The organism is Loigolactobacillus backii (assembly GCF_001663675.1).
GTDB lineage: Bacteria > Bacillota > Bacilli > Lactobacillales > Lactobacillaceae > Loigolactobacillus > Loigolactobacillus backii.
Genome location: NZ_CP014873.1, coordinates 2,249,190 through 2,306,860 on the forward strand (window position 1 = coordinate 2,249,190; position 57,671 = coordinate 2,306,860).

At 40.3% G+C, this 57,671-nt stretch carries 58 protein-coding genes and 1 riboswitch (1 of these 59 only partly in view); of the genes, 10 read left to right on the top strand and 48 right to left on the bottom strand.

Annotated features, from left to right (window positions below; genetic code table 11):
- The 3 genes from AYR53_RS10230 to AYR53_RS10240 all read right to left on the bottom strand — a co-directional run.
- A protein-coding gene (locus AYR53_RS10230; RefSeq protein ID WP_068280398.1) for a DNA internalization-related competence protein ComEC/Rec2 crosses the window boundary here: on the bottom strand, positions 1-849 show its beginning. The gene continues 1,377 nt to the left of window position 1, outside the view; 849 of the gene's 2,226 nt are visible here — the first part of the coding sequence; the start codon lies at positions 847-849; the stop codon falls past the left edge of the window.
- A 12-nt stretch (positions 850-861) separates the two neighbouring features.
- Positions 862-1,359, bottom strand: coding sequence for a ComE operon protein 2 (locus tag AYR53_RS10235; RefSeq protein ID WP_068224757.1), 498 nt, complete (start codon positions 1,357-1,359; stop codon positions 862-864).
- Positions 1,360-1,422: 63 nt separating this feature from the next.
- The gene (locus AYR53_RS10240) at positions 1,423-2,127 is read right to left on the bottom strand and encodes a helix-hairpin-helix domain-containing protein (protein WP_068280396.1); all 705 of its coding nucleotides are present in this window, start codon (positions 2,125-2,127) and stop codon (positions 1,423-1,425) included.
- 231 nt (positions 2,128-2,358) lie between these two features.
- Here AYR53_RS10240 and AYR53_RS10245 point away from each other — a divergent pair, with 231 nt between their 5' ends.
- Positions 2,359-3,630, top strand: a complete 1,272-nt coding sequence (locus AYR53_RS10245) for an ISL3 family transposase (protein ID WP_068279055.1) — start codon at positions 2,359-2,361, stop codon at positions 3,628-3,630.
- A gap of 92 nt (positions 3,631-3,722) precedes the next feature.
- On the opposite strand, the gene AYR53_RS10250 is transcribed toward AYR53_RS10245, so the two are convergent.
- The 12 genes from AYR53_RS10250 to AYR53_RS10305 form a co-directional block, all read right to left on the bottom strand.
- On the bottom strand, positions 3,723-4,754 hold the full coding sequence (locus AYR53_RS10250; protein WP_068280393.1) for a SepM family pheromone-processing serine protease: 1,032 nt from the start codon (positions 4,752-4,754) through the stop codon (positions 3,723-3,725).
- Between the two features lie 2 nt (positions 4,755-4,756).
- Entirely contained in the window at positions 4,757-5,254 is a 498-nt protein-coding gene (gene coaD, locus AYR53_RS10255; RefSeq protein WP_068224763.1) for a pantetheine-phosphate adenylyltransferase, read from the bottom strand.
- Positions 5,251-5,817: a 16S rRNA (guanine(966)-N(2))-methyltransferase RsmD gene (gene rsmD / locus AYR53_RS10260; protein WP_068280390.1), complete on the bottom strand. Its 567-nt coding sequence runs from the start codon at positions 5,815-5,817 to the stop codon at positions 5,251-5,253. Before rsmD ends, coaD begins: the two co-directional genes overlap by 4 nt.
- A 16-nt stretch (positions 5,818-5,833) precedes the next feature.
- A complete protein-coding gene (locus AYR53_RS10265; protein ID WP_068224768.1) occupies positions 5,834-6,172 on the bottom strand; it encodes a YlbG family protein in 339 nt (112 codons plus the stop codon).
- A gap of 4 nt (positions 6,173-6,176) precedes the next feature.
- Positions 6,177-6,602 (bottom strand): YlbF/YmcA family competence regulator, encoded by a 426-nt coding sequence (locus AYR53_RS10270; protein WP_068281268.1) that lies wholly within the window; start codon positions 6,600-6,602, stop codon positions 6,177-6,179.
- A gap of 17 nt (positions 6,603-6,619) precedes the next feature.
- Positions 6,620-10,057 (bottom strand): pyruvate carboxylase, encoded by a 3,438-nt coding sequence (locus AYR53_RS10275; protein ID WP_068280387.1) that lies wholly within the window; start codon positions 10,055-10,057, stop codon positions 6,620-6,622.
- 45 nt (positions 10,058-10,102) lie between these two features.
- Complete coding sequence (locus AYR53_RS10280) at positions 10,103-11,260, bottom strand: FtsW/RodA/SpoVE family cell cycle protein (protein ID WP_068280384.1); 1,158 nt, start codon at positions 11,258-11,260, stop codon at positions 10,103-10,105.
- Positions 11,261-11,278: 18 nt separating this feature from the next.
- The gene (locus tag AYR53_RS10285) at positions 11,279-11,566 is read right to left on the bottom strand and encodes a DUF1507 family protein (RefSeq protein ID WP_068224779.1); all 288 of its coding nucleotides are present in this window, start codon (positions 11,564-11,566) and stop codon (positions 11,279-11,281) included.
- Between the two features lie 199 nt (positions 11,567-11,765).
- On the bottom strand, positions 11,766-13,613 hold the full coding sequence (typA, locus tag AYR53_RS10290) for a translational GTPase TypA (RefSeq protein WP_068224781.1): 1,848 nt from the start codon (positions 13,611-13,613) through the stop codon (positions 11,766-11,768).
- A gap of 151 nt (positions 13,614-13,764) precedes the next feature.
- On the bottom strand, positions 13,765-14,544 hold the full coding sequence (locus AYR53_RS10295; RefSeq protein WP_068224784.1) for an inositol monophosphatase family protein: 780 nt from the start codon (positions 14,542-14,544) through the stop codon (positions 13,765-13,767).
- Between the two features lie 12 nt (positions 14,545-14,556).
- Positions 14,557-14,838 carry a UPF0223 family protein gene (locus AYR53_RS10300; RefSeq protein ID WP_068224786.1) on the bottom strand — a complete coding sequence of 94 codons (282 nt, stop codon included), beginning with the start codon at positions 14,836-14,838 and terminating at the stop codon, positions 14,557-14,559.
- Positions 14,839-15,765: a Rossmann-fold NAD(P)-binding domain-containing protein gene (locus AYR53_RS10305; RefSeq protein ID WP_068224788.1), complete on the bottom strand. Its 927-nt coding sequence runs from the start codon at positions 15,763-15,765 to the stop codon at positions 14,839-14,841.
- A gap of 149 nt (positions 15,766-15,914) precedes the next feature.
- Between AYR53_RS10305 and def the strand changes: the two genes are divergently transcribed.
- On the top strand, positions 15,915-16,472 hold the full coding sequence (def, locus tag AYR53_RS10310) for a peptide deformylase (protein ID WP_068224791.1): 558 nt from the start codon (positions 15,915-15,917) through the stop codon (positions 16,470-16,472).
- A gap of 111 nt (positions 16,473-16,583) precedes the next feature.
- Here def and AYR53_RS10315 read toward each other — a convergent pair whose 3' ends face one another.
- Positions 16,584-17,102 (bottom strand): hypothetical protein, encoded by a 519-nt coding sequence (locus AYR53_RS10315; protein ID WP_068224794.1) that lies wholly within the window; start codon positions 17,100-17,102, stop codon positions 16,584-16,586.
- A 239-nt stretch (positions 17,103-17,341) separates the two neighbouring features.
- Here AYR53_RS10315 and AYR53_RS10320 point away from each other — a divergent pair, with 239 nt between their 5' ends.
- The 3 genes from AYR53_RS10320 to AYR53_RS10330 all read left to right on the top strand — a co-directional run bounded on the left by AYR53_RS10320 (position 17,342) and on the right by AYR53_RS10330 (position 20,346).
- Complete coding sequence (locus tag AYR53_RS10320) at positions 17,342-17,584, top strand: DNA-dependent RNA polymerase subunit epsilon (RefSeq protein WP_068224796.1); 243 nt, start codon at positions 17,342-17,344, stop codon at positions 17,582-17,584.
- Entirely contained in the window at positions 17,559-19,241 is a 1,683-nt protein-coding gene (gene rnjA / locus AYR53_RS10325; RefSeq protein ID WP_068224799.1) for a ribonuclease J1, read from the top strand. Before AYR53_RS10320 ends, rnjA begins: the two co-directional genes overlap by 26 nt.
- A 166-nt stretch (positions 19,242-19,407) precedes the next feature.
- Complete coding sequence (locus tag AYR53_RS10330; RefSeq protein ID WP_068224802.1) at positions 19,408-20,346, top strand: diacylglycerol/lipid kinase family protein; 939 nt, start codon at positions 19,408-19,410, stop codon at positions 20,344-20,346.
- A 79-nt stretch (positions 20,347-20,425) separates the two neighbouring features.
- Here the strand turns inward: AYR53_RS10330 and recD2 are convergent, their stop codons facing one another.
- From recD2 to AYR53_RS10375, 9 genes are all read right to left on the bottom strand, one after another.
- Positions 20,426-22,921: an SF1B family DNA helicase RecD2 gene (gene recD2, locus AYR53_RS10335; RefSeq protein WP_068280381.1), complete on the bottom strand. Its 2,496-nt coding sequence runs from the start codon at positions 22,919-22,921 to the stop codon at positions 20,426-20,428.
- A gap of 11 nt (positions 22,922-22,932) precedes the next feature.
- Positions 22,933-23,598 carry a tetratricopeptide repeat protein gene (locus AYR53_RS10340; protein ID WP_068224809.1) on the bottom strand — a complete coding sequence of 222 codons (666 nt, stop codon included), beginning with the start codon at positions 23,596-23,598 and terminating at the stop codon, positions 22,933-22,935.
- An 8-nt stretch (positions 23,599-23,606) separates the two neighbouring features.
- Positions 23,607-24,266: a histidine phosphatase family protein gene (locus AYR53_RS10345; protein ID WP_068224811.1), complete on the bottom strand. Its 660-nt coding sequence runs from the start codon at positions 24,264-24,266 to the stop codon at positions 23,607-23,609.
- A gap of 118 nt (positions 24,267-24,384) precedes the next feature.
- A complete protein-coding gene (gene mnmA, locus AYR53_RS10350; protein WP_068224813.1) occupies positions 24,385-25,512 on the bottom strand; it encodes a tRNA 2-thiouridine(34) synthase MnmA in 1,128 nt (375 codons plus the stop codon).
- 178 nt (positions 25,513-25,690) lie between these two features.
- Complete coding sequence (locus tag AYR53_RS10355; protein WP_068224816.1) at positions 25,691-26,035, bottom strand: DUF1831 domain-containing protein; 345 nt, start codon at positions 26,033-26,035, stop codon at positions 25,691-25,693.
- A 165-nt stretch (positions 26,036-26,200) separates the two neighbouring features.
- Complete coding sequence (locus AYR53_RS10360) at positions 26,201-27,370, bottom strand: cysteine desulfurase family protein (protein WP_068226227.1); 1,170 nt, start codon at positions 27,368-27,370, stop codon at positions 26,201-26,203.
- A 77-nt stretch (positions 27,371-27,447) separates the two neighbouring features.
- Positions 27,448-28,146 (bottom strand): 5'-methylthioadenosine/adenosylhomocysteine nucleosidase, encoded by a 699-nt coding sequence (locus tag AYR53_RS10365; RefSeq protein ID WP_068280378.1) that lies wholly within the window; start codon positions 28,144-28,146, stop codon positions 27,448-27,450.
- Between the two features lie 29 nt (positions 28,147-28,175).
- The gene (locus tag AYR53_RS10370; protein WP_068224819.1) at positions 28,176-28,397 is read right to left on the bottom strand and encodes a hypothetical protein; all 222 of its coding nucleotides are present in this window, start codon (positions 28,395-28,397) and stop codon (positions 28,176-28,178) included.
- A gap of 14 nt (positions 28,398-28,411) precedes the next feature.
- Positions 28,412-28,963 carry an NUDIX hydrolase gene (locus AYR53_RS10375; RefSeq protein WP_068224823.1) on the bottom strand — a complete coding sequence of 184 codons (552 nt, stop codon included), beginning with the start codon at positions 28,961-28,963 and terminating at the stop codon, positions 28,412-28,414.
- A 181-nt stretch (positions 28,964-29,144) separates the two neighbouring features.
- Here AYR53_RS10375 and AYR53_RS10380 point away from each other — a divergent pair, with 181 nt between their 5' ends.
- Together AYR53_RS10380 and AYR53_RS10385 are read left to right on the top strand one after the other, a co-directional pair.
- Entirely contained in the window at positions 29,145-29,837 is a 693-nt protein-coding gene (locus AYR53_RS10380; RefSeq protein WP_068224825.1) for a 5-bromo-4-chloroindolyl phosphate hydrolysis family protein, read from the top strand.
- Complete coding sequence (locus AYR53_RS10385) at positions 29,830-31,020, top strand: toxic anion resistance protein (protein WP_068224829.1); 1,191 nt, start codon at positions 29,830-29,832, stop codon at positions 31,018-31,020. Before AYR53_RS10380 ends, AYR53_RS10385 begins: the two co-directional genes overlap by 8 nt.
- A 74-nt stretch (positions 31,021-31,094) precedes the next feature.
- Here AYR53_RS10385 and AYR53_RS10390 read toward each other — a convergent pair whose 3' ends face one another.
- The 19 genes from AYR53_RS10390 to AYR53_RS10480 all read right to left on the bottom strand — a co-directional run bounded on the left by AYR53_RS10390 (position 31,095) and on the right by AYR53_RS10480 (position 51,759).
- A complete protein-coding gene (locus AYR53_RS10390) occupies positions 31,095-32,543 on the bottom strand; it encodes an MFS transporter (RefSeq protein ID WP_068224831.1) in 1,449 nt (482 codons plus the stop codon).
- A gap of 197 nt (positions 32,544-32,740) precedes the next feature.
- A complete protein-coding gene (gene dapF / locus AYR53_RS10395) occupies positions 32,741-33,721 on the bottom strand; it encodes a diaminopimelate epimerase (protein WP_068224833.1) in 981 nt (326 codons plus the stop codon).
- Between the two features lie 128 nt (positions 33,722-33,849).
- Positions 33,850-36,642, bottom strand: a complete 2,793-nt coding sequence (gene ileS, locus AYR53_RS10400; RefSeq protein ID WP_068280376.1) for an isoleucine--tRNA ligase — start codon at positions 36,640-36,642, stop codon at positions 33,850-33,852.
- Between the two features lie 287 nt (positions 36,643-36,929).
- A complete protein-coding gene (locus AYR53_RS10405; protein ID WP_068224837.1) occupies positions 36,930-37,685 on the bottom strand; it encodes a DivIVA domain-containing protein in 756 nt (251 codons plus the stop codon).
- Between the two features lie 20 nt (positions 37,686-37,705).
- Positions 37,706-38,488, bottom strand: coding sequence for a YlmH family RNA-binding protein (locus AYR53_RS10410; protein WP_068224839.1), 783 nt, complete (start codon positions 38,486-38,488; stop codon positions 37,706-37,708).
- An 18-nt stretch (positions 38,489-38,506) separates the two neighbouring features.
- The gene (locus AYR53_RS10415) at positions 38,507-38,794 is read right to left on the bottom strand and encodes a YggT family protein (RefSeq protein WP_100071314.1); all 288 of its coding nucleotides are present in this window, start codon (positions 38,792-38,794) and stop codon (positions 38,507-38,509) included.
- 35 nt (positions 38,795-38,829) lie between these two features.
- The gene (locus tag AYR53_RS10420; RefSeq protein ID WP_068280373.1) at positions 38,830-39,282 is read right to left on the bottom strand and encodes a cell division protein SepF; all 453 of its coding nucleotides are present in this window, start codon (positions 39,280-39,282) and stop codon (positions 38,830-38,832) included.
- A gap of 35 nt (positions 39,283-39,317) precedes the next feature.
- Positions 39,318-39,992 carry a YggS family pyridoxal phosphate-dependent enzyme gene (locus AYR53_RS10425; protein WP_068224843.1) on the bottom strand — a complete coding sequence of 225 codons (675 nt, stop codon included), beginning with the start codon at positions 39,990-39,992 and terminating at the stop codon, positions 39,318-39,320.
- A gap of 67 nt (positions 39,993-40,059) precedes the next feature.
- Positions 40,060-41,358, bottom strand: coding sequence for a cell division protein FtsZ (gene ftsZ, locus AYR53_RS10430; protein ID WP_068224845.1), 1,299 nt, complete (start codon positions 41,356-41,358; stop codon positions 40,060-40,062).
- Positions 41,359-41,390: 32 nt separating this feature from the next.
- Positions 41,391-42,692 (bottom strand): cell division protein FtsA, encoded by a 1,302-nt coding sequence (ftsA, locus tag AYR53_RS10435; protein ID WP_068280369.1) that lies wholly within the window; start codon positions 42,690-42,692, stop codon positions 41,391-41,393.
- A 132-nt stretch (positions 42,693-42,824) separates the two neighbouring features.
- A complete protein-coding gene (locus AYR53_RS10440; RefSeq protein ID WP_068224849.1) occupies positions 42,825-43,679 on the bottom strand; it encodes a cell division protein FtsQ/DivIB in 855 nt (284 codons plus the stop codon).
- Positions 43,680-43,692: 13 nt separating this feature from the next.
- Positions 43,693-44,778 (bottom strand): undecaprenyldiphospho-muramoylpentapeptide beta-N-acetylglucosaminyltransferase, encoded by a 1,086-nt coding sequence (gene murG, locus AYR53_RS10445; RefSeq protein ID WP_068280366.1) that lies wholly within the window; start codon positions 44,776-44,778, stop codon positions 43,693-43,695.
- A gap of 1 nt (position 44,779) precedes the next feature.
- Positions 44,780-46,159, bottom strand: coding sequence for a UDP-N-acetylmuramoyl-L-alanine--D-glutamate ligase (gene murD, locus AYR53_RS10450; protein ID WP_068224853.1), 1,380 nt, complete (start codon positions 46,157-46,159; stop codon positions 44,780-44,782).
- A 26-nt stretch (positions 46,160-46,185) separates the two neighbouring features.
- The gene (gene mraY / locus AYR53_RS10455) at positions 46,186-47,151 is read right to left on the bottom strand and encodes a phospho-N-acetylmuramoyl-pentapeptide-transferase (protein ID WP_068224855.1); all 966 of its coding nucleotides are present in this window, start codon (positions 47,149-47,151) and stop codon (positions 46,186-46,188) included.
- A 23-nt stretch (positions 47,152-47,174) separates the two neighbouring features.
- A complete protein-coding gene (locus AYR53_RS10460; RefSeq protein ID WP_068224858.1) occupies positions 47,175-49,346 on the bottom strand; it encodes a penicillin-binding protein in 2,172 nt (723 codons plus the stop codon).
- Entirely contained in the window at positions 49,347-49,745 is a 399-nt protein-coding gene (ftsL, locus tag AYR53_RS10465; RefSeq protein WP_068224860.1) for a cell division protein FtsL, read from the bottom strand.
- Positions 49,746-49,774: 29 nt separating this feature from the next.
- On the bottom strand, positions 49,775-50,725 hold the full coding sequence (rsmH, locus tag AYR53_RS10470; RefSeq protein ID WP_068224862.1) for a 16S rRNA (cytosine(1402)-N(4))-methyltransferase RsmH: 951 nt from the start codon (positions 50,723-50,725) through the stop codon (positions 49,775-49,777).
- An 18-nt stretch (positions 50,726-50,743) separates the two neighbouring features.
- A complete protein-coding gene (gene mraZ / locus AYR53_RS10475) occupies positions 50,744-51,175 on the bottom strand; it encodes a division/cell wall cluster transcriptional repressor MraZ (protein ID WP_068224864.1) in 432 nt (143 codons plus the stop codon).
- 245 nt (positions 51,176-51,420) lie between these two features.
- Positions 51,421-51,759, bottom strand: coding sequence for a DUF3397 family protein (locus tag AYR53_RS10480; RefSeq protein WP_082918505.1), 339 nt, complete (start codon positions 51,757-51,759; stop codon positions 51,421-51,423).
- Positions 51,760-51,861: 102 nt separating this feature from the next.
- Between AYR53_RS10480 and AYR53_RS10485 the strand changes: the two genes are divergently transcribed.
- Positions 51,862-52,815: a magnesium transporter CorA family protein gene (locus tag AYR53_RS10485; RefSeq protein ID WP_068224866.1), complete on the top strand. Its 954-nt coding sequence runs from the start codon at positions 51,862-51,864 to the stop codon at positions 52,813-52,815.
- Positions 52,816-52,881: 66 nt separating this feature from the next.
- Positions 52,882-52,998, top strand: a complete 117-nt coding sequence (locus AYR53_RS13350; RefSeq protein ID WP_075168894.1) for a DUF4044 domain-containing protein — start codon at positions 52,882-52,884, stop codon at positions 52,996-52,998.
- 139 nt (positions 52,999-53,137) lie between these two features.
- On the opposite strand, the gene thiT is transcribed toward AYR53_RS13350, so the two are convergent.
- Positions 53,138-53,737, bottom strand: a complete 600-nt coding sequence (gene thiT / locus AYR53_RS10490) for an energy-coupled thiamine transporter ThiT (protein WP_068224868.1) — start codon at positions 53,735-53,737, stop codon at positions 53,138-53,140.
- 44 nt (positions 53,738-53,781) lie between these two features.
- A riboswitch (TPP riboswitch) is annotated at positions 53,782-53,881 on the bottom strand.
- Positions 53,882-54,040: 159 nt separating this feature from the next.
- Here thiT and AYR53_RS10495 point away from each other — a divergent pair.
- On the top strand, positions 54,041-55,402 hold the full coding sequence (locus tag AYR53_RS10495; protein WP_068224870.1) for an aspartate kinase: 1,362 nt from the start codon (positions 54,041-54,043) through the stop codon (positions 55,400-55,402).
- Positions 55,403-55,483: 81 nt separating this feature from the next.
- Here AYR53_RS10495 and AYR53_RS10500 read toward each other — a convergent pair whose 3' ends face one another.
- The 3 genes from AYR53_RS10500 to AYR53_RS10510 are packed head-to-tail and all read right to left on the bottom strand — an operon-like array spanning position 55,484 to position 57,643.
- Entirely contained in the window at positions 55,484-56,326 is an 843-nt protein-coding gene (locus tag AYR53_RS10500; protein ID WP_068224872.1) for an amino acid ABC transporter substrate-binding protein, read from the bottom strand.
- A gap of 12 nt (positions 56,327-56,338) precedes the next feature.
- Complete coding sequence (locus AYR53_RS10505) at positions 56,339-56,971, bottom strand: amino acid ABC transporter ATP-binding protein (protein WP_068224874.1); 633 nt, start codon at positions 56,969-56,971, stop codon at positions 56,339-56,341.
- A gap of 12 nt (positions 56,972-56,983) precedes the next feature.
- Positions 56,984-57,643 (bottom strand): amino acid ABC transporter permease, encoded by a 660-nt coding sequence (locus tag AYR53_RS10510; RefSeq protein WP_068224876.1) that lies wholly within the window; start codon positions 57,641-57,643, stop codon positions 56,984-56,986.
- Positions 57,644-57,671: the final 28 nt, after the last annotated feature.

A 57,671-nucleotide genomic window follows, 5' to 3' on the forward strand; every position in this document is an offset into this window, starting at 1 on the left:
AACCGCACGAATTAAACTAACGCTGGAACCCGCAAAAATAACGTAGGCTGGCAATAGCAGTAACAACAACCAATCACGAGTTTCTTTCGTTAAATGTAATCGCAATAACAATTGGGAAAATAGTCCAACAAAGTAAAAAACGTGTAGGCCGGATAGACTAAACAAATGAATCAATCCTAAACGCTTAAATTGTTGTGCAGTATCCTGAAATGAATTAGTTTGAATACCCAAAACTAAACATTTGAAATACTGCCTAAGTAACGGTGGGTAATGATCAGCTCGACAACTCAGCACTTGGCGAGCATGATGTAACCAACCAACTAGCGACCACTTTTGGGCCTGAATTTGCCTAATTTGTTCAATCTGTACAATGTAATTAATGCGGCGTTGTTGCTTTAAGTAAGTTGCATAATCAAATTCATTTTGATTAGTTGCGTGTTCAGGACGACTACAGGTCCCACTAACTTGTAAAATAACTGGGTGTGTCAGGTGTTGAAAATAGGCCTGTTCCGCTTTTGTCTGTAAATAATAAACGGCTAAAACACGTGTCTTATCGGCTAATTTTCCTTCAAATTGAAGTGAATCACCGTTTAGCTTGAAGGCATCTGGCCAAACTAATATTCGTTGATAATTTGTCGGCCTTTTTACTGGTCGTTGTTTTTCGACCCCCAAAAATGAACCTACAAAACAACAAACTATAACTGTACCTAAGATTAATTTAGGTTGTCGTGTCCAGATCAACCTCACAATAGCAACAACCAGAAATAACCAACTCATCAGATTACCCATAAAAACAACAAAGCTAAGGGCTACAACAATTAACGCGACAAAAATCACTCTATCTTTCATCGCGTTGAATAACTACTCTAAATTCAGATTAAATAAATCTTTTAGGTTAAATTGGTTAAAGTAATCTGGATTTAATTTAACTTGATCCAACGTAACTCCTGACTTTTTAATCAATTTTAACGCATAATCATCATCGCGGTAATCTTTCAAATAATGAATTGTTTTAATACCGGCCTGAATTAACATTTTCGTACACTGCAAACAAGGAAAATGAGTCACATAAATCTCCGCACCAGTCGTTGCAACTCCGAATTTAGCGCATTGCAAAATAGCGTTCATCTCAGCATGAATCGTCCGTAAACAATGGCCGTCAACTAAGTAACAACCAACATCAATACAATGATCATCCCCAGAAACGGAACCATTATACCCTCCGGCAATTACACGCTGATCACGAACTATCGCCGCCCCAACAGTCGCTCTTGGACAGGTACTACGTAGTGATAATAAAACAGCCTGGAGCATAAAGTATTGATCCCACGGTAAACGCTGTGTTTTTATTTTTTCCATAATACCTCAACTTCCTTAAATCATTTGCCTATCAGTATAACAGACTTTAAATCAGGTAAAAAGTTAGACTGTAATGCTGTCCTTTAAACTTTCAAAGGTCTTTTCACCAATTCCCGAAACCTTCTTTAAATCTTCAATCTGTTTAAACCCACCTTGTTCAGTACGAAAATTAATAATTAATTCGGCCTTCTTCTGCCCAATTCCAGTTAATTGTTGTAATTCCTCTGCCGTTGCTGTATTCAAATTAGTTTGACCGGTTGCCTGCTGCCCGTCAGCTGAGCCAGTTGTTGCAATAGTACTGCCACTTTCGGCCGGTGTTGGCTGCTGTTCCGCCAGACCTAATTCCGCTGGGACCTCTTCTCCAACTTTAGGGATAAAAATAATTTGTTGATCACTTACCTGTTGAGCAAGATTTACCTGTTTTTGATCGGCATCCTCGGCCAATCCCCCGGCCTTACGAATAACATCAAATAAACGGGTATTGTCAGTCACCACATAAATGCCTGGTTTTTTTACCGCTCCTTTAACATCAACGAAACCTTTTTGTATCGTTTGACCAGTTTGTTGTGCCTCAGTCGCTGTGTTCTGGTATTGTGCACTGGTCGAGCTATCTTGAATAACACTTGAGTTTGAAAAAACGGCTTCATTTTTAGTAACTGGCCGTTGAAACATCGCCTGATAACCAATGATACCTATAATTACAAGCAACAGACCAATCACACCGCAATACCAATAACGTTTAATCAGACTCAACCAATCAGTAGACATTCCTCATTCCTCCTTTCGCCACATTAATAAAATCCGCAAAAAAAGCCAACCAATACTTTTGAAAAGTTACTAACTTTAAAAGGTTCTACAATATCTGTTGTTGGTAATAGATTTTCATCTATTACTGATGACAGATTTTTTATTTATGGCTAGAATAAAAAAGCGGACATTTCCTGTCCGTTCATCCAAGTCAACCACCACGAAGATTTTTCAGAAAGAAGGAAATGCCCTATGTGTCATGATACTACAAAATTATTATTAGGAATAGCTGACGAGAACCTAAAAATTACTGACGGTGAAACTGGAGAAGACGGGGTTATTCGCTTAACTGGCCACTTGGATTACACGCCGAAGGCTTGTCCCAAGTGCGGGATTATCAATGATCAAAAGATTATTAACTACGGCTGGCGCAATACCACTATCAGATTCTCGAAGGTTCTGAGCAACACCGTCATCTTAGCCTTAAAGCGCCGCTATTTCCACTGTAAAGAATGTCACGGCAACTTTCTTGCACAAACATTGGCAGTTCCGAAACACTGTACAATTTCAAACACCAGCCGCAAAGAATGCCTAGAGAAGCTCGGTGAACCGGTCTCTTTGAAGCACATTGCCAATGAAGTATCGGCATCAGATTCATTTGTGGGCCGCCAGTTAATGCGCGCTGAACGAGACTTTCAAACCAATTGGCACTATTTACCAGAGATCATCTTAATGGATGAGGTGAAGAGTACCAAGAGCGCTACTGGTGCCATGAGCTTTGAGTTCATGAATGGCGAAACCCATGAATTAATCGACTTACTCCCTTATCGAACCATCAATAAACTAGAGAAGTATTTTTACCGCTTCGATCAAGCTGCCCGAGAAAACGTCAAAATTATTGTGACTGATATGAATTATACCTACCCCAAGCTTGTGCAGACCGTGTTCCCCAATGCCATGGTGGTCATGGACAAGTTTCATATTATCAACGCCCTAAATCGGGCGTTTAACAAAACCAGAATCAAGGTGATGAAGAAGTTTACCCCGTCTTCTCGCGAATTTCACGCCCTTAAGCGCTACTGGAAGCTGTTGTTAGTACCAACTGAACAGCTTAACTTTGAACAATTCAAAAAGTGGACTAATTTTCCTTACTGGATGGCTGCCACCGATGTTGTCCATCAGCTGTTATCGTTGGATTCAGAACTAGAACAAACTTATCAAGTCTTAAACAGCGTCCGGTCAGCTGTCCAACATCAAGATTGGCATAACTACAATGCGGCATTTTGGAATAACAAAACGTATTCTGAAGAAATGAAGAACACGATTAAAACACTTGAAAGCCATCATGATGAGATTCGTAACACCTTTACCACACACTATTCAAATGGTCCTTTGGAAGGTTCTAATAATAAAATCAAGGCGATCAAACGAGCCAGTTTTGGCTATCGCAGCTTCTGGAGGTTTAGAACTCGAGTACTATACGTTTTCAAAATCAAAACAAAAAGAGCCCTAATCACGAAGTGATTAGAACTCGAAATATGGATTCACCAACAACAGTTGACGAAGAGCCCTTTAAAATTAGTAACCATTCAGTATCAGTTGGCGCTTATTAATTATTATTTGGCCAAATAATTTACTGTGTCAGTAAAATTCTTAACTGGCACAATCTTCATATGACTATGAATCTTTTTAGCCGCCTTTTTAGCAACCTGATAGTTATTTTGATAGCCTGGATCAGCTTTCTTCATCGCGGCCGTGGCTGGAATATCTGGTGCAAAGAAAATTGTTGCTCCTTCATGGTTAGCGGCCACAACTTTTTTATCAATCCCACCGATTGGTCCAACGACTCCATTGGAAGCCATCGTGCCTGTTCCAGCTATTTTACGTCCTTTACGTAGGTGACCACCTGTTAGCTGGTCATAAATGGCCGTCGTGAACATTAACCCTGCAGAAGGACCACCGATATCACTAACGGTTACCTTAACCGGAATTTTTGTTTTAATCGTCGAATGATCCACTAAGGTAATCCCCAAACCGGATCGCTTTGTATTTGGTAAATGAATTAAACGCTGCGTCGTTTTCTTGGTCTGGCCTTTATGCTGATAAGTGACAGTTACTTTTGTACCGACTGGCTTATCCTTGACGTAATTAATAAATGCCGTAGAACTTTTGAAATGATGACCGTCAATCATCGTTACAGTATCACCAATCGCCAGTTTTCCGTTAAACTGTGATCGCTTCATCAACGACATCACATAAATACCCAGATACTTACGCTGGTAACTACGCCCGGCCTTTTTATAGGCAACCTGAATTGCATCGTTAATTGCTGATTGCATTTCGTAAGTTTGTAGTTGATTAAACGTTTCACTGCTATCATTACCCATCAGGTCATCTTTGCTGGTTGTCTCTGAAAACGGCTGAGTCTTACTCCACAAATACGTTATTGGCCGTGCTTGCTGTAAGGCCACTGTTGTTAGCATATATTTGCCGGCCCGTTGATCTTTTTTGTGGTCAACCCTAACAAAATTACTCAAGTTCTCTGCTGTTCCTGGCGTCTCCAGATAAAAGGGTAACGGTAAAAACAAACCAATGATAAGGACTAAAACACCAACTAAAACTAGCCATTTAGACCAGCGTTTCTTCATAGTTAGCCTTCTTCCGCCTTATATTTCTTTCTTAACTCACACGCAACTGCCGGTGGTACCAAATCTTCAATATTACCACCAAACTTAGCAACTTCTTTAATTAAACTAGATGAGAGAAAGGCGTACTTCTTTGCGGCTAATAAGAAGACGGTCTCAATCTGCGGCGCTTGGATTTTATTCATCGCCGCAATATCTTCTTCATATTCGAAATCACGAACGTTTCGAATGCCACGTAATATAAATTGTGCCCCCAATTTTTCGGCAAAACGAACGGTTAATTTGGCATCTTGGGCAACAACGCTAACGTTAGGTAGTTCAGCAACTGCTGTCCTAATCAAAGTTAATTTTTCATCATTAGTAAATAACGGTTGTTTGGAAGTGTTAGTCATAACGGCGATAATTAATTTATCAAATAAATGGCTCGCCCGCCTAACCGTTTCTAAATGTCCGTTAGTAAACGGATCAAAGCTCCCGGGAAAAATCGCAATTCGCTGTGTCATACTTCTGCCGCCTCCTGATAATGGTATAGCGTAACAGCAGTTAAGCCGTACGTTTGGCGTCGTGTTTGCTTAAAATTAGTTAATTTTTCTGGTAAAACGGTAGTACTATCCGTTTCGCAAACAATCACGGCCTCATTTTCAATTAAACCCAGCTCGGCCATTTCGCGTAAATCAGAAGTGATTTGTTGTTTTGCGTACGGTGGATCTAACAAAATTAAATTAAATTTACAGTGTTGACCCGCCAATTTTTGCAGGGCATTCTGGGCACTCATTTTCAAAACGGTAAATTGTTTTTCGGCCTTAGTTAGTTCAATATTTTCGTGAATAACCTTAATTGCCGCAAATTGGCGATCGACTAAAGTCGCGCTAGCCATCCCCCGGGAAACGGCCTCAATACCCAGTGCACCGCTACCAGAAAATAAGTCTAAACAATTGCCACCGGCAAAGTAAGGCCCAATCATATTGAAGATTGATTCCTTTACTTTATCCGTTGTTGGCCGTGTAGCACGACCGGGTACTGCTTTTAATTTTCGACCACCAAAATTGCCAGAAATAATTCGCATTAACTAATATCCTCTTTTAAATCTTATTTTCTTTACGTAAATCTTGTGTTGTCAGTAAAACCCGGGTTTCGTTTGTTTCTCGATTAGAAGTCTCGAAATCATCCAATTTACCCACCCGATCACCAAAATTCATATCTAATTCTGGTCGGTGGGAAACTTCTGCCCGTTTAACAAAATGTAGCTTTTTTAACTGCTGCAAAGTCTGTTCTGCTATGGCCTGATCAACATATAAATAAACGTACTTCATTTTTCGTGAACTGTAGTAAATAATACCAAAACGACGTAATTGCTTAATCTGTTTCATACTGTATAACCAAACCACAATTCCTTGGCGTGGCGTTACTTCAAATGCCATAATGTCATCCTTTCACTTGGCAATGCTTTCCTGGACGACCAGTGGTAAAAAATGGATTACCAGTCGCCACCTTAACGTCCTTGGAAACACTATTTGCAATTGCAAGTCCAATTTCGTCCAAAATAGTTTGCAAATCCATTTCTGAACGACGGAAATGTGCCACAGTCGGATCCAAATCAACTTGCCGCTTGGCGTGACGAGCCGTACGACGAAGCTTTTTAAAATCAGGCGCGTAAGACCCATAATCCTTAATTAGGTCAAATTTTTCACTTGCTTCCCGAAAACCTTGAATCTTTTTTTCTGCCGCTGTATCTACCGCCAAATTGGCTTTAGCGGCCAAATAAGTTTTATAAACGTCACTTTGCTTTAACGAAGCGACCAACGTATCAACTTGATCCGTAACTTCTAGTAAATTTTCAGTAATTATCAATTTTAAAACCCCAGTCATCATTCCGGTTTTAATTCTAACAATAAATCGTTGGTATCAACCCGGTCACCCTCTTGAACGTAAAGATGACTGATACGACCAGTAAATGGCGCCTGAATCGTTGTTTCCATCTTCATGGCTTCTGTAACCAACAACGGATCTCCTTGTTGAACAACTTGATCCGTTTCAACCAAGACATTTAAAACAGTCCCCGTCATTGAAGCACCAATTTGTTCTTGATTTGTTGGTTCTGCCTTCTGACTCACTACATCAGATTGTTTAGCGTTTTTATCCTTAACGACAACTTCGCTTCGTTGACCGTTAACCGTAAAGTAAAGTGTTCGGTTGCCTTCAATATCAGGTTCGCCAACCTCATTTAAGATTAAAATTAAAATTTTACCTGGCCGTAATTGTACCTCGACCCGTTCGCCTAATCGCATTCCTTGGAAGAAAGTTGGCGTATCTAGCATTGAAACATTCCCGTACTCAGACTCACGACGTGTATAGTCTAAAAAGACATCTGGATATAAAATATAACTTAAAACATCCTCTTGCGTTGGTTCAGAATTCATCTTAGTGGTCAGTTCTTGCTTAACCGCCGCAAAGTCAACTGGCTTTGCTAAACTCCCCGGTCTCACGGTTAAAGGTTTCTTTCCCTTTAAAATAATCTGTTGTAATTTTTCTGGGAACCCACCAACTGGCTGGCCTAAATCACCCATGAAGAAATTAATAACCGAATCAGGGAAATCAATTGTTGCACCATCGTGGTAGACATCCTCTTCCGTTAAATCGTGTTGGACCATAAATAAGGCCATATCACCAACTACTTTTGAAGACGGCGTTACTTTAACAATGTCACCAAACATGCTGTTAACTGTCGCGTACATTAATTTAACTTCTTCCCACCGATTACCTAGCCCCATTGCGTGGGCTTGCTGCCGTAAATTGGAGTATTGGCCACCTGGCATTTGCGCGGAATAGTTATCTGGTAAAGGTGCATTTAAACCATTAGCAAAATCATCATAGAACGGGCGAATACCTTCAAAGTAGTGATTTAACCGTTCTGTTGCTTTAACATCCAATTGAGGTTGGCGTACATTACCATCTAACGCATAATAAAGGCTTTGCATACTTGGCTGACTTGTTGTTCCAGACAACGCACTTTGCGCCACATCAACAACGTCAACTCCTGCAGCAATCGCACGTTGATAGGTCATAACCCCATTACCAGTTGTATCATGTGTGTGTAAATGAATTGGTAAATCAACCTTATCCTTTAAAGAACTAACCAATTCATAGGCCGCTTCAGGCTTTAATAGACCAGCCATATCTTTAATTCCAATGATCGTTGCGCCAGCGGCCTGAAGTTCTTTAGCCAAATCTAAGTAGTACTTCAAATTATATTTTTGCTTATCTGGATCAAGAATATCACCGGTATAACAAATGGCAGCCTCGGCAATCTTATTATTATCACGAACAGCCTGGATGCTCTTTTCAAGCTGGGGCACCCAATTTAAACTATCAAAAATTCGGAAAACGTCAATTCCATCAGTTGCGGCCTGTTTAATGAACGCAACCAACATATTATCCGGATAGTTTTTGTAACCAACAGCATTACTACCACGGAACAACATTTGTAACAACGTATGGGGCATTTTTTGCCGCAATAACTTTAAACGTGTCCAAGGATCTTCGACTAAGAAGCGATAGGCAACATCAAACGTTGCACCACCCCACATCTCATAAGAAAATAAATTGGGCATTGCCCGTTGCATTGAATCAGCAATCTTAACCATATCGTGGGTTCGCATCCGCGTTGCAAAAAGACTTTGGTGGGCATCGCGTAACGTTGTATCGGTTAATAAAACCTCAGACTGTTGATTCAACCAATCATTAACTGCTAGTGGGCCCTTGGCATCCAATATCGTCTTGGCAGTAACTAGCTTCTTAGGGAAAGGCTTAAATTGTTCCCGGTAATGGCCTTCGGGATAATATTTCTTCTCGTGACTTTCCACATCGTCATAACCATTAACCGTAATATCGCCAATATATTGCATTTTTTGCGAGCTATTATCAACTCGTTTAGCAACCTGAAAAAGAGCCGGTGTGTGATCAATAAAGGTTGTTTCCGCTTCTCCAGAAAGGAAAGCTGGGTGTTGAATAACATTTTCCATAAAGGCAATATTTGTTTTTACACCGCGAATTTTAAATTCATGAAGCACACGTTGCATCTTTTTTACGGCCTTTTCAAATGTATAAGCGTGGGTACAAACCTTAACTAATAATGAATCAAAGTAAGGGGTAATTACAGCACCAGCATATGCATTACCACCATCCAAGCGGACACCATTACCACCTGGAGAACGGTAAGTTTCGATGGTGCCTGTATCCGGCATAAAATTATTCAATGGATCTTCAGTTGTTACCCGACATTGTAGCGCGGCACCATGAAATTTAATGTCCTTTTGTTGCGGTAAACCGATATCCTTAAATAAATCTAAGCCCTGGGCGATTTTTAACTGCGTTTGAACAATATCAATTCCAGTAATCATCTCAGTAATAGTATGTTCGACCTGAACTCGTGGATTTACTTCAATAAAGTAAAACTGATCTTGTTCTGGCTCGAATAAAAATTCAATTGTTGCGGCGTTTTGATAGTTAACGTGTGCCATAAAACGAACCGCCGCACTCGTTACACGTTCCCGTTGTTCTGCCGTTAAAATAACACAAGGGGCAACTTCAATTACTTTTTGATTACGGCGCTGAACCGAACAATCCCGTTCAAAAAGATGGACAACATTGCCGTGTTGATCTGCCAGCACTTGAACTTCAATATGTTTGGCGGATTTAATAAAGCGCTCAACGTAAATTTCGTCACTACCAAAGGACTGCATGGACTCACTTCGGGCACGATCATAACTTTCAGATAGATCTTCAGGACGAGAAACAACACGCATTCCGCGACCGCCACCACCCATGGCCGCCTTGATCATCAACGGATAACCATATTTATCACCGAAGGCTTGTAATTCGGCTAGATCCTTAATTGGTTCATCTACGCCCGGAATTGCCTGAACGTTGGCCTCTTTGGCCGCACGTTTAGCAGCCACTTTATCACCAAACATTTCTAATAACTCGGGTGTTGGTCCAACAAAAGTAATGCCTTCTTCTTGACAACGTCGGGCAAACTGTGCATTTTCCGACAAAAAACCATAGCCAGGGTGGATTGCATCGGCCCCACTCATTTTTGCCACACGAATAATATCCTCAATGTCTAAATAAGCCGCAATTGGTTGTTTCCCCTTGCCAACAACGTAGGCCTCGTCAGCCTTAAAGCGATGAATTGAATATTCATCCTCTTTAGCATAAATTCCTACCGTTTTCAAACCTAGTTCTTGACACGCACGAATAATTCGGACCGCAATCTCCCCGCGATTTGCGATTAATACTTTTTTCATGCTCTCAGCACCTTTCTCATTTTCAAATCAATTAAATAACCAAAACTACTTGTTTTTAACTAAACTAGTTTTCTTTTCCGTTGCACTGATGTTTAGGGCAACTCCCATTGAAAGCGCCAAAACTAACATGGATGAACCCCCATAACTGATAAACGGAAATGTGACCCCAGTTATTGGCAATATTCCGCAAACCCCGCCAAGATTAAACGACGTTTGAACAACAATCATGGTGCCAATTCCAATACATAACAACGCACTAAAAGGATCCTTAGATCGAACGCCAACTAAAATAATTCTTGCTGCCAAAAAAAAGATCAAAAAGATCAGTAAGGCAACCATGACAAAACCTAGCTCCTCAGCTGTTATCGAAATAATGAAGTCAGTATTTGGTTCCGGTAAATAGCCACGTTTTTGAATGCTATTGCCTAGCCCAACACCAAACCAACCACCATTATTAATGGCGTAGTAAGAATTAACCAATTGTTTACCACCCTTATTGGCCAACTCAAACGGATTAATAAACGACAGAATTCGTTGGTATTGGTAATTATTTTCTAGTGATTTTATTATGTGGTGGGTTAAAAAATAAAACACCGCCCCAACACTAGTCCCTAATAGTGCAATGAGCGTTAGCCCAATTCGGTAAGATAAACCACTAGTTAAAATTAACATTATTGCAATCGATAAAAGAATAGCCATGCCGCCCATATCTGGGGAAACGAGAACCATCCACATCATAACGGCAGCAATGATAATCGGCCCAACTAACGCACGAATAACTTCGCTAAGTTGTGATTCGACCATTCTTCGTTCACGCCGACTAAGTATGTATGCAAAATACCAAATCAACACCAATTTAGCAAATTCACCAGGTTGAATATTTATTGGCCCGATGTTAATCCATGCGGCAGCTCCATTAACAGAATGGCCGAAAAAAATTAAATAACCTAACATAAGGAAAACGACAATTAACGCCAGCATAATCAAACGCCGATTTCGGAGCACCTTTAATTTCATCGCGTAAACGAACGCGGCCAATATCAGCCCAACGATGGTCCAACTAATCTGCTTAACTAAATATGATAGCGGATTTTGACCAACCAAATTGGAGCTAGCACTATAAACCATAACCACACCTACACCACAAAGTAGTAAGTAAGGGATTAAAATATAATAATCAATTAACTGTAACTTTTTTCGCACTTAAGATCCTGCTTCCTGTCATTTCTTTTGCCTTTGCTTTTCAAAGCTTTCATTATAAATCTCATTTAGCCGTTTCTCTAAGTCACGAACTAAATTGTGCCCGGTCTTTGGGTCGACCATACTCGTCCGAATAGCAAAGGTAACTTCCTTGGAGTAACCAAACATCTGTGTATCCACAACCTCTTCAAACGCTGGACACTGACTCAAGCAAAGTGAAACCTGTTGTTTACCAACAAGCCGAATAATATTCTCAGCATCATCTTCCAGTGTTTTCAGTGCGTTTTGGCGCTCAGATAAATCGGCCATTCACTATTCCCCCTTTTTAATACTTTATTATAGCATAGCAAACCAGTTAGATTGGCAGAAATCGTATGCTGCTTTTTCTAGTTTACAATAAAAATGAGGTGGGGACAAAACCAAAATTGAAGCTTTACCATTTTTAAAAATTTCACTAACTAAAAACAGGGTAATCCAAATCACTTGGACTACCCTGTTCATTATTTAATTACGCTTTTTTGGAGGCAATTTTTTTGTGCTTTGCAGTCCGTTCACGTTCACTAGTATCTAAAATTTTCTTCCGCAAACGAATACTCTTCGGTGTTACTTCACAGTATTCATCTTCGTTTAAAAATTCGATTGATTCTTCAAGTGTCATTTTGCGTGGAATCGCAATGGCAGATGAATGATCTTTACCAGAAGCACGTGTATTGGTTTGCTTTTTACCCCTAGTTACGTTAACTGAAATATCAGTTTCACGATTACTTTGACCAACAATCTGACCTTCATAAATATCAATTGCTGCACCTAGGAATAATTCACCACGACTTTCAATGCCTTCAAGGCTATAAGTGGTTGTTTTACCAGCATTGATTGAAACTAAGGCGCCATTACGCCGACCTGGTTCCCAATTCTTAATAACTGGTAAGTACTTAGCATAAGTATGGTTCATGATGCCATAACCACCAGTTTGTGATAAGAATTCAGATGAATAACCAATTAAACCACGTGAAGGTGCTAAGAAAGTTAGGCGCGTTTGGCCGTTGCCTTCACTTTCCATATTTTGCATCTCGCCTTTGCGTTGTGAAAGTGAATCAATAATCGTACCTGTATATTGTTCAGGTGTGTCAATCACAACAGATTCAAAAGGTTCGCACATTACATCGTCAACTTTACGGTAAATAACTTGTGGCCGTGATAATTGTAATTCATAACCTTCACGACGTAATGATTCAACCAAAATTGATAAATGTAATTCACCACGTCCAGATACCGTCCAAGCACTTGCTGAATCAGTATCTTCTACCCGTAATGAAACATCTGTATGCAGTTGTGTTTTTAAACGATCTTCTAATTTACGGGCGGTAACGAATTTACCTTCTTTACCCGCAAATGGGGAATCATTTGCAACAAATTGCATCTGCAATGTTGGTTCATCAATCCGTAAAATTGGTAAGGCTTCTTGATGATCGATTGGTGTAACTGTTTCACCAACGAAAATATCTTCCATCCCGGAAACGGCAATCAAATCACCGGCCTTAGCTTCGTCAATTTCAACTCGCTTTAAACCGAAGAAACCAAAAAGCTTAGTCACACGGAAATTCTTAACTGAACCATCGAGCTTCATAACTGAAACCTGATCGCCAACCTTAATTTTACCGCGGAAAACACGTCCAATACCAATTCGACCAACGTATTCATTATAATCCAACAAAGCAACTTGGAATTGTAATGGTTCATCGGAATTATCAATTGGTGCTGGAATTGTTTTAACAATTGTGTCAAATAAAGGATTCATTGTGTGCTTTTGAGCTTCTGGATCTGATTCCAAACTAGAAGTTCCGTTGATTGCACTAGCATAAACAACTGGAAATTCTAATTGGTCGTCATCGGCACCAAGTTCGATGAATAAATCAAGTACTTCATCAACAACTTCTTCAGGACGAGCACCGGGACGATCAATTTTATTAATGACAACGATTGGTGTCAAATGTTGTTCCAACGCTTTTTTAAGAACGAACCGCGTTTGTGGCATTGTTCCTTCAAAGGCATCAACAACAAGTAACACACCATCAACCATCTTCATAATTCGTTCAACTTCGCCACCGAAGTCCGCGTGTCCTGGTGTATCTAAAATATTAATTTTAGTCCCTTGATAATCAACGGCCGTATTCTTAGATAAAATTGTAATCCCACGTTCTCTTTCGATGGGATTAGTATCCATCGCCCGATCCTCCAAATTAATATGTTCATCTAAAGTATCAGACTGTTTTAACATTTCGTTGACCAATGTGGTCTTACCATGATCGACGTGGGCAATAATGGCAATATTGCGAATATCATCTCTACGATTCACTGTACTCTTCCTTTCAAAGTCAAGGTTTCAGGTAAAATTGCACTCAGCTGTTAATTATAACAGAAAATACAAGCTATGCGTGATTTTTTTCAGAAAACTCACAGCATAAAAAAACTGTGACGTTCGCCACAGTTTTGAAACTTCAGCTTCATTAATTGTTTTGAAATTCTTCAATCGTTTGTAACGCATTCTTATTCGTTACTAACACTGTTCCAGATTTTAACATATCAACCGGACTGCCGTCAATTCTCGTAACTAATAAATTCAAACTTTCTGCTAGTACTCGCCCGGCTGCCATATCCCAAGGTGCTAAATGCGAAATATAACCCACTTCATTTCCTAAAAGCACTTGTTGAAACTCGATACCCGCACTTCCAAGTATTCGCGTACCTGAACTGGCAAGCCCAATTTCCTGTACGTGATCAATGTTTCTAGCAAACATGGGCCCATTGACACCGAATAAGCCTTTGGCCAAAGGTTGTGCGTCTGGTGCAGGTAACAAATGATCATTCAGATAAACGCCCATTTGCGGACCACCAAAAATAAACCGATTATCCATAACTGCTAAAATATTACCGTAAACTGGCCTGCCATCTTCATATAACGCCAACATCATTGCAAAATTATCTCGTTGTTTAACAAAGTTAATTGTGCCATCAATTGGATCAACAAACCAAACCCGGCCGGTCATTGAAGTAACTTGATCGCCAAATCCTTCCTCACTAATAATCTGATCGGCTGGAAAAGTTGCCTGAATCTGACTAACCAGAAAACGCTCTGTCTCTTTATCCAAATTAGTGACTAAATCAGTCCGGCCTGATTTAGTTTGGATATTTAACTGTTCATTCATGTGCTGCTTAATGTTAGTGGCGGCCTCATCCATCCATTTAAGTGCTAAAGTATTAATTGCTCGAACCGCTTTTTCTTCCATTTTAAAACACCTCTACTTTAACGCCATCTTAAAGCGTTTTGTCCGTAAAGACCGCGCCAATTTCACGGCCTGATACAGCGAGTAATCTGTTGCTGCCTCAAACTCTCGGCCCAAGCGCTTTTCCTCCGCCATGGCCGGGACAACCTCTTTAAATGCTGCATAGGTTTTTAAGAATTCCGTTCGATCAGTTCCCTTTTCGTAAGCATCTTCTACTTGGCGGAAAAAATTGGTTACGCGAATAATTTCCGCCGTTGTCCACTGGTCATCAAGTGGGTATTGATAATTCTGTTTCATCTAAGCTCCTATCTGTCCCGTTTCAATTTTGGTCAAAAAATCACGGGTCGCTTGCTTAACAGCCGTCAACTCACTAGCCTCATCTTCGGCCAGTGACACCGTGGTTAGCATTCTAACACCAGCGTCACTAAGGTAAATCGGAGTACTGTAAGCAACTTGTTGTTTATCATCAAAATGGTGTAAAGCAGTAAATGTTGAAATGAGGCCATCTTCAAAAAATAGCGCCCGAATAACCAACTGTAAACTAAGCGTCTGGGTCGCCATTTGCTTGGAATCAGCAATTAGCGTCAACTGTTGTTCCAATTGCTGCATTTGATCGGTATCAAAATCAGTTGTATCACTGGCCACCAAGCTTAAAAGCGGCGATGCACCTAGGTATGCTCGACTCCAAGCAATAATTTTATGATCTGAATTACCTACCACATAGGCCCGAACATCATGGCGGCCAACTCGTAGCCGTTTCTGTAATAAGCGCTCCAAAATCAGAGTATCAGTAAAAGTTCCTAGGCCAAAAATATTGGCCTTTGGTAACCCAGAAAATTTCCATGCTAAGTAAGTAAAAATATCATCATAAGTCTGGAGTAAACATAATTTACCCGCAAACCCCTGACTCATGGCTGTACCAATTAAAGCACGAAAATGAGGTAAAGCCGCTGCCACATAATCGGCCTTAGATTGTTTTTCCTGCTGCGGCATAATGTCAGTGAGTATCAGCAGGTCGGCCGTCTTTAACAGACTTGCATCGCCACTTATTAAATCGACATGTGTCTGCAAATCGGCCGCACTGGCCAACTGATCAAAGGTAGCTTGATCAAACAAATCATCCTTAATCAAAGCGATTTCAATTGGAAAGTTAGCTAATAAACAAGAAAATACCGTCTCGTAGACACTATTCATACCACCACATACCACAATCCGTTTTTTCAAAAATAAGTCCCCCCAAAAAACAACTTAATTGGTTTCTATTTTAAGCCTGTCAGTAACGAAAATAAAAGGTTAAGTTTAAAAGTTGCCATTTTACTAAAAAAATATGCTAAACTATTCTCATAAATTGCGTGAAGCGGAGGAATAGTAAATTGATTACCATGAAAAATATTATCCGGGAAGGTAACGACACATTGCGCTCTCAATCAAAAGATGTCGCCTTTCCGTTATCAGCAGATAACAAGAAATTGGCTCAGGATATGATGACTTTCCTTGAAAATAGCCAAGACCAAAAGATTGCGGAAAAATATCATTTGCGTGCTGGTGTCGGTCTTGCCGCCCCACAAGTTGATGTACCGCTTAACATGGCTGCCGTTTTGGTTCCTGGACCTGAAGGTGAGGACCCTAGCTTTAAAGACGTCATTATTAATCCAGTAATTATCAGCCACTCCGTTCAGGGTGCCGCTTTATCTGAGGGTGAGGGTTGTCTTTCCGTAGACCGGGATGTTCCTGGCTATGTGGTCCGCCATGACCGCATTACACTGCGTTATTATGACACCAATGGCGAGCAACATAAAATTCGCCTAAAAAATTATCCCGCAATTGTTTGTCAACACGAAATTGATCATCTTCACGGTACGCTTTTTTATGATCACATTAACAAACAGGAACCATTCTCAATGGAAGATGATGATTTAATCATTGAATAACCAGCAGTAACGATCAATTCTATGTTTGAAATAAAAGTGGGGCTGTTGCCATAAGTAGATTATGGTGTGGCCCCGCTTTTATTATTTAACCGCGCTTAAATAACGTTTTAATTAATTAGTCCCTTTTTCGACACTTAGTTTGCGCATATCTTTAATGTAGTTCACGGTTCCTTGGTTAATCAAATAGGCAATATCAAAGTGTAATTGCCCTTTGAATAACCACATATCCGACACAACGAAAACGGGATAACGCGTGTCAATGGCCTTTAATCCTTCTGCCTGAGCAATTTCGTTTAAATCGGCTTCAAATTGTTCACTAATTGAGGCCAGTTGGTCTTTCTTTAACTGTTCCACTTCAAAATGATATTCAAATAAAAGAACACCCCGGCCCCAAATATCGGCCGCAAGTTCCGAACTAGCCCGTTGCGTTTGAGGATCGAATTGAAGCGCCACTTGTTCTTTATTTTGTAACTGCGCTAAACTAACCGTAACAACTTCATCAGTTGTTTGCTGACCATTTGCTTGCAGTATTCGTAATGCACGATTTCGCCGCAAACGACGTAATACAAAGAGTCCACCGCCTAGTAATAGGATAAGCACAATAAAAACTACTATAACGATAATATTCATTTACGAAACCTCTTTCATTAGTTTAGTTATTATAGTTAACTTTACCACAAACAAGTCCGCTAAAAAATCAGCGTGCGTGGTTTGTATACTTATAAAGTGAATTATGCTAAACTTAGGTCACATGTTGTTTCTACAACCATTTGTTCGGTCATTTAGACAATTAAATCGCCGTTAAAAACCCCACCGCAATGTGGGCTTTTTAATAGAGCCAATACATTTTAAAGGAGCGAATCATTTCTATGATTTACAAAGTATTGTATCAAAAAGACAAAGACATCGCACCGCGCCGTGAAAGTACAGAAACACTGTACTTAGAGGCCGATAGCGCTGTTGCTGCACGTGCAATTATTGAACGTAATACCCCCTACAACATTGAATTCATTCAGGAACTCAATGGTAATCATTTAGATTACGAACAAAAAAGTGCCAATTATAAATTAACGGAGTTTTCTGTAAATGAAAAAACTGAACGTCAAGAATAACGAAACCGCCGTTTTTGCCATGGGGGGCCTAGGCGAAATTGGTAAAAACATGTACGGTATTCAATTTCAAGACGAGATTATTTTGGTCGATTGCGGTATTAAATTTCCGGAAGATGAATTATTAGGAATTGATTACGTTATTCCTGATTTTTCGTACGCAATTGCTAATTTACCTAAAATTAAGGCGTTGGTCATCACCCATGGTCACGAAGATCACATTGGTGGCATTCCCTTCTTGTTACAACAAATCAACGTCCCAATTTATGCTGGACCATTAGCACTTGCTTTAATTCGGGGTAAATTAGAAGAACGTGGCTTATTAAAAGATGCGGACCTACACGAAATCGATGAAGATACCGTTCTAAAATTCCGTAAGACAAGTGTCTCTTTCTTCCGAACAACGCATTCAATTCCGGATACCCTCGGTGTTGCAGTCAAAACACCGCAAGGAACAATCGTTGAAACTGGTGATTTCAAGTTTGATCTAACACCAGTTGGTGATCAGCCTGCACCGAATTTTCAAAAAATGGCTAAGCTTGGTGGCGACGGTGTTTTATGTTTAATGTCCGACAGCACCAACGCTGAGGTTCCTAGTTTCACTAAATCCGAACGGTTTGTAGAAACATCAATTCGGCATATCTTTGATCAAATTGATGGGCGAATTATATTTGCTACTTTTGCTTCAAACATTTCACGAATTAAAGAAGCAGCGGATGCTGCCATGAAAAACGGTCGGAAAATTGCTGTTTTTGGCCGTTCAATGCAAAATGCCATTGTCAACGGAACTGACCTGGGTTATTTAGATATTCCTGATGATGTTCTCGTTGAAGGTAACCAAATCAACCAACTACCTGCCAGTGAACTTATGATTCTTTGCACCGGCTCGCAAGGTGAACCAATGGCTGCTTTAAGTCGGATTGCTAACGGTACCCACCGGCAAATCTCCATTCAACCTGGCGATACAGTCGTCTTTTCCAGTAATCCAATTCCTGGTAACACACTTAGCGTCAATCACGTTATTAACGAATTGTCTGAGGCTGGCGCTACTGTTATCCACGGCAAGGTTAATAATGTTCATACTTCTGGTCATGGTGGCCAGGAAGATCAGAAATTAATGTTACGCCTCATGAAACCGAAATTCTTTATGCCAGTCCACGGTGAATACCGAATGCAAAAAATCCACACTGAACTAGCCCAACAAACCCACGTCCCTAAGGATCATACTTACATCCTTCAAAATGGTGATGTGCTTGCGCTAACTAGCGATTCGGCACGAATTGCTGGTCACTTTAATGCGGGTGACGTTTACGTTGATGGTAGTGGTGTTGGTGATATTGGTAATGTTGTTTTACACGATCGCCAAGTCCTTTCAGAAGAAGGCATTGTGATTGTTGTTGCGACAATCAATTTAAAGAAACAAGAAATCTTGGCCGGTCCAGATATCTTATCCCGTGGTTTTGTTTATATGCGTGAATCTGGTGAATTGATCAATCAAGGCCAAAAACGTATTTTCCACGTAATGAAGAACGTTTTTAATAATAACGATACTGTTACTGAAAATATGCTTCGCGAAGCCATTACGGATGATCTACAAGAATTCTTATTTGAAAAAACTGAACGACACCCAATGATCTTACCAATGTTGGTTACCGTCTAAACTAAAAGGCGTGGTGCGCGGGATGAGACTAATTATCCCCTGTATCACACTTTTTTTGTCTTTTTTTCCGTTAAAAAAATAACTTTGAGTAAACACACAACTTTTGCTTGTTAATTTAAATAACACCGATATAATAGACTTATTGCTTATTAAGGAGTGATTCGTAGTGCCCAGCACGAAAAATTACGTTGTTTTATTGAATGAGTTTGCTGGTGGCGGCCAAAGTAAAGCGGCCTGGCCAAAACTCGCACAACGTTTAAATCAGCATTTAATTAATTATCAATTATACCGAACTGAATATCCTGGCCACGCAACTAAATTGGCCTATAAATTGGCACAAGAAGCTCCTGCCGACACAATTTTAATTGTTGTTGGCGGCGATGGGACCCTTCATGAGGCACTCAATGGTCTCCAACAGATTCCTAAGAACACAATTATTTTAGCTTACATTCCTTGTGGTTCTGGTAATGATTTTGCTCGCGGTGCTGGTATTTCCCGCCAACCATTGACCGCATTAGAACAACTGTTAAAGGTGCGGCAACCACGTACTTTTGATGTTGGCCATTATCAAGAGGCCTTGGCGCATGAACATGGCTTTTTCATGAATAATATTGGCATTGGTTTTGATGCGGCCGTTGTTCACGCAACTAATCGGGCCCCTTCAAAACGTTACCTAAATAAATATCATTTAGGTTCATTAGCCTACATTGTTTCCCTTGTCGGTACTTTCTTTCGGCAACAAGCCTTTCCAGTTAAAATTACCAGTCAGCAAACAACCACCGAATTTAAACGGGCCTTCTTAGTCACAACGACTAATCATCCCTACTTTGGTGGCGGAGTTCCGATCATGCCTTCTGCTTCAATGCATGATCACAAATTAGACCTCGTTGTTATGGAACGCGTTAACACACTTTACTTCATCTTTTTATTCATCATGATGTTTCTTCATTTACACACGCATTTTAAAGCAGTACACCATTTTAAGGCGGAAGAATTACGCATTCAAACCGCCAGTCCCGAATTTGGGCAGGCCGATGGTGAAAATATGGGCAAGCGCGCGTTTGATATTACCTTCGATGTCCACCACCAACGCTTTTTATGCTAAAAATACGAGTTAAGCACTTATTACACACCTTCCATATCAATAAGATGCGTAGTGAGGCTTAACTCGTATTTTAATAGCATTAATTATTCATAAACATTTGTGGCGTCACATCATTCATCCCAATCATCGGGTCAATCTGACCACTAGCAACTAACTGTGGCGTTAAATGATAATCGGTCTCTGGTGCTTTTGCCTGCGGTAACTTAGCTTTAACCGGTTCAGATTGGTCAGTTGGAACCTCATGTTGATAATCAGTTGAATGATCCTTAATGAGGTCAGCTTTAGCATAAGGTACTTCGGTACCCTCAAACGTAACTTCCAGCCGCTTAGCCAGTGTCGTCTTTCGATTAATTGATTCATGAGCGACACTATCTAAAAAGGCCTGCTTTTCCCCAACCAAAATTAATAGCTTTTCTGCCCGCGTAACTGCGGTATACAGTAAATTACGCTGTAACATCCGCTGGTACTGGTGAACCATTGGTAAAATAACCATAGTAAATTCACTACCTTGTGCCTTATGAATTGACGTACAAAAGGCTAAGGTCAATTTACTCCAATCGTTGCGACCGTACGTTACTTCTGTTGCATCAAACTGAATTGTCATTTTATCAGTCTTATCTTCGTTACCTTTATCTTTTGCGTATTGAATACTGACAACCTCACCAATATCACCATTAAAAACATTTTGTTCCGGACTATTGACTAAGTGTAAAACCTTATCCCCAATTCGAAAAGTTTGATCACGAAAACTAACTTCTTTTTTATGATTTTTAGTAATTGGATTTAGAATTTTTTGAACATCAATATTCAATTTATTAATTCCGGCAGCCCCGCGGTACATCGGTGCCAAAACTTGAATATCCTTAGTTGTAAACCCCTTAGTTTTAGCCCTAGTAACGACCTGTGAAATGACGGAATCAACTTGATAAGCGTTACAGGCGATGAAAGAACGATCAACCTTATTTTCAGAAAAATCAGTGGGCAACTTGCCCTCTTTAATGGCATGGGCCAAAGGTATAATCGATGACTGGTCATCCTGCCGGTAAATTTCGGTTAATTCATTTGCTGGTAAAACGCCGCTAGTCAATAAATCATAGAAAACTTGTCCAGGACCTACTGAGGGTAACTGATCTTTATCACCAACCAAAATAACCTGCATCGTACTGGGGACAGCATGAATCAACAGTCGAAAAAGATAGGTGTCCACCATTGACATTTCGTCAATAATTAATAACCCACCTTCTAAATCCTTAGTTGCGACATCAGGATTAGTTTCACGACCATTTAGACCCAATAATCGATGGATTGTGCTGGCTGGTAGATCAGTCGTTTCACTCATTCTTTTGGCAGCACGCCCGGTTGGGGCCGCCAATAAGACGGGAAATGGTTTATCCTTATAATCGGCCTGATCCAACGATAGCCCATTCAACTCACCAAACAACGTGACAATCGCATTAATAATGGTTGTTTTACCCGTCCCAGGGCCACCGGTTAGTAAGAAGACGCGGTTAGTCAACGCCTTTTTAATCGTTGCAATCTGGGAATCACCATACTGAATTCCAAATAATTTTTCAATCCGGCGAATTTCTTTATCTAAGTCACGACCGGGGTAGCTAATTGGGTCCTGCTTTTTCTCAAGCTTTAATAGGTGTTCTGCAATTTGCCACTCAGCGTTGTAAAGTGACTTTAAGTAAATTCGATTTTCTTCACCAACAATTTTTCCTTGATTGGCCAATTCAACCAACTGTTGAGCGATTGCTTCAGGATCAATTGATTGATGACGACTTTCTTCAAGTAACCGCAAACTAGCCGTCAACAGTGGCTCTGCTGTCGTATAAGTATCCCCATTAGTTTGTGCCAATTCCGTAATTTCCTGTAAAATGGCCGCTTGAATACGTTCAGGTGCATCTGCGGCAAAGCCTTGCTTAGCCGCAATGTTGTCGGCCTTTTTAAAACCAATTCCGGCAATATCCGCAACTAATTGGTATGGGTTTTCCGTAATAATTTTCAAGGTATCTTGCTGGTAACGTTCATAAATTGAATAGGCAAGCTGACTACCAAAACCATAACCATTAAGGCCAATAATAATCTGATCCATCCCGTTATTTTCGGATAATTCCGTCACTAACGCAGTAATTTTCTTTTGGTTCAGACCTAATGGTGTCAAAACTGAACTATCTTGTAAAATTTTGTTAATTGCGTCAGTCCCCAAAGTTGTGACAATTTTTTCAGCCGTTTTTTTGCCGATGCCAGCAAAATGATCACTAGACAAATAGGCAATCAGCCCTTCTTTAGTCGTAGGTTTATTCAATTGGTAATTTTCGGCCTGAAATTGTTGACCGTACTTCGGGTGGGTCACTAGCTTCCCAAAAAATTGGTAAGTTTCTTCCTCTTTAATTTCACCGAAACTACCAGTAACAACAATTTCATCCTCGTGCCAATCAAAATTAGCCTCAGTTACTTTGACTAGTAAAACCTTGAAAAAATTCGTGGCATTTTGGAAAAAGATGGCACTCACCTTACCAACAATATTCGGTTTTTCATCTTCATCAAAAAGTGCTAACTCCTCAGCCATATTGCCTCCTACTATTTCTGTTCTTTATTTGCGGTTAAATAACGTTCAATATCAATTAATTGGTGCTTTTCTTTTGCAAAATAAGCAGCATCTAATTCTTTGGCCTTAATAAAATAAGCATTATTCTCCGAATCACCAAGGGCCAACGCGGCCAGACCATTCTTAAAATTAGCGGCAGCATCTTCTGGTGCACTTACTAACGCTTTTTTATAGTAGGTTTCGGCCTGCTTAAATTTACCTAAGGCCAGCCATAAATCCCCAACTAACAAATTGGTATCCGTTTGCTTTGGCTGTGCCTGCTGCGCCGTTAGTGCAAACGCCAACGCCCGGGCATAATCTTGCTTAGCCTGATAAGTCAACGCCAGCATATATAACTGATCGTTTTTTAGGCGTTTCAGAGTTAAATGCTGAAATTGTTTTAAAGCCTGGTCATACTTACCTGCAGAATAATAAATTGTTCCTAAACTATATTTTAAATCCTGATTATCCGGAAAACGCTGCAGAGCAGTTAAAATTAACTTTTCGGCCTGCGTATAGTCCTTTAAAATAACCAAAAAGGCGGCCAACTGTAAATAATTATCAACGTTGGTCGGATCATGATCAATTGCTGCAACAAGGGCCTTAACTGCGCCTTGCTGATCTCCTTTTTGCCATAATGCTTTAATTTTTTTATTCATTTAATCACCTAAATTGTATCAGTTGGATCTAATTCCTTTTGAAGATAGTGCGTATCGTTCCACTTAAGCAACTGGTATGACTCACCACTATCCGTTGTTTCAATTGTTGTGACGCTAGTATTTGATAAACCACCATTTTTACGCATATCGGCAATTGGTGTTCCTAATAATGATTGAATCAGCGCCGTTAAAGCGGCCCCGTGACTAACAATTAGGTATTGTCCGTGACCATTATCTTGCGCAACAATCTCACAAATAGCTGGCCGCATTCGCTTAATTAAATCTGGAAAATTCTCACCGGCAATATTTTCTGGATTATAATCTGCCGGCGCATACCGGAACGCGTGTAATTCACGGGGAAATTGCTTTTCAACCTCCGTAAACTGCATCCCCTCCATTTGTCCTAAATTAAATTCACGTAACCGATCGTCTATCGTAACTGGAATATTACCCGGCAAAAGACGATCCAGTTCTAAAGCCGTTGTCTTCGCACGTAACAACGGACTACTATAAATTCGATTAAAATGAAGTGGGGTTAAAAATCCCGCTAAATCCTTAATTCCAGTATAACTTTCTTTGAGTAATGGCGAATCGCCGTGCGCTCCTTGATAACGTCCCTCTAAATTCCACTGCGTTTTACCATGACGAATAAAATATAATTTAGTCAATTTTCGGACTCCTTAACTACCTTTCCTACATTATGCTTAATTAGGCCTGTAAATTCAAGGGGAAGTCCGTTTGCAAAATAAAAAAGAGCTGGGCATTTAGTCCCAACTCTTCCGCAAATTAAACGTACTGTAAAACACGATCATCATTATAAGCAGCATTAATGGTGCCACTGCCCAAGCACTCATCGCCGTCATAGAGTACAACTGCCTGTCCCGGTGTAATTGCCCGAACTGGCTCATCAAATTCAATTAAGGCCGTTTGATCAGCGTTTAAATGGACAGTAACCCCAGTATCCTTCTGTCGGTAACGGAACTTAGCGGTTACGTGGAAAGTAGTCCCCCGATCAAGCTTAGAAGTAAAGGCAAACTTAGAGGCCTCTAAGTGGGTTGCGTATAGGTGCTCGTTGTGAAAACCCTGACCAACGTAAAGTGTATTAGTCTTTAGGTCCTTACCAATAACGAACCACGGATCATTACTCTTACCGTTGCCACCAATTCCTAAACCTTGACGCTGGCCAATGGTATAGTACATTAACCCATCATGCGTACCCTTAACTTCACCATCAACTGTCATCATCTTACCTGGTTGAGCCGGTAAATATTGACCTAAGAACTGCTTAAAGTTCTTCTCACCAATAAAGCAGATTCCCATCGAATCCTTCTTTTCAGCTGTAGCCAGACCATACTTAGCCGCTACCTTCCGAACCTCTGGCTTTGTCATATCACCAAGTGGGAACATAACCTTCTGTAACTGATCCTGAGAAAGCTGACTCAAGAAGTAAGTTTGGTCCTTATTACCGTCAACACCGCGCAACATATGCACGGTACCATTAGTATCCTTTGTTACTCGAGCGTAATGCCCCGTTGCAATGTAGTCTGCGCCTAATTCTAAAGCATAATCCAAGAATGCCTTGAATTTAATTTCTTTATTACAAATAACGTCTGGATTTGGTGTCCGTCCGTGGCGATACTCATCCAAGAAATATTCAAAGACTCGATCCCAGTACTCCTTCTCAAAATTAACGGAGTAGTACGGAATTCCGATCTCATTGGCCACTTTGGTGACATCCTTGTAATCTTCGGTGGCAGTACAGACGCCGTTTTCATCGGTATCGTCCCAGTTTTTCATAAAGACACCAACAACATCATAGCCTTGCTCCTTTAAGAGGAGTGCCGCTACTGAGGAGTCAACACCGCCAGATAAACCGACGACAACGCGCGTATTAGCGTTTGCGTTTTCGCTCATTAGATCACCATCATTTCAAATAGATTCTGAAAATCCACGATTTGAAGGTCGCTTAATTCAGTAACTTTTATTATAACAACCCACCGCTAGATTGCAAGAAGCTAACAAAAAATAAGTAATTACTAGTGATAACTATTTTTGCTCATCACTAGTAACTACTTATAGTTAAAATAATTGATTAAACTTTTTTCTGAATAACTTTACGTTCAATTAAATCAGCAACAATAAAATTGAATTGTTCCACTTTTTCCGCACTATCCTGACGTTTAAAAATATCAACTGGCTGCAAGCCATTAGCAGTGGTGACGGACATCGTAAAACCACTCAAATCCTTCGCCACGGTTATTTTTAATTTAATTGCTTGTTTAACCGGCGCAGTTGGATCTAACGGCCGGGCAAAAGTAAAACTGCCGTTCTTCTTTTCCATGAAGCCAACGTCCCTTAATGTATACCGCTTAACTTCCGAGCTTAACTCATAAACTGTTGAGTCGCCCTTTACACTATCAGTTTTCATAAAAGCCATTTAAATAACCTCCTAAGTTCGCAATGGTACTTTTTTCGTAAACACAAAAATTCTGCTTACAGTTGATGACCATGCTCCTAGTGCAAAATTTACGCAGGTGAAACATGGTACACCTAGGGTTCTCTAGGATTCTTTTTGCGTCCTAGAAACGAAAAACCCTTACCACTAATTTGTTGCTACTTTTGGTTCTTGCTTCACCCGCGCAACAATTTTGACTAAAGTTGTAACAAATGCATCAATTTCTGCTGGCGTATTGTCCTTACCAAAGCTAATTCGAATCGATTCTTCAACACGGGGACTTGCCTTTCCGTACATCGCCGTCAAAACGTGAGATGGTTCAAGGCTGCCCGCAGTACAAGCTGAACCACCAGAAATGGCAAACCCGGCAAGGTCCAAGTTCATTTGTAAAACGTAAGTTGAAACGCCCTTAATCCATAAATTTAAAACGTGCTGTAAGTTTGTTGACTCCAAACTACCATTGACAGCAAACGCTACTTGGTTCTGCTTTAGCCCCGTAATAATCTGTTGTTTAAAACCAACATAGCGCTCTTGACGTTCTTGTTTTTCAGCCGGCGTATCTAATTGAACAGCCTTCGCAAAGCCCGCAATCGCCGGAATATTCTCAGTACCAGCCCGGCGTTTATCTTCTTGATCGCCGCCTTTAATAAAACTAGGAAAATTAATGCCCTCCCGCCGGTACAAAAAGCCTAATAACTTAGGACCATTAAGCTTATGTGCCGAAACTGAAAGTAAATCAATGTGGTCACGTTGGACATCAATATCTAATAGCCCATAGGCCTGAACTGCATCTGTATGGAACCAGGCCTGATGATCCTTTAGAATTTCACCAATTTCGTGAATTGGCATATGACTACCAACCTCATTGTTTCCCGTCATAATTGTTACTAGAATAGTATCTGGACGTAAGGCTCGCTTAAAATCCGTTAAAGAAATCTGGCCAGCCTCATCAACGGGCAAATAAGTCACCTCAAAGCCCTGTGTTTCCAAAAACTGCAGTGGCTTTAAAATGGCCTCGTGTTCAATTGCAGTCGTAATAATGTGTTTGCCTAGATTCTGCCGTTTGAAAGCAGTTTGCATAACAGCCGTATTATCGCTTTCAGTACCACCACTCGTTAACATGATTTCGTTTTCGTTAGCATTGATACTTTTGGCAAAAATTTGTCGGCTATCATCCAAAACCTTTCGCGCAGCGCGACCAAAGTAATGGATGTTGGAAGCATTACCAAAATTATGCTGCATTTGCTCCGTCATTACCTGGATAACCTCAGGCGCCATTGGTGTTGTCGCGGCATTATCTAAATAAACGTGTTTCATTTTAATTTCAATCCCCTTTTCAAAAGTAAGCAGGTTAAAGTTTAGCATACTTCCGGTAACAAGCAAGAAACTAGCCTTTAAACACTAGCAACTTGATCGATTAAAGCTAGTACCATCTGGGCAGATTGCTTACCAGCATCAATAATAAAATCATCGAAGTTAACACCGGCATTTTCATCACCAACGTCACTCATCGCTCGAATGACAACAAAAGGTACCTTAAATTGAGTTGCAACTTGAGCAATCGCAGCACCTTCCATTTCACTTGCCAGTGCATCCGGAAAATTGGCCAGAATTTTATCCGTTGCTGCCTTACCAGCAATAAATTGATCTCCCGAAACAATCAAACCAACGTGTGTCGTTAAGGCCACTTGTTGGGCCGCTGCTGCTACGCGCCGAACCCACGCTTTGTCCGCACTAAACCGGGCCGCCTGTTGCGGTAATTGACCAATCACGTAACCAAAGGCTGTGGCATCCACATCATGATAAACTAATTCACTGGAGATAACGACGTCACCAATCTTAAGTCCGCTACCAATCCCACCGGCAGAACCAGTATTTATAACAACATCCGGCGCGTAATGGTCCAACAATAAACCAGTGGTCATGCCAGCTTGAACTTTACCAATTCCAGAACGAACAAGAATGACTGTTTGGTCGGCGATAACCCCATTATAAAAATCAACCCCAGCAATCGTACGGTGCGTTAGGTTGTCCATTTTACTTTGTAATAACTTAACTTCTTCCTCCATAGCACCAATAATTCCAATTTTCATTACAAAAACTCCTTCTAAATTAATTAAACTTAAACAAAAAATAAAACTAAATAAGTGAGAATAATCAAGATTAAGACAATAATAATTGCCCAATTTAAGCGATGTTTTAAGCGTCCAACTCGTTGATCACCCACTGGTTGGCGCTTGCTCCTACTTTTTTTGGGTGCTGAACTCGGTTCGGGTTGCTCATCTTGTTTAGTTTGTTGTCTGCGGTATGCTTCACGACTTTGTGGTTGCTTATTATCCGCCATAAATTCGCTTCTTTCTATTTATTATTTATTACAGCAAGTTCCCACTGTTGTAACGCAATGACCGTTTTTGCATCACAAATCTTTCCTTCTTGCTGTTTGGTCTTGGCCTCTTGCAACGTTAATGGGTGTAGCCGTAAAAATTCATCCTGATCTTGTGGTAATTGCTTTTCTACAGGTCGAATATTATCCGCTCGGTAAAGCCATAATTGTTCATCCGCAAAACCTGGCGAAGAAAAGAATTGGCAAACCAGCGTTAATTGATCGGAAGTAAAGCCAGTTTCTTCATTTAGTTCGCGCCAAGCGGCATCTTCAGCTGTTGCATCACGTTGATCTAATTTACCGGCCGGAATTTCATAAGTGACTCGTCGTAATGGTTCACGCCACTGTTCCACGAAAATCATTCGCCCGTCACTAGTAAACGGCATAATTGCGGCCGCACCGGGGTGCCGAATGATCTCTCGGGTTGCCTTTTGTTGGTTAGGTAATTGAACTTCTTCGATTTCCAAATCAAGCATTACACCATGAAACAACTTTTTAGTTGTCAAAACTTTTTCTTCAAATTTCATTTAGCGACTCCAATTCAAGTTATTTATTTAATCATACTGACATTTCATGCGAATTTCAATTGACATTTGTTTAGTCAATAGTTAGGATTACTTAAAATTCAACCTTTAGACTTAGTAACAGTAAATTCCGATGTGTTAAAATAAAGCTACAAAAGTGATCCATGAATGGAGTTGACCTACTATGAATAATCGAAAGAAAAGCACCCGTTATTTCTGGTTACTAATTGATTTTTTTAGCTTAATTGCCAGTTATTTTTTATTAAATGAACTACTTAACTTCAAGGGTTGGATTAGTTTAATTGGTGCACTACTCATCACAGCAGTCATTGTGTCACTGCAGCCAAAACGTGCTCGAAAAGTAAGCAACAAAAGTGTCCCTAGTGATCAATTGATGGCACATTACAAAAAAAGCGGCATGTCAGAACGGGATATCGACTTCTTCCGGGGAACAATGGCGGACGCCAAAGCACAAATTGATCAACTTGCCAAAAATATGCAACGTGTTCCAAAGCTTAAAGCAATCGAACTACACGATGAACCAGTTAAAGTCAGTCAAGCAACGTTTAAGGCGTTAGTTGCCAAACCAGCAAAACTTCACTTAGCCGCCGATTTTCTTTACCGGCATTTACCAACTTTAGTTGATCTAACAACTAAATATATTCAAATTAGTCAGCATGAAGTGAAGGACAAAGATACCTACGTCGTGTTGGATAAAAGTGCCACTCTCATTACTGATTTAGCACAACAATTAAAAAAAGACTACGCGGCAATCGTAGCCGACGACCTGGAAGATTTGGACGTCGATATGAGCCTAGCTAAGAAGGCCTTAGAAAAAGCAAAGACCGCGGGAAAGGAATCCAACTTAGATGAGTGATATAGAAAAAAAGCCTACCAAAAACGCTGAAAAAACTGATCTCCTTGAAAATCTGCTACAAAACCCTTTAGAAACACCGACTAATGAAGTTAGTCAGGCACAACCTGAACAAGCAAATCAATTAGTTGATCGGTTACCTGAAGAGCAACAGCAAGAGGCTCAAAAGTTGGCCCAACAAATTAGTGTTGATGACGTGCAATCAATTATGAATTATGGTGCTCAGGCGCAAAAAAAGCTTGGCGAATTTTCACAGGGTATGCTAAGCAAAGTTCAAAGCCAAGATACTGGTGCAATTGGTGATGCACTGAGCGACTTGATGTATCGTTTAAATGAATCAAGCCCTGAAGAATTAAAATCCGGTGACAGCAACGTTTTTAAGCGTATGTTTGGTCGTGTCAAAAAATCAATCTACGAAACACAGGCTAAATATCAAAAAATCGGTGCCCAAATTGATCAAATCGCCGTTAAATTAGATAAGCAAAAAAATAACCTTACCAACGATAACCGCCTCTTGGAACAACTTTACACAAAAAATAAGGATTATTTTGATGCGCTAAATATTTATATTGCCGCCGGCGAACTTAAATTGAACGAAACTAAAACCACCTTACTCCCTGCCGCAAATAAAAAGGCCCAAACAAGTGGAAACCAAATGGACGTTCAGGCTGTCAATGATCTGACTCAATTTGATGAGCGCTTGGATAAACGAATTTACGACCTCAAGTTGGCCCGGGAAATTACGATTCAACAGGCACCACAAATTCGTTTAATTCAAAATACCAATCAAGTTTTGGCCGAAAAAATTCAGTCTTCAATTAATACGGCCATTCCACTTTGGAAAAATCAAGTGGCCGTTGCACTCACCCTACTCCGGCAACGTGATGCAGTAACGGCTCAGCGGCAGGTTTCAGAAACGACTAACGATCTGCTAAAAAAGAATAGTGAAATGTTAAAAGTTTCATCCATTGAAACGGCTAAGGAAAATGAACGCGGCGTCGTTGACATTGAAACCTTACAAAAAACACAAAACGACCTCGTTGAAACCTTGCAAGAAACCCTTAAAATTCAGCAAGAAGGCCGGGAAAAACGGCAAAATGCTGAATTAGAATTATCGACCATGGAGAATAATTTACGTGATCAACTCCTTGCGTTAACCAATCAACACCAAAATCCTGATGCATAACTAAAAGACGCTATACTATTATTTAAACTGGTATGGCGTCTTTTTTATCACATTTTATTAAATTAGATTACATTTTATGCAGCTATCTGCTGGTGTTTAAATAACCGGTAACCCGTCAACGCAGTCGCAATCAAACAAATAATCAATGCTATCAAAAAACTAACGTGCATCCCGTAAATAAACACATCTGGTCGCTTTGTAAGATCAGTCGTAACGTGTTGACCATACTTGTGGCTCATGGCCGCGTATAGTACGGTGGTCGATGCCGAAATACCAAAAACCATACCTAAATTTCGGGCTAGTGCATTAATCCCACCAGCAATACCTAGGTCACGTGGCTCCACGGCGCTCATCACCATCGTATTATTAGGCGCTTGGAAGACCCCATTACCAAAACCAACCAATCCAATGAAAAGCATGAATAACCAAATCGGTGTTGTCAAGTTTGTTAATAGGTACCCCACTTGACTAATTGATATCAAGCACAGACCAAAGAAAGTCAATCTTTCAGGCCCAATTCGATCGGAAACGGCACCAGAAATTGGTGCAACCGCAACTTGAAAAATTGGGAAAATCATTAAAATATAGCCAGCTAGATTAGGCGCCAATCCCCGCGCGTTTTCCAAATAAAATGGTGAAATAACGTTAAAGAAAAAATTGGTGATAAAAATGAGAAAGCCACATAACAAACTTAACGTAAACTGGCCGTTCTTAAATAGTTTAAACGATAACAATGCATTAACTTGCCTTGGTTCAAAGTAACAAAAACCAATAAAACTAAGAATTGCAATTGCGAAGAGTACTAAAATAATTGGCTGTGTAAAACCAATTTGTTGACCCCAAAAAATACCGAGAAATAAACTCATTATAAAAAAAGCGAAAATACAAAATCCAGGATAATCAATTTTGCTGTGTGTTTTGATCAAATCCTTGGGTAAAATACGCTGTCCAATTATTATTGTTAAAATTCCAATTGGAACATTTAACCAAAAAATATAGCCCCACGGCAAAACTGACAACAACATCCCACCTATTCCTGGCCCAGCAATTGAACCTAAGGAAACAAAAGAACCAATAAAACCTAGTGCCTTACCCCGTTCATTTAAAGGAAATATTTCTGTTATAATCCCGTTATTAGTACTCATTGTCATACTGGCACCAAATGCTTGAATAACGCGAGCAACTAACAAAAACACCAAACTATGGTTGAATCCGCAAAGAAATGAACCAACAACAAAGAGTATCGTCCCAATTCGAAAAACCTTTATTTTACCATAAGCATCACCAATTCGCCCAAATAATAGTAACAAGGCACAAATAACAATCAAATAGATTGAAACAACCCATTCGGCCTGATTCATTGGAATATGTAAATCGTGGCTCATCACTGGCAATGCAATATTAACAATACTAGCATCCAGCGTTGACATAAAAGTGAACATTCCGACGGCGATTAAGATCCACCAACGATTTTTTTGAACAGTTGGATTCTGACTAAATGAAACTACTGTGGCCTTTGCCATTTTTAATCTCCTTTTAATAATTTAAAGTAAGTATTCAGATAAATAACCTTTATTATACTCTCTTTTCTGAAAACGGCTTATTCCTTTCATCAGCTAGAAATTAATTATGCGTTTAATTTCACGTAAAAAGTAGTTAACGACGAGGATTCACTTTGTCATTAACTACCTTTTATGTGAAACTTAAACAACTAAATTACTTATAAATTAGCAACAAAATTTTGATAGGCCGTTTGCTCATCCGTTTTTTGTAACTCAACATCCGCAAAATTAGCTGCTAATAGATCAGCCAAAGAAAGTGTCACCACCCCGGTGAAAGTTGCGTTACCAATAAGTTCCATCCAATAATTCTGTGCTGCTGATCGGTCATGGACCAACGTTTTAACGACACCACCTGGGTTGCGAACCGTAATTGGACTTTCAAAATCAGCACCCTGTTCCAGGACAGTAATTAAACTTGCCGCCGACATCCCCGTTCCACAGGCGTTGGTAAACCCTACTCCTCGTTCGTAAGTTCGTACAAAAATATGATTTTGGCCCAATACCTCAACAAAACTAACGTTAACCCCATCCGGAAAATACGGGTTGGCCCCATCATTTAAATAACTAGCAATTCTACCTAATTCTGGTCCAAGTAAGGTAGTATGATCAACAAAACCGATTAAATGAGGATTAGGAACGGCAACGGCAGTAAAATAAAGCTGCTGTGAAAGTGCCGGAATTTTTTTGTGATGTAATTCAGAAAGATCCGCCACATGCATCTTTAAATCCGCAGCGGCAAAACTAACTGGTGAGATTTCAGCCTGATAAGTCGCAATTCCCGGGGCCAAACTAGGTGCATGCTTAACCATCAAATCGGCGTACATCGTTTCGATTTTAAAAGTTTCCTGTTGTTGCTTTTCCCCTAAATAACGTGCAACTGTTCGAATACCGTTACCACACATTGACGCCTCGCTGCCATCAGCGTTAATAACCCGCATCTTTCCTGCTACACCAGGATGTTCAGATTGCGTAACCGAAAGAACACCATCGGCACCACCAACTAAACCGCCTGAACGTTTAGCAACATTTTGCGTTACTTGTTTTAATTCATTTTCAGTTAGTTGCCGATCGAGTTGTGTTTGGTCAAGAATAAAAAAGTCATTTTCTGAGCCGTGTACTTTGGTTAAAGTTACGTTCATTTTTCTGCCACCCATCGTTAAATTTAAATTATAGTTTAGCACAATTTCTCTGAGAAAACTATTAACAAAGCCTACAAAAAAATCGTAATAGCCCGCAGACCATTACGATTCTTAATAGTATTATTTGGTTAATCGTCAAATCCTTCACTAACTGCTTCTGGATAGTGCGTTTCAACAATTTTAGCACAACGACCACAGAAGCGAGGTAATTTGGCATCAACCCCAATATCTGTTCGTGTCATCCGACAACGTGGGCAGACCTCACCTGGCGCGTGCGCCACAACGACAGCTACATCATCAAAGACTGCAGCATCAGTTGGTGCGGTAGCCTTGTCACCTTTAACTTCTAGACCAGAAACAATCAAGATTTGCATAACATTGGCATCTAATTCATTCAGCAAAGTCTTGACTGGTTCTGTTGGGTACAAGATGACCTTAGCCTCTAATGACTTACCAATTACTTTTGCATCCCGGGCTTCTTCTAAGGCCTTTAAAACGTCCGATCGAACCGCCATAAAGCTCTCCCAATGGTCTAATAGCGCAGCCTCATTAGGAAAATGATCAACTTCGGGCATTTCCGCTAATTGCACGTATTCGTCATTTTCCTTTAGGTATGACCAAACCTCTTCCATTGTATGCGGCAAAATTGGGGTTAATAATTTGGCGAGGACAACTAAAACCTGGTACATTACCGTTTGCATTGAACGGCGTTTAGGATCATTCTCAGCCTCAATATAGATAACATCTTTAGCAAAATCTAAGTAAAGGGCTGATAAATCAGCAATAATAAAACCATTAACCACTTTATAAACAGTTGCAAAGTCATAGTTATTGTACGCCTTCAAAACGGTTTCTTTTAATTGATTCAGGCGAACCAAGAGGTACTTATCAACGGATTGTAGGTCCTTGTAAGCAACTTCATTTGCTTTTGGATCATAATCAGTCGTATTGGCTAACATAAAACGTAACGTATTACGAATCTTACGGTAACTATCCGAAACCTGCTTAAAACCATCCATTGAAACCCGCACATCAGCAGAGGTATCAACGGTTGATACCCACAAACGAATAATTTCGGCACCCATTTGTTTAATGACTTTTTCTGGTGAAATAACGTTACCAAGTGACTTACTCATCTTCTTACCATTTTTATCCATGGTAAAGCCCTGTGAAATAACTTGTTTATACGGTGCGTGCCCAGAAACGGCCACACTTGTAATTAAGCTAGAATTGAACCAACCGCGATACTGATCAGAACCTTCTAGGTAAAGATCAGCAGGATAAGTTAAATAATCACGTTCAGCTAAGACACCTTGATGGGATGAACCGGAATCAAACCAGACATCCATAATATCGGTTTCCTTAGTAAACTGACCATTAGGCGAATGTTCATCGGTGAATCCCTCTGGTAATAAATCTTTAGCCTCACGATCAAACCAGATGTTTGACCCATATTTAGCAAATAAATCCGCGACGTGGTTAGTTGTTTCTGGCGTAATGATTGCTGTCCCATCTTCCGCGTAAAAAATTGGTAACGGCACGCCCCAAACACGCTGTCGCGAAATAACCCAGTCACCACGGTCGCGAATCATATTATAGAGTCGTGTTTCACCCCAACCAGGCAAGAACTTAACCTCTTTAATTGCGGCTAAAATTTGGTCCCGGAAAGCATCAACGGAAGCAAACCACTGGGGTGTTGAACGGAAAATAACCGGTTTTTTAGTGCGCCAATCCATTGGGTAACTATGCAAATATGGTTCTTGTTTTAAAAGCAGACCGGCATCACTAACCTTTTTAAGTGCTAATTTGTTGGCCTCTTCGTAAAATAAGCCTTCAAAACCAGGTGCTTCTGCAGTTAACTTACCTTGAGCATCAACTGGCGACAAGATATCAAGACCATAACGTTTACCAGTGTTATAGTCATCATCACCTAATCCAGGCGCCGTATGAACTAAACCAGTACCAGAATCTAAAGTGACATAATCACCTAACATAACTAATAATTCACGATCATAAAATGGATGGCGAGCAGTCATCCGTTCCATATCCTTACCCTTAATAGTTTTAACCGTTTGAACGTCTTCCCAGCCGGCCTTTTCAGCAACTGTTGCCACTAACTCTGTAGCAACAACAAATTGGCGTGTTTCGCCAGCGGGTTGAACAACCGAATAATCATAGTCAGCCGCAACAACAACCCCTTCACTAGCAGGAATAGTCCATGGTGTTGTTGTCCAAACAACAAAATAAGTATTGTTATCCAAAAGTCCCTTACCATCAATAATTTGTTCAGCAAAGTAGGCCGAAGGTGATTCAATATCCTTATACTCTAATTCAGCCTCAGCCAAAGCAGATTCAGAGGATGGTGACCAGTGAATTGGTTTGTTGCCACGATAAATATAACCTTTTTTGGCCATCTCACCGAAGACACGAACCTCCTGGGCTTCAAATTCTGGTGCCAGTGTTACGTAAGGATTATCCCACTCACCGGAAACACCGAGACGTTTAAAGTCAGTCTTTTGTTTTTCAACCTGTTCTAACGCATATTTACGGCATAATTCACGAAATTCAGTCGTTGACATTTTTTTACGATCATAGCCTTGCTTCGTTAATTGCTGTTCAATTGGGAGGCCATGCGTATCCCAACCAGGTACGTATGGCGCACGGTAACCTGACATTGATTTAAAACGTACAATAATATCTTTACTAATTTTGTTTAGCGCATGCCCGATATGAATATTACCGTTTGCGTATGGTGGCCCGTCATGTAAAATAAAGGTTGGCTTACCTTCGTTTAATTCTTGCCGTTTTTCATATAATTTATTTTCTTCCCAAGCCTTTTGCCATTTTGCTTCACGAACTGGTAAATTACCACGCATTGGAAACTTGGTCTTTCCTAAATTCAAAGTATCTTTAACTCGCATCTATCCAACACTCCTTTTTGTTATTTACAAACACACTCGAACTTTAAAAATGAGTATAAAAAAAGACCTCGTTCCTATTGGGACGAAGTCGTCGTGGTACCACCCAGTTTTGAGAAACAGTGTTCTCCTCAACTTATGATAACGGTCATAAAACCGACGCCTCTTACTAAATATTCAGAGGTGCAGAAATCGAGATGATCTGTTTATTAATAGCGCACTGTTAGTCTTTCACCTACTACTAACTCGCTTTTGTGTTGTTAATAAACTTGCTGTTCTCAATAAAAATATTATTTATCCGTATTCTTTTGCTTAGTTGCCTCGGCTACGGTGGTATTTAAAGCTGGTGCACCATCTTTAGTAACTGGTTGTTTTTCATCATTTGGAAAAATAATCATTGTTTCTCCAGAATCTTGTTGTTTAGCTGCAGTTGCTGGTACATCATTAGTAGCTGCTTTTTGTGAATGATTTGAGTTTACGCTACTAGCCTGTTTTTTGTCAAGCGCAGGTTGGTGTGCATTTACGCGTGTGTTACGTACTGGCATATCCTCATGCGCCAAGAGTTCGTCCCAATCCTTACTCTTAACGATCTCCAACTGCGATTCCAACATAACTTGTAATCGTTGCCGGAATACACGAGTTTGTTTCTTAAGATCTTCGGTTTCTGCCGTAATCTGCTTAGCTTTTTGTGAGGCATCGGCCAAAATCCGGTTAGATTTTTCTGTCGATTCATTAAGTAGATTTTGCGAATTTTTTTGTGCTTCTTGGTTAATAATGTCGGCTTCTTTTTGCGCATTTGTTTTAACTTTATCCGCTGCTTCTTGGGCAACAATAATTGATTGATTCAAGGCATCTTTTAATTGATTAAAGTAAGTGACTTTCTCTTCACTAGCCTTTAAGGCAGTTTCCAGATCATCCTTTTGCTTCAACGCTGCCTCATAATCTTTAATAATTTGATCAAGAAAATCATTAACTTGATCTTGATCGTAGCCGCGCATTTTAACATTGAATTCTTTATTGTGAATATCTAACGGGGTTAATGCCATAAAAAATACCTCCAAAAAAACTATTTTCTTAAAATGCCAAGTTGTAAACGGTATTTCTCTTTTTTAGTTTTACCTTCAATTTCACGTAACTGAATTCGTCCAAATCCACGTACGGAAATAATATCTAGTAAACCAAGTTCAAAATCAGGCCGTTCAAAGGCTTGCCAATTCAGTTTTATTTTACCATTTTCTACTAATTCTTTCGAACGCTGTCGTGAAATATTATAGACTGACGAAATTAAAGCATCAATTCGTAAAGAACTAGTTGTTACCTGTTCGATTTGCCAAGCATCCTTTGGAATCAATAATTCCGTGTAATCCTCGGTCTCCAAATGAACAGTCACGCGACCAATCTTAGTAATCTGAAGCGTTACGTAATCCACCATGCTCTTTTCAACAAAAAACTGCCACCGAACACCATCCGTCATGATATCGCCAAAGACATCACGACTGATACCGGCATTGACTAAAGTCCCTAATATTTTTCCGTGAGAAAGTTGCGTAAATTTTTGTGGATAACGAATTTCAAATAATTGAATTTCAAAATCATCACTTGTGGGTTCGAAATAATCCGGATAAATTAGAACCCGCTTACGCTCGGCATCGGTGTAGCCACCCTCAAATTGGTAACGCAAATCACTTTTGACACTAATTAGCGACTCAACAATAAATTGTTGTCGTGGATCTAAAAAATTAGATAAATAGGGCCGGTACTGATCTTCAACGTCTTGCACCCAACTGGCAACCTGGTCAATGAATGGTGCCTCTTCTTTACGAAAATGCTGATAGACCACGCTATCCATCTTTTTCAACCCCTTCTCTTACGTGAAAAGTCGCATCAAAACAACTGCCAAAAAATATAACCCTCGTTGGACCAGCCAAAGTACAATGAAAGCGGCCCAAGGAGCAAAACTAATCCCACCAATTGACGGAATAATACGGTAAAAAATGTTTAAAAAGGGCTCACATATCCGCCCCATTAGTTGGCCTAAGCGTGATTGATAAGCGCCCGGGAACCAAGACATTAAAACATAAATCATTAAAAGGATCATATATAGGTAAATTGCCCGATCCAAGATATAATAAAGTCCGCTAATGAAAGCTACCAATTCTGTTCCTCCTTTAATTTAGCCTGAGGAGCATACTAACTTAAACCATCTTGGCGTAACACATCGGACAGATTGCCATCAACTTCAAAATTAGCCGGAGTACAAAGAAAAATCTCTTCACCAACCCGCTCGATTTCACCATTAATTGCAAATACAGTTCCATTTAAGAAATCAACAATCCGTTTTGCTTGTGCCTGATCAATTCGTTTAAAATTCAGTACAACTGCTCGATTACTCATTAAATGTGTCGCAACTTCCTTAACGTCCGAATAAATTCGGGGCTCAAAAATAACTATTTTACTTGCTTTGGCCGGTCCAGCTGTAATTGGAACGACCTTTTGCTTATTAGTTGTCCGTAAATTCGGCGTTTGGGGCTGAAGTGCTTGATTAGTTTTGGTACTAACAGTCGTTTTGGGTGCTGGTGCGATATAATCATCTGCATCATCCGTCATTCCAAAAAACTTACTTAAATTAAATTTACTAGCCATCGCGGTTCCTCCCCAATTTTAGTTAAATAGTGAGTTTATGCATCAAATAAAGCCGTGCCAACACGGACAAAAGTTGCACCCTCAAGAATTGCAATCTGATAATCATGGCTCATCCCCATACTTAACTCACGACAAGGCGCAGTTGGCAATTCTAAAGCTTGCACTTCATCCCGTTTTAACTTAAGTTGATGAAAAAGTTGATGTAACTGCTCATCATTCGCATCCTTGGGAGCCATTGTCATTAAACCGACAACTAGAACCTTGTCATCTACCTTGACTTCCTGCACTAATGGTACAACGTTAGCCAACGAAACACCAGATTTACTCTCTTCCCCAGATACATTGACCTCAATAAAACATTTGACGGGTTGATTTGCCCGTTTCTGAATTTCTGTTGCCAGTTCCAGGCGATCAAGTGAATGCAAATAATCAATCTGATTAATAACCTTTTTAACCTTACGTTTTTGTAACGAACCAATGAAGTGCCACTTTAAATCGTGGTTTTCTTTAAAGGCCAATTGTTTTTCAGCCAAACCTTCCGGCCGGTTCTCAGCAAGATTGGTTACTCCGGCGGCAACTACCTGTTGGGCCTCACTAACCGAATGATATTTTGTTACACCAATTAGAGTAACTTGATCTTGCCGGTTAGCCACCGCCATTGCCCGATCAATTGATTTCTTAACTGCCATGATATTTTTGCTAATTGTCATGAAACTCATCCCTTATTACTGAGAACAAAATTAAATCTGGCTAAACCTTAAATAATCCAAATTTTATCTAATTGCGCCGCCGCTTGAAGAATGGTGGTGTATCTAGACCATTACCATCATCCTTAGAGTTGTCTTGATCATCATTTGCTGTATCCGTCCGCCGGAAAACATCAAAATCTGGTTTTTGTGCATCATTTAGACTGTCATCATTATTAGTTGACTGCCGCCGTGTTGGTTCCTGACGAATATCCCAGTTACCAAACGGATCATCACTTTTACTTGATGTTTGGCGACTTCGAGTTGTTTGGGTCTTATTTTGTTCTGATGGGGTTTGTTTATCAGTTGAATTATTCGTTGACCGTAAAGCCTGTTCAGACCGCTGTTCTCCACGACGATTTCCTTGAATTTTATTGGTATCAATCCCAGTTGCAATGACAGTAACTACGACCTCATCACCAAGATTTTCATTAATTGAAGTCCCAAAAATGATATTGACGTCACTTGTTGAAGCCTGTGAAACAATATCGGAAGCATCCTGCGCCTCAAATAATGATAAATCTGGGCCACCGGTAATATTTAATAATACTTGTTCAGCACCATCAATTGAAACTTCCAATAATGGTGATGAAATAGCCTTTTTAGTTGCCTCAGCCGTACGATTTTCACCGGTTGCCGAACCAATCCCCATCAGTGCAGATCCTTGATTTTGCATAACCGTTTTAACATCAGCAAAATCCAAATTAACGTAGCCAGGTGATGTGATTAAATCAGAGATACCTTGAACACCTTGACGCAATACGTTATCGGCTTCATGGAAAGCCTCCAACATAGGTGTCTTTTTATCAACAATTTCTAGTAATCGATTATTAGAAATAATGACTAAAGTATCAACGTGTTGCTTCATTTCAGCGATTCCCTCAGCGGCATTTTTAGCCCGTTTTGGTCCTTCAAAACTAAATGGTCGCGTTACAACACCAACTGTCAAAGCGCCTAAATCTTTAGCCGTTTTAGCAATAATTGGAGCCGCACCAGTTCCGGTACCACCACCCATACCAGCGGTAACGAAAATCATATCTGCACCTTTTAGAGCTTCCGCTAATGATTCTTCGCTTTCTTCGGCAGCCTTTTGGCCGATTTCAGGTGTTGAGCCTGCGCCAAGTCCCCGCGTTAGTTTCGGTCCTAATTGAATTTTTGTTTCGGCATCAGCACTATCCAACGCCTGAACATCAGTATTAGCCGTAATGAATTCAACGCCCTTGACATCCTCTGAGATCATCCGGTTGACAGCATTGCCACCGGCACCACCAACGCCAATGACTTTAATTATGGCGCCTGTATTTTGATTTGAATCTAAAGAAAATTCCATAAATTGTTCCTCCTATAAGGTTCTGCTGTCATCTACTCAAAGAAATTGCTTAAAAACTTACGAATACCAGAAAAGCTTTCTTTCTTTTCCGTCGTTTGTTTTTCAGTTGTTGTCGTTTCCACAACCGGCTCTTCCTGTTTTTTCACTGTTGTTTTTGTTACTGCCTTTAGATTACCACCTAAAGCACTTTGTGCAAGCAAATCAATTTCGCTGAGGTTTGCCGTATAACTGATCAGACTCAAAGCCTGTGCAAAAGAGGGGTGACGTAACCCCATCTCATCAGGAATATAGAGTTTAACGTTATGCTTGAAAATATCGCTAGCCAATTCGGCAATGCCAGGTAACGCCGTCACGCCACCAGTCATAACGATACCACCAGGTAAATCAAACGCGCCAATCTTTTCTAGTGCCTTATTCATTCGCTCAAAAACTTGAGTCAAACGGGCCTCAATAATTTCTGCCAAATATTTTTCACTTATCGTAACTGGTGCATCCTGACCGACAACTTCAATCGGAAATGATTCCCCCTCAGAAGCCTGCAATGAATCCGCGTAGCCATAATCCCGCTTGATTTTTTCAGCACTATCAAAGGAAGTGTTTAAAACGACCGAAATATCTTTGGTAATGTAGTCGCCGCCTTCTTGATCAACATAAGTATATTTTAACTTGTGATCATGAATAACAGCAGCTGTACTTTGACCACCACCAAGATCAACTAAGACAGTTCCAAAATCTTGTTCCCCATCACTAAGTGCCAACCGGCCCAAACTCAGTGGATTAACAACTAACTGCACCAGCGTTAAACCAGCTCGTTCGATACATTTACGCATATTATGTATAACGGTCTTAGGTGCCGTTAATAACATGCCATGCATCTCTAACCGCACGCCTAGCATTCCCCGTGGATCCTTAATTCCATCAAAACCGTCAACCACAAATTCATCCGGCAAAACCGTTAAGATCTCGCGTTCAGGTGGTAAGTTACGAACTAATGCAGCGGCCGCCACATTTTTAACATCACTATCATTAATTTCTTTTGATTCATCTGCTACCGCGATCATACCTTGACAGGGCTCGATCTCTAATAGGTTGGCTGGAATGCCAGCCGTTACTTCATGAATATCAATATTTGCTTTTTGTTCGGCTTGCTTTACAGCTTTTTGAATGGCGGTTACGGCCTTATCGATGTCTACTACAACACCTCGACTCAAGCCTTCGGAGCGTTCACTCCCCACACCAATAACATTCATTTGCCCTTTAATATACTCTGCGACAATGACCTTTATTGAGGTGGTTCCAATGTCAAGCCCAACATATATGCCAGTGTTTCCCATAAGTTGTGGAACCTCCTTGAAATTAATTACTTTCAAATTTATTTAATTTATACTATATAGTTAAATTTTAACACATTTAAACCGCTTTTTAAAAGTCCTATTTCGCGTTAGCATGCGTGTTAAAACGTTTCTTTATTTAAACGGGTATGAATAAGCACCGACCTCTAAATTAACAACACCCTTTTTCTTCATTTGCTTGGCAATTGAAGGATAATAGCGCATTTTTTTACTAAAGCTTTCTAGGGTCGCATAAACTTGATTACCATCGTTCATGTATAAATGAATTCGTTTTGGATTTAACTTAGTTGGAGCAAAATGAATTTCGGAAATTCCATTTTGAACATCACTTGGCAATCGATTATATTGCTGAACCATCTTCTGTAAAGTTTGCTTATGTTGAAAATTACTATAAACGGAATAATTACCCGCAATCTGATGGCCACTGCCTGAACTTGCTACGCGCCCATTTGCCAAGATTGGGTAATACCGATTGTTCTTTAATAAGATCCCAACCGTTTTATATTCTGTAACGTGCAACGTAACACTATGCAGCCCAGCTATTGACAAACTGAATTGTTTTATTTTTGGTTCTGCCTGCTTAGCCCGCTGACTAATTTTGGTTTGATGTAGCAGAGTATTAATAACAAGATCACTTGACTTAATCCCACTTGCGTCAATAACACTTTGCGTTGAAAGGGTTGTTTTACCGCTATTAGCAACTTGTAAATTTCCAACTTTGCTTATCGGTGATGCAAAGTAAGCAGCAATCAATATGATAATGATAAAAGTAACGAGCAACGCTACTAAGCGATTGACTAAATGATGGTGGCGCAGCTCCTTCAATCGTGGTAATTTACTTTCGATTGTATTTGTTTTTTTAGATTGCTGTTTCTGCTTTTTTTGGTAAGTTTCCCAGGGTGTTAATGCAGATGCTGGATCATCTGGTGTCTTTTTTTGCTTATTCTTTTTTAGCCATTTTTTCCTCATCTGCATCACATCCTTAAATTAGATCTTGCATAACCTTAATAAAACGATCGGCCGCATCTGGTACACCAATCGCTTTAGCATTCTGTCCCATTTCTTGACGTTTAGCTTCATTTTGCATTAAATCATCACTAACCGTCACTAATGTTTCCCCCGTTAATTGTTCTTCAGTCACCAGACGTGCTGCGTTTTTGTCAACTAGACTTTGAGCATTTTTAGTCTGGTGATCATTTGTCACGTAAGGACTTGGAACTAAAATCGAAGGAATACCAAGTGCCGTAATTTCGGCCAGTGAAGTTGCCCCTGCCCGACCAAGTATTACCGCTACATCAGGCAAAATAGTGGGCATATCATCAATGTAAGGGACAATTGCAATATTTGAATTGACCTGCTTACCCTTCAAACTCGCCTGAATTTTGGCAAAATGTACTTGTCCAGAAACAAACAGCACTTGATATTTTTTTTCATTCAATTGTGGTAACGCACTTAAAAATGCCTGGTTGATTCGCTCGGCACCACGACTACCACCAAAAATCAGCAACGTTGGTGCTTGTTGTAAACCAAAATCTTTCAAACGATCATTAGGCTTAATGCCAGCAAATTGTTGTCCCCGCGGATTACCCGTCAATACAATCTTGGTGGCCGGGAACTGATCAGCAACCGCTTGGAATGAAATTGATACTTTATCAACAAAGTGACCTAAAAAACGATTGGTAATACCAGCAACACTATTTTGCTCGTTAATAACCGTCGGAATATGTAACCGCGCCGCCGCATATAATACGGCACTTGAAACGTAGCCGCCTGTGCCAACAACAACATCAGGCTTAAACTGGCGAATCAGCTTTTTGGCCGTCCGAACGCTCTTTAAAAATAAGGTGATTGTTTTAATGTTATCTAGTGACAACGAACGCTTAAAGCCTTGTAATTCAATTGCCGTAAAGGGAATTCCTTTTTGAGGTACAATTTTACTCTCTAAGCCTTTTTTTGTACCAACGTATAATAATTCATCAATTAAATGACGTTCTTTCATTCGCTCAATGACGGCTAGGGCAGGATAGATGTGGCCGCCTGTGCCGCCACCGGAGAAAATAACTCGCATCTTAGTGTCCTCCATTTTCTTTAATCAATTTGGTCACACCATCTATAAATAGTTGTCCACGCACCTCAAAGTTAGGGTATTGATCCCAACTAGCATTAGCTGGAGAAAGCAATACGATATCACCAGGTTGACTCTGCGCGTAAGCAACTGGCAATGCAGTTTCAACATCGTGAACTAACTTAATGTTTTTAATCCCCGCCTGCTCACCAGCAGTTTTCAACAACTCCGCGGTTTCGCCAAAAAGAACCATTGCCTTAACGTGCTCTTTGAGTTCCGGAACTAGTCGATCAAAACTAAAACCACGGTCAAGTCCGCCGGCCAATAACACAACGGGCTGCTTAAAACCATTTAAGGCCATTTGAGTTGCCTCAATGTCAGTTGCCTTAGAATCATTATAGAAACGACGACCCTGCCATTCAGTTAAAAATTGTAAGCGATGCTTAACACCACTAAAGGTTCGTAAAACTTCAGCGATTGCCTCATTACTTTGACCCATCAACTTAGCAACTGCCAAAGACGCCAGTGCGTTTTCAACATTGTGTTCACCAGGGACCTTGATTTCACTAGCCTTTAGAATTGCTTCGCCACGAAAATAAAGAACCCCGTCTTTTTCATAGGCACCATCTTCACTAAGATCCTGACGTGAAAACGGTACTACTTGTGCCTTTGTTTGTTTGCTTAATTCTCGCCACTCGGGGTTATCCCAATTGACAACAAAGAAGTCGGCGGCAGTTTGGTTCATTACAATTCGCATTTTTGCTTTGACGTAGTTAGCACGGCTACCGTGGTAATCAATGTGGGCAGTATAAATATTAGTCAAAACAGCAATCTGCGGGCGTAATTTAGTAATTCCCATCAACATAAAGCTTGAAAGCTCGGTCACCATCACATCATCTGGCGTTACTTTTTGTGCAACCGCACTTGCTGGAACACCAATATTACCAGCAACATAGGCTTGTCCCTTTTGGCGGCCGTAATTCAGCATCAATGAAATCATTGTCGTTGTTGTTGTTTTACCATTTGTCCCCGTAACACCAATTAATGGCGCCTCGGAAACCTCATAGGCAAGTTCAGGTTCAGTAATAATCGGAATATTCTTTTTAATGGCACCAGCGACTAACGGGTTAGTGTACGGAATACCAGGATTTTTTACCATCAGTACGAAGTCTTCATCTAATAAGGCTAATGGGTGACTCCCCGTAATAACCCGAATTCCTTCTGCTAATAAGGATTGGGCGTCAGGATTATCATCAAACTTTTTTTTATCATTAACGGTGACTAACGCGCCTAGTTTAGCTAACAAGCGTGCTGCATTAACCCCACTTTTGGCCAATCCTAAGACAAGGACTTTTTTATTTTTATAGTCCGTTACACGTTTCAAAATTAAGACTCCCTTTTACATTTTAATTATAAGAACAAACTTAAGTATATAATTGAACAAACTAGACTAAAAGCCCAGAACGTCAAAACAACACGCCATTCTGACCAACCTAGCATTTCAAAATGATGATGAATGGGCGTCATTTTAAAGACGCGCTTACCCGTTAAATGAAAGACGGAGACCTGAATCATCACGCTTGCCGTTTCAATCACAAAGATCAGACCAATAAGAAGCAAGGACAGTTCACGGTGCAGTAAGATTGATACAGCAGCAAGTGCACCACCCAATGCTAGTGAGCCAACATCCCCCATAAATATCTTGGCCGGCTTATGATTAAACCAGAAAAACGCAATTAGACCACCTAAAATTGTTAAGCAGAAAATCAAGATATCCGTCCGGCCTTCATGCTGTGCAATAATTGCGTAAGTTGCAAAGGCAATCGCCGCTGTACCAGCCACTAGGCCATCTAGACCATCAGTTAAATTAACCGCGTTCGAAAACCCAACCAACCAGAATAAGACGAAGAATAAGTATAAAACGCCTAAGTGCAATGATCCAAGGCCAGGAACATTTATTGCGAGTGGAAAACCTTCGTGAACGTAGACAATAAGAAAAATAACGCCACCAATAATCTGACCCAATAGCTTTTGCCAAGCACGCAACCCTAGATTACGCTTTTCAAATAGCTTAATTGAATCATCCATAAAGCCCAGACCGCCATATAAAACAAGAATAAACAAGGTAATCCAGCTACTCAGGGTCATTTGATGCTGCCATAAACTAACCCAAATAGTTGAAATAACACTTGCAATTAAGAAAACAAGGCCACCCATAGTTGGTGTCCCTGATTTTTTTTCGTGCCAAGAAGGGCCCTCTTCTCGAATAACTTGCCCTTCTTTTTTCATTCTAAAATAGCCAATAAATAACGGCATTACAATGAAAGTTAACGCAAAACTACTAACAACTGGTATTAACATCTTTGTAAATTGCATACGTTTTAAAACTCCCTAATTTATCATGGTTGTAGTGTAACTGTAATTTCCTTGGTTGAATCTAGTAGACTTTTTGCGGCTAGATCTTGCTTTGTAACGTAGCCTGTTCCACTGATTTTTACCGATTTACCCGTAATTTCCGCAAATTTTAGAACATCACTCTTAGACCAGCCGGTCATGTCTGGCATTGTCATAGCACCATTAGTCATAACAAAAACATGCTGATTGCTCAGAACCTTTTCACCTGCTTGTGGTAATTGTTGAACAACCGTATTCCCGGTACCAATCTGAACCGGTTTTAATTGCGCCTTGGTCAAAGTAGACACACTATCGTTTACGGCTTCCCCACTAATTTTTGGCATTGTCGCCTGATCCGTTTTAGTTGTCTTGCCTTGATTATATTCCAATGCTCGTTTCATCATTGGATTAAAGATTTCCGATAGAATTTTTTCAGGTGACTCTGTCATATTTTGCGGCTGTTTCATCGTAATGTAAAGGACATATTGCGGATTTTTTGCCGGCGCCATACCAACAACGGAAAAAATGTAGTTATTATCTCCCGTTAAGTAGCCACCACCATTGGCCGTACTAATTTGAGCGGTCCCAGTTTTTGCCGCGATTCGGTAACCAGGAATTTTATAAACTGCACCCGTCCCATAATTCTTATAAACAACATCCTGCATATCCTTTAAAACTTGCTTTGTGGTACTCTTTTTAACTGGATGACCAACCGTTACTGGCTTATACTTCGTCGTTTTACCGGTCGTCGGATTAACAACCTTGTCGATTATCTGTGGTTTCATTTCTTTACCATCATTAGCAATTGCCGAATAACCTTGCATCATTTGCATCGCCGTTACATTAATTCCTTGACCAAATGATGTGATTGCTTGATCAGAGGCACTCTTAAATTGAATACTGCCTGAAGATTCACCGGACAAGCCAGAATTAGTTGATTGTAAGAACTTAAATTTCTTAATGTACTCCAACCACTCTTTTTCTCCAAGAATTTGTTCTAGATGAACAAAGCCAACGTTACTAGAACGTGGAAATGCCTGGGCGTAAGGGATTGATCCCCAACCAGTTGTGTTCCAATCATGGATGGTACTACCACCGACTTGTACTTGACCAGAAGTATAGTACGAATTAGGTGGATATTTACCGGCATCAATAATCGACGCCAGTGTAAAGACCTTCATAACTGAGCCAGGTTCGTAGGCATCCTCAGTAAGCGTATCCCGCCAAAAACTTCCCAGACTAGCACCCGTTTGTGGATTAAACGTTGGTCGTTGGGAAGCAGCCAAAATCTGACCAGTTTTGGGATTCATTAAAATGGCGTTAAAACCCTTAGCATCATATTTAGTTTGTGCTTTAGTCAATAGTGTTTCCAAATATGATTGCAAACGTGAATCAATTGTTAAATAGACGTCACTACCATTCTTGGCGGCCTTTTGTTTAACTTTTGTATTAGGCAGCTGGTAGCCATAAGAATCCTTCTTAACTTGTTTAACCCCATTTGTACCACTAAGAATTTTATTATAACTTTTTTCGATCCCCATTACACCAGTTAAGGCGGTCGTACTAGTCCCCGCCTTACTGGTTGTACTTTGCTGGGCCAATCCAATTTGGTGCGACGCAAAGGTGCCATTAGGGTATAGACGTGCCGGTGTTTCGGTAAAATAAACGCCCCGCAAGTTATGATTTTCAATTTCTTGCTTAATGGCCAAGGATAACCCCTGACCAGCAGTCCCAAACTCCACTTGGAACGTTTTTTTATTTTGTGGATTCAAAGTTTTTAAAATATCTTTTTTACTCATGGGTAAGTACTGGCTTAAAACAGTTGCTACTTTATTCTTATCGGTTACATACAACTTCTTATCATTTGACCCCGTATACCGGTGATCAATAACGGCATAGATCGAATAAGAGGTTGAATCCTCCGCAATCGGGTTTCCCATGGCATCAAAAATAGTCCCGCGATTTGCCTTGAGGACACTGTCATCTTGGTAAAGAGCTTCAGCCTTTTTAGTTAAATTCTGGTCATCAATTTTGCCGCTTGCTACGATATAAGAAAAACGAAAGATAAATAAAAGGAAGATGGCTACCACGGCGAAAAGAAACGCACCACCAATGATTTGGCGGTTGCGGCGTGGATTCCTTTTATTTATCAATCGTTTATTTTTGGAAGACTTCATCTATTTAACATTCCTTATATTTGCTTCATTTAAGGACAAACCATCACGTGCAGCGACATCGTTTAAATGATTAGACTGCATCAACTCATTAATTTCTTGCTTATAATTCGTATTTTGTAATTGGAGTGCCGTAACCGACTGACCAATATCTTGCAGGTGTTGTTGTGCTGAAGACACCGCAATTTTACTAGAAACAATCATCGTACAAAGCGATACCAAGACAATGCCTAACGTAACCATCAAAGTCCGCTCAAAAGCGGAAATGGCGACGTGACTCGCTGGCGTTGCAACTGGCTGTACCTGTGGTGTTTCTTGTATATGTATATCTGGTTGGGTCACACTTGGGGCTACCGGGTCCGCTAATGAAGAGAAATCTCTTGCTGCACTTTCATCTGCCATACTCATCCACATCCTTGATTCAAATTCGTTTATTTTTGTACTTGTTTTTCTGCTACACGCAACTGTGCACTTCTTGAACGCCGATTCTTTTCTATTTCCGTAGCCGTCGGTAAGATGGGCTTTTTGGTAATGATTTTAAGCTCAGCCTGTTCCCCGGCACCCATAATTGGCAACCCACGAGGAATTTCTGGTGTCCGCGCGTGATCACGAAAAATGGTCCTGACCAAACGATCCTCTAACGATTGGAACGTAATAACCGCAATTCGACCATTAACGTTTAATAGCTTAATTGCCGCTTCAAGTGATTCTTCAGCGGCACCCAGCTCATCATTAACGGCAATTCGAATTGCCTGAAATGTCCGTTTGGCTGGATGACCACCCTTTCGCCGGGCAGCCGCTGGAATTGCGTGTTTCACAGTTTCTGCCAACTGAGTTGTCGTTTCAATTGGTGTCACTGCTCGATCACGCTCAATCGCTCGTGCAACTCGCTTAGCAAACTTATCCTCACCGTAACGATAAAGAATCCGTTCCAAGTCGGCGTAAGGCCAATCATTAACAATCTCGCGGGCCGTTAAAGCGGCACTTTGATCCATCCGCATATCTAACGGCGCCGTTAGCTTATAGCTAAACCCACGCGCAGCCTCATCAAACTGTGGTGAAGAAACACCTAAATCATAGATGATACCATCAATCTGATTTACTTGGTGTTGGGCCAAAGCCTGACTTAAATTACGAAAATTATCCTTAATAAAAGTTACCTGACCACTATTAACATAAGGCGCCAATCGCTTTTTTCCATTGGTAATTGCCTCTTCATCCTGATCAAAAGCAAATAAATGACCATTCTTAGCTAACTTAGAAAGAATCAATTCACTATGTCCACCGCCACCTAATGTTGCGTCAACGTAAACGCCATTGGGCTTAAGCTGCAGGCTAGCAACCGTTTCGTTTAATAAAACTGTTTCGTGCGTAAAGGCCATTCTAATTACTCCTAAAAATTAAAAGTCAAAATCCAATAAATTCTCGGCAATATCATCAAAATTCTCTTCGGCGTCATCGCTAAACTGTTCCCACTTGGCTTCATCCCAAACTTCAATTCGGTTAGAAACACCAATTAGAACACATGCTTTAGTTAGACCTGCGTGCTTGGTCAACGCCTGCGGAATATTAATTCGGCCTTGTTTATCAAGTGTACATTCCGTTGCTGCTGAATAGAGGAAACGGACAAAGGCACGGGCATCTTTCTTAGTTAATGGCAACTTTCCTAATTTTCCTTCTAAAATCTGCCATTCATCCATTGGGTACCCAAATAGGCAACCATCCATACCACGTGTAAGAATGAAATTTGTCCCTAAACCATCACGAAATTTCGCCGGAATAATTAATCGTCCCTTTTGATCAATCGTATGGTGAAATTCGCCCATGAACATTGCCTTCACCTCTATTTGTGCACAAATTTAGTCTACCACATCCCCCCACTTTCTACCATACCCATACCTAAAATTGTTAAATCTAGTGTTAATAGGGTTTTACCCGCATTTTTAGCTAAACCAAAACCCCTTTTAAATAAATTTAAGTAATAATTAGCAAACTTAATTATTGCCCCCGTAATTAGCGAACGCCTAAAAAAATAGGACCCCCGCTAAAAGCAGCGGGAATCCTATTTGAACACGCTTCACCTTAAAAATAACAATAGACAGCCTAAATAACCAATGAAGCCTAAAATGAACACCAACCGCCACCAAAGTTTAAAAAAGGTACGGTAAATAATTTCGCCACGCTGAATGGCCAAAAAGATTGCTGCAAAGATACCGACTAACATGACCAAGATGACAATTAAGCTAGTGGCAGTGTAATTTAGCTGTAGCTTAATCGCTCGGTCACAGGCAATTAACAAGAAAGGTGTCATTAAATCAATCGGGTTAATCCGTACCCGTGGTAATAAGTGGTGAACAACTAAACCGAGAATCAAGACAACTTCCGGCAAAATAAGAAAAATTATTGTTACCATCATCAACCTACTTTCTAGCTATAATTTTACCGTTGTTTTTCTTAACGTAAAGTCTTTTCTTGAATAGTTAGTTATAATGGTAAAAAGAAACAAGGAGGGTTACCAATGATTGAACGTTTTTATACAGCCACTGATGGTACACTAAGACCAACCACCACCTTACAAAAAAACTGCTGGCTACACGTTGAGGCACCAACACCTGCAGAGATTGAAAGTCTAGTTGACCATTTTGCTGTCCCCCGCGACTACTTAACCGCCGTTTTGGATGACCGTGAAAATCCACGTGCTGAGGGTATCGAACAAGCCACCGATGAAAAGCCGGCCTTGATCTTACTTCATTTTCCCCATGAAACGATTAGTCCCTTAGGTTATCGCGAACTAACAACCTACCCTTTTGCGATCATTTTAACACCGCAAGCACTAATTACCGTAACTAACCGTCCGGCACTATTTGTTCAGGATTTTATTGTTCGCAAGGAACATCACGTTAACACTAATGAACACGAAAATTTTGCGTTACATTTGTTATGGTATATTTGTCATAGTTACGTTAGTTACTTAGAACAAATCGGCAGCGAAATGGCACACCTTGAGAAATCTTTATCAGTTGCCAGTGGTAACAATGAGCTTTATCAACTAACTGCCATGCAAAAAAGTCTGATTCAATTTCAAATTGCCTTAAAACGAAATCAACATTTATTAAATGAACTACAAACAACCGAATTCTATTTTGAAAGTGATCCATTTTCAGCGTTACTCCAAGACGTTATGATTGAAAGCGACCAGGCCCAAACGATGACTTTCCGGCAAAAATCCATTCTCGATGAATACAATAATATGGTATCCTCAGTCGTCTCCAATAACCTCAATATTATTATGAAAGTTTTAACATCGATCACAATCATCTTAACAATTCCAACGATAATCGGGGGTATTTACGGGATGAACGTTAGACTTCCTGGCGCCGCATTAGCCCACGCCTTTAGCCTAATCATGCTTATCACCTTGATTATTTGCTGGCTATCGGGCTATTGGCTACGAAAGCGAAATTTCTTTTAATCCATTGCATTCTAAGGTTAAACACGTTAAACTGTTGGTAAAATTAAGCTATGAGGTGGAACCTAAATGAAAAAGGAAACCAGTACATTTACAAAGTTGACGAAAGTTATTATTTGGATCATGCTTTTTGCAACCGTTGGCGGTGTTGTTCTTGGCGCGGTCGGTTCACTAGGCTTATTATAATTGGCTTTTAGGCTATCTGATTGAAAATCATAATTTATGCAGTACATTAAAGGGATTACAGCAAACACTAGCGTTTGCTGTAATCCCTTAATTTTATGTCTTCAAATATTTTATAATTACAAAGAATCCACGATAACTGTTAATTAGTGCCTGTAAAAGCTTTAAAGGTATCTCGTGGTGAAAATAATCGTGCCGAAGCTCTGGCTAATAGAACAATTAAAACACCTGACAGAATTGTGTTGGCCAAAGCACTCCCACCGTTAACGGCCAGGGAATAAAGCCAAGGATTCATTCCTTTAGGTGCGTATGATCCCCAGTAGATGACACCGGCCAAGAAATGACAGAAATACTTAACGATTACGCCTAGTAATGTGTACCCCAGTGCAATACCGATAATACGATTATGTGCCTGAGCCGTAATAGCACGTCGCAGTGGTGCCGCTCCGAGACCAATCAGGCCAACAACACTAAAAGCAACTGGATATTCCAAAACGCCTTGTAGTGGGTTCAAAAATCCACCATCACCAAAGCCACGTAAAAATAAATCTAACAATCCCCAAACTAACCCGGTTGCCAGTCCCGCTTTGGCCCCGCGCCGCAGGCTAAAAATTGCAACTGGAATTACACCGTACGATAAATTAATCCAAGGTCCAATTGAATGTGGAAAATACTCTAAGGCCATCGCCATTGCAGCAATGATTGCACCTTCTACCCAAATATGTAACCGTCGATCTGACATAAAAAAATCCTCCCTTAGACTAAAAACAAACCACAAGAGGGGAAACACTAACTAGCCACAAATTCCTTCGCATGTACTAACATAACAGGTTCTAAGGGTCTGAACGAATCACTCTCAGCCAAAAAGGCTCCCCTCTGTGGTGTTGCTTTATTTAATTATTAAACCGCTTTTATGATATTGCTTAGCTGGCCATTTGTCAACTAAAATAACTAATCGTATTCTAATCCCAATTGCGTTTCTTATGAGTTTTTGCTATGCTAATACTAATTTTATTTTAACCTTAGGGAAAGAAGTGGATTGGTTGTGAAAGTCGCAAAATTTGGGGGTAGTTCGCTAGCCACAAGTACGCAGCTCCAAAAAGTCATTAAGATCATCCGGGCAGATAGTAAACGAAAGGCAATTATTGTTTCGGCGCCTGGTAAACGTTTTTCCGGTGACCAAAAAGTAACCGATCTATTAATTAAATACGCACAATTGGTACTCGCAAAAGAACCTGTTACAGAGGTTCAGCAACAAATCTTGGCCCGCTATCAGGAAATTGCCACCGGCTTTGACTTACCCGCAAGTGAGTTTCAACCAATTAGTGAACATATCTTAAATTTACCTAACCAAACTTATAAAAATGATGCCTACTTGTTGGATGCTTTTAAAGCGGCTGGTGAAGATAATAACGCCAAATTAATTGCCGCAATTTTAAATCACCTTGGTGTGCCTAGTCACTACCTTAGCCCAAGCGAATCTGGCCTAGTTGTTAGCGATCACCCCGGCGATGCCCAAGTACTAGAAGAAAGTTACGCAAAACTCGCTACCTTTAAAAAGAGTAAAAAAATCCTTGTCATTCCCGGATTTTTTGGCTACACCGAAAACGGTGATATCTGTACTTTTTCACGTGGTGGTTCCGATATTACCGGTGCCATTTTCAGTCGTGCCTTTAAGGCTGAATTGTACGAGAATTTTACGGACGTTAACGCAATTTATGCCGCGGATCCCCACATTGTCCCGAATCCTGAACCAATTGATCACCTAACTTTCCGTGAAATGCGTGAACTATCTTACGCTGGCTTCTCTGTTTTTCATGATGAAGCATTAATTCCTGCTATTGAAGGTGGAATCTCTGTCCGCGTGAAAAATACGAATCAGCCAACAAAACCTGGTACGCTAATCTCCGCACGTAAAATCTACGATGCCAAAAAACCGATTTCTGGAATTGCAAGTGACGCCGGATTTTTAGGTATTTATATTCGCAAATACCTCATGAATAAACAAGTTGGCTTTGTTGCAACTATTTTGCAAATCTTGGCTAAACATCACGTCAGTTTTGAACATATCCCTTCCGGAATTGATGATCTCACCGTCATCATTCGTGAAAGTGAGCTGACACCTGAGCTCGAACCAAAAGTACTGCATGATATTCGTGAGGCCATTCATCCAGACGATCTGCGAATCATTCATAACTACGCTTTAGTTATGATTGTCGGTGAAGGTATTCAAGATCATATTGGAATGATGGCCAAGGCAACCAATAGTATCGCTCAATCGGGGGTCTCTATCGTTACGCTTGACCACGGTGCTTCACCCGTTTCAATTATGTTCGGTGTTCGTGAAAAAGACGCCCAAAACACCGTTCGCGGCTTGTACAAAACATTCTTTAAAGCAGATAAATAAAAGCAATTAAAAAGTGACCCTAAGACTGTTTATTTCAGCCTTAGGGTCACTTTTTAATTGGCAAACCAACTCAGTCGTTTTTTAATTGCCGTAATTAGCGGGGTTAATGGTGTCATCCTCGCCAAACCACTTACGACTAATCTTAGCGATTGTCCCATCCTTATATAAAGCTCGCAGCGACGCATTAATTCTCTTTTGCATCGTTTTATCAGACTTACGCATTCCTACCGCAAAGTTTTCTGGCGCAAAATTGCCTTGTGTGACTTGATAATCTTTGCGGTTTGCTTGGTGGGCAATATAATAATTGGCGTAAACGCGGTCAATTAGCATCCCTTGAATTCGGCCAGCATTTAGATCAATAAAGGCCTCGTTAAAGGTATCGTACAAAACTGGTGTTTGCTTATGGATGTACTGCTTTAACAGTTTAGGATTACTTTCAAGACTGCTATAACCCGATGAGCCCGTTTGAACACCCAATTCTTTTCCCTGCATTTGTTGAAAACTATTGATGTTATTTTTCTTTAAGGTCACAAGAATTTGCTTGTTTTGCAAATAATCATCGGAAAAACGCACCACACGTTTACGCTCTGGCGTAACGGTATAACCATTCCAAATTAAATCAATGGTGTGGTTCCGTAATTCAGTAGCGTTCATTGACCAATCAATTGTTTGAAAATCAACTTTGATTCCGTAACGTTTGAAAACTGCCCGGGCTAAATCAATATCAAATCCTTTTAATTGACCATCCTTGGCCCGAAAACCCATTGGTACAAAACTATCATCAAGCCCCACAACAACGCGCTTGTTTTGTTTAATGGTTGACCAACTATCAGATGTCATTTTCTTTTGGGAACACCCACTTAAACCAGCCAACGAAAAAAGCATCAGGAGACTCAGAATAATTAAACTTACTCGTTTACGCATATCGCTTACCTCCTATAGTGCTTCAACCCGTTTAATATTATCAGCAATTTGTTTGGCAAAGTCCAAATCATGGGTAACCACTAACTGAGTCATTCCGTCGGCCTTCAATCCTAAAATCATCTTTTCGACTTCTTGCCGTAAATCAGGATCCAAGGCACTTGTTGGTTCATCATAACAAAGAATTCGAGGTTGCATTGCTAATGCTCGTGCTAACGCAACTCGTTGTTTTTGGCCACCAGATAACTGATAAGGATAAAGCTGCTCTTTACCGTCCAACCCCAAGCGCTTCAACAAGTCCAATGCCTGTTTACGTGCTGCATCCTTATCCTTTTTTAAGGCCAGCATTGGTGCCAAAGTAATATTTTCTAAAACGTTTAAATTCGGGAAAAGCTGAAAGTCCTGAAAAACAACCCCAGTAACACTGTCATTGTCACGATTGATGTAGGGATCAAATGGCTTACCATCCAACTGTATTTCACCAGAATCAATTCGTTCTAGGCCACTAATACAACGTAAAAGTGTCGTTTTACCAGCACCTGATGGACCAACAATTGCTAAGATTTCGCCTTGATTAACCGTTAAATTAAAATCATTTAAAATTGTTTTTCGTCCATAACGTTTTGATACTTGTTTAAGCTCTAACATTTCGGCCACCCCCTATTTAAAATAACTGTAGTGATTCTCGACTCGTTGTTGGATAAACGTTAAAACCGCCGTCAACAATAAGTAAATAATGCCAACTAAAAGCAACGGTAACAAGGTAACATCCCGCGACGTTGCAACATTACCTGCTCGGAGTAAATCACCCAGTCCAATCACGTAAACTAACGAAGAATCTTTCACTAAATTAATGACTTCATTACCAATAGATGGTAAAACAATCTTCATAACTTGGGGTAAGACAATTTTTCGAATTGTTTGCCAGTAAGTTAGCCTTAAAACCCGTGCGCTTTCATACTGCCCACGATCAATCGATTGAAGGCCACCACGAAAGATTTCGGCAAAGTAGGCAGCGTAATTAATGATAAAAGCGAATAAGGCCGCGTTGTAACGTTGAAAAACAATTCCAATAATTGGTAGGCCGTAGAAAACAACGATTAACTGTAATAACAACGGCGTCCCCCGCATAATCCAAACGTAAATTCCCAGTAAATCCTTTAGTGGTTTAAAGTGAGAAGCACGCCCTAATCCAACAATAATCCCCAACGGAATGGCCCCAATTAAGGTAAAAATAAAAATTGATAACGTCATTTGAACGCCTGACAATAATGATGGCATGATTTGCATTGCGTAGTGCCACTGACCAGCTAAATTCATAATATTCCCTCCTCATAATTAACGGTAA

What these genes read in the sequence shown, in the direction of transcription:
- mnmA (WP_068224813.1), bottom strand. Translation starts at nt 25,512, where the DNA reads ATGAGCGAAAACGCAAACGCTAATACGCGCGTTGTCGTCGGTTTATCT.
- AYR53_RS10240 (WP_068280396.1), bottom strand. Translation starts at nt 2,127, where the DNA reads ATGTCTACTGATTGGTTGAGTCTGATTAAACGTTATTGGTATTGCGGT.
- AYR53_RS10405 (WP_068224837.1), bottom strand. Translation starts at nt 37,685, where the DNA reads ATGGCATTAACCCCGTTAGATATTCACAATAAAGAATTCAATGTTAAA.
- ileS (WP_068280376.1), bottom strand. Translation starts at nt 36,642, where the DNA reads ATGCGAGTTAAAGATACTTTGAATTTAGGAAAGACCAAGTTTCCAATG.
- ftsZ (WP_068224845.1), bottom strand. Translation starts at nt 41,358, where the DNA reads ATGGAATTTTCTTTAGATTCAAATCAAAATACAGGCGCCATAATTAAA.
- AYR53_RS10380 (WP_068224825.1), top strand. Translation starts at nt 29,145, where the DNA reads ATGAATAATCGAAAGAAAAGCACCCGTTATTTCTGGTTACTAATTGAT.
- AYR53_RS10275 (WP_068280387.1), bottom strand. Translation starts at nt 10,057, where the DNA reads ATGAAAAAAGTATTAATCGCAAATCGCGGGGAGATTGCGGTCCGAATT.
- mraZ (WP_068224864.1), bottom strand. Translation starts at nt 51,175, where the DNA reads ATGTTCATGGGCGAATTTCACCATACGATTGATCAAAAGGGACGATTA.
- AYR53_RS10510 (WP_068224876.1), bottom strand. Translation starts at nt 57,643, where the DNA reads ATGAATTTAGCTGGTCAGTGGCACTACGCAATGCAAATCATGCCATCA.
- AYR53_RS10485 (WP_068224866.1), top strand. Translation starts at nt 51,862, where the DNA reads ATGATTGAACGTTTTTATACAGCCACTGATGGTACACTAAGACCAACC.
- AYR53_RS10410 (WP_068224839.1), bottom strand. Translation starts at nt 38,488, where the DNA reads ATGGATAGCGTGGTCTATCAGCATTTTCGTAAAGAAGAGGCACCATTC.
- rsmH (WP_068224862.1), bottom strand. Translation starts at nt 50,725, where the DNA reads ATGGCCTTTACGCACGAAACAGTTTTATTAAACGAAACGGTTGCTAGC.
- AYR53_RS13350 (WP_075168894.1), top strand. Translation starts at nt 52,882, where the DNA reads ATGAAAAAGGAAACCAGTACATTTACAAAGTTGACGAAAGTTATTATT.
- AYR53_RS10295 (WP_068224784.1), bottom strand. Translation starts at nt 14,544, where the DNA reads ATGGAAGAAAAAGCGGTTCGAGCAATTAATACTTTAGCACTTAAATGG.
- rsmD (WP_068280390.1), bottom strand. Translation starts at nt 5,817, where the DNA reads ATGCGAATTATTTCTGGCAATTTTGGTGGTCGAAAATTAAAAGCAGTA.
- dapF (WP_068224833.1), bottom strand. Translation starts at nt 33,721, where the DNA reads ATGAACGTAACTTTAACCAAAGTACACGGCTCAGAAAATGACTTTTTT.
- AYR53_RS10250 (WP_068280393.1), bottom strand. Translation starts at nt 4,754, where the DNA reads ATGAAGAAACGCTGGTCTAAATGGCTAGTTTTAGTTGGTGTTTTAGTC.
- AYR53_RS10300 (WP_068224786.1), bottom strand. Translation starts at nt 14,838, where the DNA reads ATGAAACAGAATTATCAATACCCACTTGATGACCAGTGGACAACGGCG.
- recD2 (WP_068280381.1), bottom strand. Translation starts at nt 22,921, where the DNA reads ATGGCTGAGGAGTTAGCACTTTTTGATGAAGATGAAAAACCGAATATT.
- AYR53_RS10315 (WP_068224794.1), bottom strand. Translation starts at nt 17,102, where the DNA reads ATGAATATTATCGTTATAGTAGTTTTTATTGTGCTTATCCTATTACTA.
- AYR53_RS10385 (WP_068224829.1), top strand. Translation starts at nt 29,830, where the DNA reads ATGAGTGATATAGAAAAAAAGCCTACCAAAAACGCTGAAAAAACTGAT.
- murG (WP_068280366.1), bottom strand. Translation starts at nt 44,778, where the DNA reads ATGCGAGTTATTTTCTCCGGTGGCGGCACAGGCGGCCACATCTATCCT.
- AYR53_RS10505 (WP_068224874.1), bottom strand. Translation starts at nt 56,971, where the DNA reads ATGTTAGAGCTTAAACAAGTATCAAAACGTTATGGACGAAAAACAATT.
- AYR53_RS10370 (WP_068224819.1), bottom strand. Translation starts at nt 28,397, where the DNA reads ATGGCGGATAATAAGCAACCACAAAGTCGTGAAGCATACCGCAGACAA.
- AYR53_RS10340 (WP_068224809.1), bottom strand. Translation starts at nt 23,598, where the DNA reads ATGAATAAAAAAATTAAAGCATTATGGCAAAAAGGAGATCAGCAAGGC.
- AYR53_RS10320 (WP_068224796.1), top strand. Translation starts at nt 17,342, where the DNA reads ATGATTTACAAAGTATTGTATCAAAAAGACAAAGACATCGCACCGCGC.
- thiT (WP_068224868.1), bottom strand. Translation starts at nt 53,737, where the DNA reads ATGTCAGATCGACGGTTACATATTTGGGTAGAAGGTGCAATCATTGCT.
- AYR53_RS10425 (WP_068224843.1), bottom strand. Translation starts at nt 39,992, where the DNA reads ATGACAATTAGCAAAAATATCATGGCAGTTAAGAAATCAATTGATCGG.
- AYR53_RS10355 (WP_068224816.1), bottom strand. Translation starts at nt 26,035, where the DNA reads ATGGCTTTTATGAAAACTGATAGTGTAAAGGGCGACTCAACAGTTTAT.
- AYR53_RS10360 (WP_068226227.1), bottom strand. Translation starts at nt 27,370, where the DNA reads ATGAAACACGTTTATTTAGATAATGCCGCGACAACACCAATGGCGCCT.
- AYR53_RS10500 (WP_068224872.1), bottom strand. Translation starts at nt 56,326, where the DNA reads ATGCGTAAACGAGTAAGTTTAATTATTCTGAGTCTCCTGATGCTTTTT.
- AYR53_RS10480 (WP_082918505.1), bottom strand. Translation starts at nt 51,759, where the DNA reads ATGATGGTAACAATAATTTTTCTTATTTTGCCGGAAGTTGTCTTGATT.
- AYR53_RS10440 (WP_068224849.1), bottom strand. Translation starts at nt 43,679, where the DNA reads ATGAGGAAAAAATGGCTAAAAAAGAATAAGCAAAAAAAGACACCAGAT.
- rnjA (WP_068224799.1), top strand. Translation starts at nt 17,559, where the DNA reads ATGAAAAAACTGAACGTCAAGAATAACGAAACCGCCGTTTTTGCCATG.
- AYR53_RS10265 (WP_068224768.1), bottom strand. Translation starts at nt 6,172, where the DNA reads ATGGCATTTGAAGTAACGCCACGCCAAGGAATTGTGGTTTGGTTATAC.
- mraY (WP_068224855.1), bottom strand. Translation starts at nt 47,151, where the DNA reads ATGCAATTTACAAAGATGTTAATACCAGTTGTTAGTAGTTTTGCGTTA.
- AYR53_RS10245 (WP_068279055.1), top strand. Translation starts at nt 2,359, where the DNA reads ATGTGTCATGATACTACAAAATTATTATTAGGAATAGCTGACGAGAAC.
- AYR53_RS10365 (WP_068280378.1), bottom strand. Translation starts at nt 28,146, where the DNA reads ATGAAAATTGGAATTATTGGTGCTATGGAGGAAGAAGTTAAGTTATTA.
- AYR53_RS10285 (WP_068224779.1), bottom strand. Translation starts at nt 11,566, where the DNA reads ATGGCCGATTTATCTGAGCGCCAAAACGCACTGAAAACACTGGAAGAT.
- AYR53_RS10460 (WP_068224858.1), bottom strand. Translation starts at nt 49,346, where the DNA reads ATGAAGTCTTCCAAAAATAAACGATTGATAAATAAAAGGAATCCACGC.
- AYR53_RS10235 (WP_068224757.1), bottom strand. Translation starts at nt 1,359, where the DNA reads ATGGAAAAAATAAAAACACAGCGTTTACCGTGGGATCAATACTTTATG.
- AYR53_RS10390 (WP_068224831.1), bottom strand. Translation starts at nt 32,543, where the DNA reads ATGGCAAAGGCCACAGTAGTTTCATTTAGTCAGAATCCAACTGTTCAA.
- AYR53_RS10375 (WP_068224823.1), bottom strand. Translation starts at nt 28,963, where the DNA reads ATGAAATTTGAAGAAAAAGTTTTGACAACTAAAAAGTTGTTTCATGGT.
- AYR53_RS10420 (WP_068280373.1), bottom strand. Translation starts at nt 39,282, where the DNA reads ATGGCTAGTAAATTTAATTTAAGTAAGTTTTTTGGAATGACGGATGAT.
- coaD (WP_068224763.1), bottom strand. Translation starts at nt 5,254, where the DNA reads ATGACACAGCGAATTGCGATTTTTCCCGGGAGCTTTGATCCGTTTACT.
- ftsL (WP_068224860.1), bottom strand. Translation starts at nt 49,745, where the DNA reads ATGGCAGATGAAAGTGCAGCAAGAGATTTCTCTTCATTAGCGGACCCG.
- ftsA (WP_068280369.1), bottom strand. Translation starts at nt 42,692, where the DNA reads ATGGGAAACACTGGCATATATGTTGGGCTTGACATTGGAACCACCTCA.